Here is a 57,671-nt window from a genome sequence, read left to right on the forward strand (position 1 = left end):
ACCCGGCTATATGGGCGCTCATCGTCAACCACTTCTGCGCAAACTGGACGCTGTACTTGTTCCTGGCCTGGCTACCAAGCTACTTCCGGGACGTACAAGGTTTGTCCATCGCCGGATCTGGCTTGTTTGCGATCGGTCCCTGGGTTTGCCAGTTCGTGGGCGGAAACTTATCGGCCTATGTGGCAGATCGCTGGATCGCCGGCGGCGTGAGCGTAACCTTTGTACGTAAATTCATGCAGTGCTGCGGGCTAATCGGTGGTGCGGGCATGTTGCTTCTGGCATCTCAGGCGACGACGCCCGGGATGGCTTTGTTCTCGCTTTGCGCGGCCTTTGGTATTTCATCCATGGCCTGGGCCGGCTTTGCCTGCAATCATCTGGACGTCGCTCCACGTCACGCTGATGTACTTTTCAGCATCACCAATATTGGCGGCACGCTACCCGGTATTATTGGTGTGGCGCTCACAGGTATGCTCGTAGACCTAACCGGTGGATACACCGCTACCTTTATCGTTGCAGCCAGCATTAATGTTTTTGGTGCGATTGTCTGGCTACTCTTCGCAACGGGCGAACCCATCGTGGGCGATATCGAAAGAGCGTGACCCATAAAAAACCACTCTCAGTACATACCTACTACCAACAGAAGAACGCATGAGGCTCCACGATGACTGTATCGCTGTATGAACTAACCGTAGAAAGTTACCTGCAGACGCTGGGTGGCGCGAAAGGCGTCCTTGAACGTGGCGCCGAGTTTGCTGCCAGTAATGATACAAACCCGGACGATTTCGTGAACTTGCGCATGCGCGATGACATGGCGCCTTTGAGCTTCCAGGTGATCTCGATTTGGCATCACTCTCTGGGTGCAGTCAACGGCATGCGGGAAGGTTTGTTTCAACCCCCTCCTCTAAAGCCCGGTCTGGACTATGCGGGCTTGCAGGGGTTGGTGGACGAAGCTCTCGCCGGAGTGGGCGAGGTCTCACGCGAAGAGATGGAACAACTCGCCGATAAACCCATGGTTTTTCGTATAGGTGAACGAGAAGTCCCGTTCACCATGAGCAACTTTGCTATGTCGTTTTCTCTCCCCAATTTCTATTTTCACGCGACGACGATGTATGACCTCCTGCGCATGCAGGGGGTCCCCCTCGGAAAAATGGCGTATTTAGGTCCTCTGCGCGTGGGCTAGGCCGGGCTAAACATTAGAGGACGGCTCAGCGTTCCACTGTGCCAGAATAGTTCTCAAAACACTTACAAAGGCGATGGGTTCATCCAGCATGAGGTGATGGCGCGCCCCGGGAATACCAACGATGGGCATGTCCACGGCGCCGCACTCACGAATGTAGTCGGCAGAATCGTCATCAAAAAGTACGCTGTCCTCACCATAGACGATAGCTTTGCGACCCTGGGTTTCAGCGATAATTTGACCCTGACGCATCATACGGTCGCTTTGACCAAAATCACTTTGAAAAACGCTGGTATCAAACTTCCACGTCCAACCACCTTCGACCTGCTTGAGAGAGTGGTATGCCATATAGTCAAACAAACTGGGAACACTAACCGGTTGAGGTGGCGACAGTACGAAACGCGCTTTGGCCGACTCATAATCCGGGTAGACGCGATTAGGGCGACTAGTGTCTGAGCGCAGCGGCTTCCCTGATCCAAAGTGTTCCTTGAGCCGCTCAGGGCGCAACACCATCAAATCGCAAATTATCACCCCGCCAAACAGTGCGTGATTGTCTTGCATCGCAGTCAACGCTACATGCCCTCCATAGGAGTGAGCGATGACGATTGGCTTAATACTGTGATCAAACAAACCGGTGCTCCGGGCTACGTCCACCACTTCGTCCGCACGCACATCATCGGGGTAATTGTCACGCACACCGGAATCGCCCATACCTGAAAGATCGAACGCCACCACGTGATAGTGCTGTGCAAGAAAGGGCGCGATAAAGCCAAAGCAGCGGGAGTGGGCCAGGAACCCATGCATTAATAGTAAGGGAGGGTTTTCGGGATTGCCCCAGCGAAAGTAGCGAATATCACAGCCACCGGACGGAACCCAACCCTCCTCGCGAGGCACCGACAAGGCGCTCTCCAACCACGTCGGGACATCCGCGGCATCGGGGGGCAGTTCGGTCGCAAGATCGGTGGGTGTAGTGACAACGGTATTCATACCACTCCATGGTTGTTTGAGGAACGACGTTTAGCGAAGCGGAAGTTTACTATTTGTTGAGGGGGCGATGGTCACCAATAAGCGAAGGCTTAGATCAGGGCGTCGACCTCAATCTTGGGCTTGATGCTACGAGAGAGTTTGCACGGCTCAAAAAAAATCGTGCACGTTAATCGCGTTAATCAATCCGGGTTAGGGCCATAGAGTCCTACGCCCAGATCTCCGGCAATCTGTCGAATCGCCCGCTGCGCGCGCACGCTATTGCCCGCCGCGTTGAGTCGAGGCGAAAACGCGGCTATCGCAAATTTTCCGGGCACGACCGGGACAACGCTCAACTGGTTCTCCTTGAGCGTCGCATTCTCCGCTTTTAGCGCATCAATCTCTGCCTGCTGCGCCTGCAAGATTTGCCACATTTCCTCGAGAGGAGGGGTTTCTGCATCGGACTGCCCGTAGGCTGCAGTGGCGGATAAGTACGCGAACGAGAGAACAATCGCATATCGATTCATAGCAGAACTCCAGCGTGTAGACCCAAGGACTCTAAGGCCAAATTGTGTAAAACACCACCTGATCAAGTGACCTACGCGAGGGGTTCAAAACACGCCGCGGCAGTGCCGGTCATCCGCTTACAAACGAAGCTGCAGCATGAGCCACGCTTTGGTCGTATCCGGATAGCGTGTGGGCTCGTCGGTCTCAAATACAGCCGCTTTGGCGGTAACGGTGAGCCACTCGTTAATTACCCACTGCGCCTGCAAATCAATCTCGGTGCCGAAGCTCACACTGGATGATTCCGCAGAAAAATCGTGATAACGCGCGGTCAAAGCCACGGGCCCCATGTCCCCACTTACCGATATCCAGGCGTCCTGAATGCCGTCTTCAGGGGTGGCGAGAAACTTGTCCGCCCAACCCTGAACACCATGGCCATTGGCCAAGGGCGTCCCAAAGCCCACACCATTATCGGCGCCCAGAACCTCATAGGCCGCCTTGAGATTCACCGCTCCCACAGGCGCTGCCAGCTCCACCACATAGTAGGGCGCTCGATAGTAGAGCTCACTCTCACCCGACGCCGTTTGCGTCGCAAGGCGAGCCAGTACCTTTAGATCAGAGAAAGCTCCGGTGTAAGACAAACCAAAGGTATCACTGGAGTTGTTCACGGTTTTTGCTGAACTAAATTCGCGCTGCGGATCCACTTCTAACAGATAGGCAAAAGCCGCCAGCTTATGGCCTTCAGCGACTTGGTAACCCATGCGCAAAAAAGCGCTGTCGCCGTGCCAGTCAGCCGGATTACTGCCATCAAAGGGCCCAAAGACACGACTCACCTGATTAACGTAACTCGCGTCTATTGCGAGGGCGGGCAGCGCTTGCCACTGGAGCCTTGCCGCATCATAGGTCTGTTCGTTTTGCCGCCAGGGCTTAGCGCCAATAAAGCGACCTCGGTCCAATACGATACGCTGCCGTCCAAGCGTGGCATCCAGATCTGTCACGGAGTAGCGTAAAAACGCCTGATTGAACTCGGTACCCTCGGGGTCGGCAATGGTCGGGTACTCAATCTTACCGTTCTCCGTCGAGTTGTAATTCTCGCTGCCAATAGAAGACACGTCGTCGATCTCCAGCAACCCCGATAGGCCGCCAAGTTGTCCGGAAGTGAGGGTCAATCGAGTGCGTAACAAAGACGCCTCAGCAGACTCATCAAAGCCATCCTCGTCGACATTTTCATAGCGGTAGCGAAGATCGAGATCAACCGAGCCCGTCGTGAAGACACTCGAAAGTTGCTCACTGACGCTCTCTTGAGCGTGCGCGGCTGTCGCAAAAAGCGGACATAGCACCGATAGAAAAGCCGAGCCTAGATTTTTATAAGTGCGTGTCATGCTCTGCGGACTTAAAGGGAATTCGATCAGGGGTGCACACTATATTGAACCTTTGGCCAAAAGTAATCCGAGAGCTTGCTTAGGCGCAGGTATCTTTGAAGAACCGGTGGTTTGCTGGGTCAGTTCTCCCGGCGCTCCGTGAATCAGTCCACAATGCACCCTCATAATCCATTCGCGGCAATAAACGGATCAAACCCGCTAAAATTGGAATCCAAGCATTTAGGTACTTACCCAGTGACGCAGGTAGCAGCTGCGACTCGCAGAAGGAACACACAATGAAGACCTACAAAAAGACCTCAGAAGCTATTGCCGCGCTGGACGCGGAGCAATTCAGAGTCACACAAGAAAGCGGCACTGAACGGCCGGGAACGGGAGAGTATCTGAACAACCACGAGCCAGGGATTTATGTGGACATTGTTTCCGGTGAGCCCCTATTCGCTTCTACCGACAAGTACGAATCGGGCTGCGGCTGGCCGAGCTTTACCAAGCCCATCGAGCCGGCCTACGTCAATGAACTCAAGGACTCCAGCCACGGCATGATTCGTACCGAGGTGCGCAGCAACCACGGCGATAGCCATCTAGGGCACGTTTTCCCGGATGGCCCTGCCGATCGCGGCGGTCTACGCTACTGCATTAACTCGGCGTCGCTACGATTTGTGCACCGCGACGCCATGGAAGCCCAAGGCTATGGCGACTACCTCAATCAGGTAGACAGCGACTGAAGCGCCTTGGGACCGAGGCAAACGGCTAGCGCATTAACTCTTCTTCAATCTGCGCAAAGCGTTCTTTGCCAAAGAACATCTCATCGCCCACATAAAAAGTAGGAATACCAAAGCAGCCCCGCTCGACGGCGTTGGCTGTATTCTCCATGAGCTTGGCTTTTACCTCAGGGTCGGCAGTGCTCTCCAGCAGAGACTGACCATCCAGGCCAGCAGCAGTCATCGCCTCTGCAAAAACCTCGGGATCATCCATTTTGAGTCCTTGCTCCCACATGCATGACATTCCAACTTCCAGATACTGTTCCATAACCCCTGCGTTTTGAGCAGCAATAACGCCACGCATTAACAGCAGTGTGTTAACAGGAAAGTGGGGATTAAAGCTGAAGTCAGACAGTTCGTACTTCTTGATGAAGCGCTGGATCTCCAGCTGATCGTATTCGAGCTTTCCCTTCACACTCTGAAAAGCCATCATCGGTGGCTGATTGCCCGTGGACTTAAAAATCCCACCCAGCAGACAGGGAATGACCGTCAACTTGGCTTGGGTACGCTCCAGTAAAGATGGCAGAGCCTTGTAACAAAGGTAGGCATTGGGGCTGCCAAAGTCGAAAACAAACTGTAATTCTTTGCTCATGTTAAATCCTCTTGTCTCGAATAAAAGCAAGCTAACGCACGGGCATACACGGCCTGCTGAATTAGATAGTCAGTGATGGCAAAACCATCAAACCAGCTTGGGTGCGTGATTCCACCAGGCCAGATCCGAATGCGCTCGCAGGTCTGCCTCAAAGGTCCAGGCAGATCGGTGCTGATGGGCAAGATGAAAGTAGGTCTCAGCCATGTGCTCAGGCAGTAACAAGCCATCATGATCCTGGCCTTTGGCCTCGCGCAGCTTTGCAAAATTTTCGGGGCCGAGCATCTTGCCCAGCGTGTCGGGAGCGTCCACGGCGCCGTCGATGAGTACATGAGCAATGTGAATGCCCCGGGATGCGTATTCGGCATTGAGGGTTTGGCAAAGCATACGCCGACCGCCCATAGCCGCTGCATGAGAGTGCTGACCCCCATTGCCACGGACCGCGGCGGTAGCAGATGTTACCAGCAGGGTACCGCTACCCCGCGCTTCCATCAGCGGCACCACACTCTTTGCCACTCTAAACAGAGCCAGCGTAGCCAGGCGCCAGCCAGTCTCAAACATCTTATAACTGGTATCAGATAAAGGGCGGTTGCCAATCTGCGCGCCCAGATTAAACAGCACGACTTCAATGGGACCAACGTTCGCCTCGGTATCTGCAATCAGGTTCTCAATAGCATCATCCTCGATGGCGTTGAGCAGTTTTCCGCTGGCGGAACCGCCCGCTTCTTCTATCTCTGCCACCAGGCGATTCAGGCCTGTTTCATCACTGCGTCGGCAGAGGACGGCGTGATAGCCGTCCCTGGCGAACCGCTTACCCACAGTGCCTCCAATACCCGCACCCGCGCCTATAACCAAACAGACTTTTTTCATTGTTATCGCCATCCCTCAAAAATTATCCATTTCGAGCAGCCCCGATCGTCAGCATGACTTCAGTCGCCACCCATATTCATCTGGGCGATGCGCTGTCGAGCCGCAGAACTTGCACCGGGCCCGGCCCTTACGACAATATCCTTTAACCCGAGCACATTGCCGTCCCTGTCTGTGGGCCGCAGCTTGAGCAGCTTTTTTCCTGAGCGTTTTTCAAAAAAGCTCACCGCCTCGCGATCTTTGCCGTAAACCTGCTCATTACCCCACTGAGTCATCGCCACAATCACAGGCATCAGAGACTCTCCTCGCTCAGTCAGCTGATACTCATAACGTGTGCCGTGCTCTCCAATGTCGACGGTTTCCAACACTCCCTGCTGGACCAACAGGTTGAGGCGATCACTGAGGATGTTTTTGGCAGCGCCGGTGTTTGTTCGAAACTCGCCAAAACGCGTGGCACCGTAGAAGGCCTCGCGGACAACCAGCAATGTCCATGCATCACCAAAGACATTCAGGAATTCGGCGATGGGGCAGGTCTGTTGGTGTTTCTTGGTCATCTCTTCTGGCTGGTCGCTATCTTCATCACAGGAGCAACAGTAGGTTTTTTGGTTTTCTTTTGCAACTAAATTATGTGTAAGCCCGTAAACGATTGCCGAAAGGTCTATGCAAACTCCCACTCGCCTCTTCGCGCTCAAACTCTCCCATGGTGGATAACCAGCGACGTCAATCGGTAGCCCACAAGACCTATAATGCTCCCTGCAAACAATGAGAAACATTCATGCAAGACGCTAAGCATCTGGTATTTGGCGCGGGACTGATCGGCGGCTACATGGCGGGCGCTATAACGCTGGCAGGCCTAAACTGCGCAATGGTCGCAAGGCCTGCGGTCCGTGAGGCGCTGTCCGACGAACTGCTGCTTAGTGACTATCTTGGCAATGAAGGCTCCATCCCATCACCCACCTTTGCCGACCCCGAAGCATCGTGCGAGTACGACTATCTGTGGCTCACGGTAAAATGCACTGCTGTCGAATCTGTGCTGGAGGAGTTGGCAGGATATGTAGGCCCCCAAATCACCATCGTTTGCTGTCAAAACGGACTCGGCAGTGATGCGCAGTTGCGTGACCGTTTTACCGACGTCCGCGTCATACAGGCCGTCTTCGGCTCGAACGTGGCTCAACCCGCCAGCAACCGCTTACACCGTTCAACCGAGGGCACACTGGTAATTGAGGATGATGGTCGTGGGGATGTTCCGGACCTGGCTAAACGTTTAAACAGCGGCCTGATGCCAACGCGCAGTAGCCGCGAATTCCGTGCAGAGCAGTGGGCAAAATTACAGTTAAATCTGGCTAATGCGGTGAACGCGTTGTCAGACGTTCCCGTAAAGACCATGCTCGAGCAGCGCGGTCTGCGCAAACTCATCGCCGCATTGATGAAGGAGATGCTGGTTGTCACCGACAGCAAAGATATTGCCCTGCCACAATTAGCACCACTACCGCCTCATTGGATACCGCGTTTGTTAGATGTTCCCGACTGGCTGTTTGCCCTGCTGGGCAAGAAAATGCTCGCCATTGACCCGACAGCGCGCGCCTCTATGTGGTGGGACTTGCACAATGGCAAAAAGACCGAGGTGGACTATCTCAATGCAGCCGTAGTGCGTGAAGCCGTTGCCGAGGGACTTGCTGCCCCCGTCAACCAACGTCTGGTGGAACTGGTTCGGCAAGTGGAAACCGGTGCTCAATCCCGCGATTGGACACCGGCAGAACTGGCCGGAAGACTGTTTAGCGAGCCCTGAGAACTCAACCACAATCTCCAGCCCGGAGTGAAATGCCTAGGGCTTTCGAAACTTCAACGTAAACCGATCCGTGTTGCCGGACACAGACTTACGGCCTACCTCATACTCAAGCTCATCATCCGCTCGGTAGTGCAGGGTCGAATAATCGACGAACTCGAATCCTGCGGCCTCAATCTCCTTGATAGCCTGCACCGGATCAACGCGGCGACGATTCTCCGGAGTCTCAGACTCCATGTGACGCTTGGTGTGATCGACTACGCCATAGATACCACCGGACTTGAGTGCCGCGAAGGCCGCTGCATGCATACCTGCGCGACCCCCAGCGTCAAAGTTGTGTACATTCCGAAAGGTTAAAACCATGTCGATGTTATCGACGTCCAGGTCGACAGAATCCATCGTGTAATAACGTGAACCAGACTCCCGGCGCATATTTGCCTCGTCCTCGATGACAGTCACCCCTTCAAAGCCCGGCTCGGTGAGCAAACCCTCGCTCAGGCGACCAGCGCCCAAAGCAACATAGAGCTTGCCGTCCTCGGCGAGTACGGGCGCGAGTACTCGCGTATACCAGCCGCCACCGGGAATTAGTTCGAGAACGCGCATGTCATCTTGGAGGCCAAAGAACTTGAGCGTCGCCAAAGGCTTGCGGTTACGGTCCCGAGCACGATCAGCCTCGGGTCGACTCTCTGCGGCCAGTGCTGCGGTGACCTTGTCGTCGATATCCGCGGCCATTGCTGGACTTATCGCGACGAGGGCCGCGACGGCTAAAAATAAGCTTCTCATTGATCAGTTCCTTGAAAGTCAGAACGACTTCGATGAATTTTTATGAATTAACGCTCTTACGGATAGTAAGCCCGAGCCCATGCCCGGGCAACTGCTTAAAGCTATTCGCACTTTTCAGTCGCATAGACTGTTACTGCATCGCGTGGTCATGAATATTTCTGCCTCTAGTCGCCACTGCCCATCATCGCAGCGCCACTTGGCCGTGAATTGCCCTCCTACCTCGTCGCCACCGGGAGCCGATCCTGTCCAGAGCCCGGACTCCATAGCTATGGGATACAGAGGCGACATCTCAACCGCGGTTGTTTCGCGCACATAGCGCAGTCGATTGGGGTCGCTCACATCTGAACGCCAAATCTCCAGCTGACGATCTCTGCCTAAATAGACATCACTGTCAGAGCCTGTCACCAACACAAGGTTGTCATCGAAAATTCTTGCCATGGCATCAAGGTCATCATCTCGAATCGCGTGGTTAAATGCGGTCCGCGCCTTGCTCACGCCCGCTGAACTGCAGTCCTGTGCAAGCGCATTTGCACTGCTGAGTCCCGCGAGGACTATTGCTAAGGCTTTACCAAAGTGTCTCATCTCAACTCCTTAAAACGCGCATGGGCGCGCCGAATTGGTAGCTACTGATCTAAATCGCGATACTTATCCTCGCTACTCTGGAGCAGACTGTTAGCGCGGTTTTCCAAGGACTCCACGGCATTGGCGGGCTTATCGGTGTCGATCTGCATAGGAGCCTCACTATCGGAGGTCGGCTCAGACGAAACCCCATCGCCCGTGGAGGACATATTCGTCATCACTAAAAAACCAATAATCAGTGCTGCCAGTAACACGCCTACGATACCCATGCCCAAACTCCTTTTGACATTGCGATTGCCCTGCCCTGCTTCCGCCACGTAGCATCCGTCTCAGGGATTTATGACACACCGACACCTACCGTGTATTCAGTGCGATACTGAGAGTAACAAAAGACGAGAACCTTGTTGCCAGGTGCTGCAAAGCAGCAGACATCGTAAGCATTCAACCTCACCCACTGCCCTGCTCTTTGAATGATTGACGTCACAAAGCTACTGCTCTTCATTCCCACGATGATACTCATCTCCGCGACGCCAGGGATGTGTATGACCTTGGCGATGACCCTGGGAATGACCGTGGGCCTAAAACGCACTGCGTGGATGATGGCTGGCGAAGTGACCGGCGTAGCGCTGGTATCCACGCTCAGCGGTCTTGGGGTTGCCAGCCTAATGCTCCGTTACCCCACCGCGTTCACCGTGTTTAAACTCGCTGGAGGTTTGTACATGGGCTGGCTGGGCTTGCAGTTATGGCGATCTCGAGGCGCGATGGCCATTTCCACCGATGAGATGGACGGCTCTGCCGTGCCCGCCGGTCGCATGCTGGCTCTTCAGGGATTTGTGACGGCCATTGCCAATCCCAAAGGATGGGCGTTCTTTATGGCCTTGCTGCCGCCCTTCATGCTGACGGTGAACGGCCCGATCAATGCGCATAATGGCGTCATCCTCTTGATTATCCTGCTCTCGGAACTTCTCTGCATGACGCTCTATGCCACCGGTGGCAAAGCCTTGCGCAAGCTCCTAAAAGAACGCAGTAATGTCGCCGTTCTTAATCGTATCGCCGGTACGCTGATGATTGGTGTGGGCGTGTGGCTGGCAGCATCCTAGTGCTGTTCACAGTGAGTATGGCTAAGGCCCACGTTTGCCGTTTGGTCAGCGCGTGTTTTGATACTCTGCATCTACCTATCTCTCAAACCGAGATTTCGGAGAAACTATGAGCCCCATTGTCTACGCATCCACTGCCGCCGTCCTGGCAACGATATCGCTTGCGACCTTTGGCAAGCCCGATGCATCGGTTAATAGCGCTGTGGAGACTCCGGGAATTACCGCGCCACTGACCGCTGCGCAAATTGCCCGGGCCTATCCCAAAGACGCACTCACGGGAGCGGCGGTAGACGAGCCTGTGCTTCTGAAAAGCAAAGGCGGAATGTCTATCCGCGTAGTCAAACTTGCAGAAGGTCTGTCCCATCCTGACGGCCTGGTGTTTTTGCCCGGTGGGCGCGAGATGTTGATCACCGAGCGACCGGGACGCTTGCGTCTGATGAGTGATGGTGTTCTTGACCCTAGGCCAGTGGCCGGTCTTCCCGCGATTAACAACGTCGGACTCGGTGGCTTACACGACATCGTGCTCCACCCGGACTTTGAGGCGAATCGACAGCTATACATCTCTTACACAAAAGATCGAGAACCCCAGACCGGAACCACGCTCGCAATCCTTCGCGCCCGCTTTGATGAGGGCCGACTCAAGGATGTTGAAGACATTCTCGTGGTTGATGCCTGGGAGAGCCCCCTGGGCACCTACGGTGGACGCATGGTCTTTGGCCCGGACGGTATGCTCTATATCAGCGTGGGCGATCGCGACGGCACCACCTCCAGCGATACGTCCAGCGCACGCCCGGAGGCGCAAAACCTGGAAAACCACATCGGTACCATCTTGCGAGTACGAGAAGACGGCACCGCGCCCCCGGACAACCCCTTCGTAACCAACCCCGACGCCGACGATGAGATCTACAGCTACGGGCACCGAAACGTCTATGGTATCGATTGGGATCCCGGTACCGGAGAAATGTGGGCAGTGGAGTTTGGCCCCGCCGGCGGTGATGAAATCAACCGCATCATCCCTGGCCACAACTACGGCTGGCCCCTGGTGTCTTTTGGCAGACATTACTCTGGCAGCCTGGTCTCGAAGCAACCGTGGTATCGAGAGGGCATGGACAACCCCCTGTTCTTTTGGAATCCGGCCTTCAATCCAGAAAATATGTTCTTTTACACCGGCGACAAGTTTCCGCGCCTAAACGGCAGTCTTATGATCGCAGGCGCGGGATCAAAAACCGTCGCGCAAATGAGCATCCGGGGCGACTTCATCAAGCAAGGCGACACGATGCTCACTGAGCTCGACGTGCGTTTTAGGGATATCCGTCAGGGGCCGGACGGCTATATCTACCTACTTACCGAAGGGAGGCTGCGAGGTCCCCGGGACACTGACGGTATGTTGCTCCGCCTTGAGCCTCCCTCGGCGGCGGCAGCAATGGCCTCTGCGGATGGAGCTGCCCTACCGGACGCCGACGGCAAGCAATTGATCCAAAGGTCCTGCGGTAGCTGCCACGGCGTGGATATGGTGATGGCAAAGTCGCGATCCCCCGGTGAATGGAAGGACGTGCTTAACAGCATGATCGGCAAAGGCATGAACCTTAACGATGCCCAGTACAACGAGGTGTTGAGCTACCTTTCTGAGCACCTAAGCAGTCCCTGAAAATTTACCCGGGGGGCTCGGTCGCTACTCCCGAGGTGCCCCTCGCCACAGACTTCTTTATGATGACGCACACATAGTAAGTCCCGAACTACGTTCAATTCAGCATTGAGGCCATAAGCCATGACATCACTTGGAGCTCCACAACCGACTACGCGCTGGTTCAATGGGAGCGCGCTGCGATTGACGCTCATGGTTTTTCTCATCGCCGCTACGGGCCACGCCCGGTCCGATGAGCTCCCGTCTGTGGCCGACAAGGTCGCTGGCACGCAGCACATGCAGGGGTATTTCGATCTCTACTGGGATGCCTCTGCAGGATCCATGTATCTGGAAATCGACAAGCTGGATACGGAGTTTCTGTACCAGGTTTCTATGGGTTCAGGATTGGGTTCCAACCCTATTGGCATTGACCGGGGACAGGTGCGGGGCACCCACATCCTCGAAGCAAGGCGCGTGGGTCCGCGGGTTTTGTTGGTAGAGCCCAATTACCGGTATCGCGCTACTAGCGATAACCAGCTGGAACGCACCGCGGTAAAAGACGCCTTTGCACCATCGGTACACTGGGGCTTCGACATCGTGGCGGAAAGCGAAGGCAGCGTACTGGTCGATGCCACAGAGTTTTTCCTGCGCGATGCCCGCAATGTTGTGGGACAAATCAAACGACGCAAGCAGGGCGACTTTAAGTTAGAGAAAACCCGCAGCGCCATTTATCTGGAGAACACCGCTGCGTTTCCCGAGAACATCGAGATCGAAGCGATGCTGACGTTCACCAGCGATGCCCCTGGAGATCTGGTCAACAAAGTCGCGGCGACGGGATCGTCCATTACCCTTCGACAGCATCACTCTATCGTGAAGCTACCCGATGACGGCTTTAAAACGCGCCTGTCAGATCCACGCATTGGTACTAACGGCCCCACAATTCAGGACTACGGTACCGCCATCGGCGAGGACCTTGTTGTTCGTCTTGTTGCCCGTCATCGCCTCGAAAAGAAAAACCCCAGTGCCGCAAGATCCGAAGCCATCGAGCCGATTATTTACTATCTGGACCCCGGTGTACCCGAACCTATCAAGAGTGCGCTCATAGAGGGCGGCCGCTGGTGGAATCAAGCCTTTGAAGCGGCTGGCTTTATTGATGCGTTTCAGGTTCGTGAGTTACCCGCTGGCGTCGATGCGCAGGACATCCGTTACAACATGATCCACTGGACGCACCGACGCACCCGGGGTTATTCCTATGGCTACTCGGTGGTTGATCCGCGGACGGGCGAAATCATCAAGGGCAATGTGAACCTGGGCAGCTTGCGCCTGCGTCAGGACTATCTCCACGGACAGGGGATGATACCGGGATTTGACTATCTCACGGCTGCAGCCGGAGACAACTCTGCCTCTGTAAATCTCGCGCTGGATCGCGTGCGGCAACTCTCTGCCCACGAGATAGGCCACACCCTCGGCTTTCCGCACAATTATCTATCCAGTAGCTATGGTCGCGAGAGCGTCATGGACTACCCAGCGCCCCTGGTGGAGATCACTGAGGACGGGAAACTGGACTTTTCAAATGCCTATCCCCAACGCATTGGCGAGTACGACAAGCTGGCCGTGCGCTACTCCTATACGCAGTTTAATGACAGCGCTGATGAGGCCGCTGAGCTTCAAAAAATTGTTCAGGAGAGCCTGGATAGCGGGCTTCTCTTTATGGCGCATAACAACAATAATTTTCGCGGTGCCGGGCACCCCTACGCCAGTGTCTGGGATAACGGCGATAACCTTGTTGATCACCTAAAGCACGAAATCAAGGTGCGCAAAATTGGCTTGGACAATTTTGGAGAGGAGCTGATACGCACGGGCGAGCCTGTCTCCACGCTCGAGTACGTGCTACTCCCACTCTACATGCACCATCGCTTCCAGATGAATGCTGCAGCCCAGAGCATTGGCGGCGCAGACTATCGCAACACGCTGCGGGGCGACGGTCAGCAAGCCCTTACCATCATTGAAGCCGAGGAACAGCGCGATGCGCTCTCTACCGTGCTATCGACTTTAGATGTGGACTTCCTGACGCTCCCCAAAGAGATCCTTGCGCTAATTCCACCACCGGCCCAACGCTACGCGCAGGGCGAGGCGTTTCCCGGTCGTGCAGGACTTTACTTTGATGCCCTGGGTGCCGTCGAGGCATCGGCAAGTCTGACGGTGCAGACCGTGTTACATCCGGCAAGGATGGAGCGCCTTGTCACCTACGGCAGCATGGGGGACTACCCTACGCTTGAAGAAGTCGTCGACGCCGTGCTGGAGGCAACGTGGTCAGCCAAAACACCCAGCGACGACTATCGCAAGAAAGTTCTGCAGGTTGTTCAGCAGGTGACTACTCGGGAGATGATGAGCAGCGCGAGCAATACAGCCAGCAGTGGAGTCGTGCGCAGCGTGTTAGCGGATCGTCTAAACCGACTGCGCATGGACCTGCAAAAGAAAGCCAAGCGCGATGCGCACAGCTACAGCATGGCTGCGGATATCCGCCGCTGGCAGGAAACCGGTGAAGTACCAGGCGCGACCGCTCTGAAGATGCCCCCAGGGGACCCTATCTAAGAGGGCGATCGCTCGGTTGGACAAACAGAGAGAAGCAGTACTCCTTGCAAAACGTCCTTGCGGACAATGGAATGTCCGCTATTGTTGTAGCTGTTTGGATTCATAAAGACGCTTAGGCCTATGCTCCTGCAACAAGCAACTACCCTCCTGAAACAAGCAGCTACCAAGTGGCTGAGTGTAATCTCGGCCGGGTTCCTGTTTAGCAATGTTGCCGTCGCACAGATGAGCGCGGCTGAAAAAGCACCCGACGCCGAGGCTTTCCTCGCGATGGACCGCGAAGTCATAGCGGCGTTTTTAAAGGGGGATGCAGACGGCTATGCGGCGCCCATGAGCGACGACTTTTTTCTCTATCAGGGTGGCTACCGCGCGGGCAAGGACTACGCGGTTGGCATGGTCAGCACTATTAGCTGCGACGTGAGCGACCCTCTAAAACTGAGCTCGCCGCACGTCACCCAGGTCAATAAAAAAGCGTATGTACTGAGTTATCGCATGGATATACAGGCGACCTGCTCAAGCGGAGACATCTCGATCACCCTGCCGACACCGGTTCGTGCCGCGACGCTCTGGGTTTACAAGCAAGGTAGCTGGCAGATTGCCTATCACGGCGAAAACGCCATAGTAGAGCCCACCTCGGCCAGCGACTCTATCTCTAGTGGGGCCGCTGACAGTTTGACGAAGGAGCAGCCAGCGCCGAAGGGATCATTGCTCGACTCCTTGTGGACTGCTGAGAACGCAGTCTGGGAGACCTGGCGTGCACACGACGCTAACGCGCTGACAGAGCTAACGGCTGGCGACATTTCCTTTGTAAACGTATTTGGCGACTACTTCGCTACCAAGGCAGACACCATTGCTAACTGGACCGGCCCTTTTTGTGATGTAGATAGCTTCACTCTCAGCAACAGCGAAGCCACACAGGTTCTGTCCGATGTTGCCGTGCTGACGCTCACGGGCAGCATAAAGGCGACCTGCGGCGAACAGCACTTTGCTGATATGCGTGTTTATGCGACAACGGTTTACGTAAAAACAGCCGAAGGCTGGAAATGGGCTTTTGGCTTTAACTCGCCCTAGAGATCGCCGAAAGCAACGTTGTTAAACAAGTCTTACTCCCCGAAGTAAATCATGTTGGGCGCGTCAGACCGCGCGACAACGATGTCCATCAGTCCATCGCCGTCCAGGTCATCGACCGAGAAGCCGTAGGCAGTTCCTTCATCGTCGCCAAAGGGCACCGCGGTAAACTTGCGTGCACCGTCGTTGAACCACAGCACCGAACGCGCCTCAATGTAGCCCACGATAAGATCTGTCCGGCCATCTCTATCCACATCTGCGGCATGAATGGCGTAGGGCCGATCCTGAGACTCCGTCAACAAGCTTAAGTCACCAAAACCAAGTTCAGGCTCGGCAAAGAAGATGCCGATGCGCGGTGCTGCAACTACGCCATTACCGCCATCGGGGGCAGAGCCTCCAACCCCCGTACGGGATCCAGGCGCAATGATCGCGATATCTACCAGGCCATCGCCATTAAAATCCTTGACCGCAGCGGAGCGATAGCCAACGCGCACCCCTCCAAAGACTGTGCGGCTACCAAAGTTCCCCGCGCCGTCGTTCAAGCGGACCTCGCTCTGACCTCCATCCCGGTGAGGAATCACCAGATCCTTATCGCCATCTCCATCAACATCCGCCGGCGTAATGGTAGTAGCGGAGCCGTGATACACCGCCTCGCAGGTCTCCTGAACACGTCCATTGGCTTTTCCAAAACACACGAAGCTAGAGGTGGGCGCACGCCCTCCTCTATTAGCGGCGATCAGATCCAGATGGCCATCGCCATTCAAGTCCGCGACGGACACGTGCCGTGTATTCCACTCTGGCGAACCAAACTGTTGCACCTCAGTAAACTTACCCAGCCCATCGTTGTGCAGGACACGCTTGGGGTCCGGCGAATCATTACTGACGAGCATATCGAGATCACCGTCCCCATCCAGATCTACTAACTCGCCGGTATAGGAGCGGTCAGGTCCCGGGCCAATAGAAGAGGCAGCGGCGAAGCCCCCAGCCCCATCGCCGTAACGAACTAGATTCTGCAGAGGCCAGTGCCGGCCTTTCACCAGAATGACATCCAAGTGGCCGTCGCCATTGGTATCACCAATGCTCACATTGGCCGACGTGAAAGCCTCATCCTCAAGGGCAAAGCGCTTACCAAAAGAGCGACTTCCATCCAGCTGATGATCAGTCTCACCGGAAGATTGGCAAGCCGTCATCACGGCAGCGAGTAACAACACAGCAGGCGTTAAAGAATTTGTCATGGCCGCCAGTATAAGAGGCAGACGTGATACTTTCTTCACCTTAAAAATCAAGGGCCATACCATGAGCGAATCAATGATCCTCCACCATTACGAAAGCTCCCCCTACGCTGAGAAGATTCGACTGATGTTTGGTTACACCGACAGCAGCTGGTGCTCACTGCTGTCTCCCCCATGGCCACCACGCCCTAACGTAGATCCGCTGTCCGGCGGTTATCGCAGAATTCCTGTTGCCCAGTTGGGCGCGGATATTTTTTGTGACACGGCACTGATTGCGCAAGAGATTGCGGCCGCCAGTGATCAACCAGCTCTGAGCCCCTACAACACCAGCGGACGAGCGCTCGAGCTGATGCGACAGGCCGAGGGTGATGGATTCTTTGCTTCCGTAAGGTCTCTACCCACGGCTAAGCTCCTGGGAACAATGCTCAGCAGCTTTGGCCCCTTGGGCGCCTATCGGTTCATCAAGGATCGCAGCGGTCTTATGGCCGGAGGTACAAGCAAACCGAAGAGTCCTGTGGACTCGCGACAGGTGATGGAGGATCTTTTTTCAAGTCTTGAGAATCTGTTGTCGGATCAGTCCTGGATCGGTGGCGATTCTCCCAACGCCGCCGACTTTGCGGTATACCATCCCTTGTGGCTACATCTGAGTTGTAAGGGAAAACTGCCAGCGTCGGCAGAAAACCTCTGCCGCTGGTATGCCAGCGTCGGTGAGTTTGGCCATGGACGGCGGCGCGATATCACTCAGGAGGAAGCCTTCGAGAGTGCCAGAACTGCAGAGCCACGGTCCTTACCTGCAAGTAAAGATAGTGAATTTGTAATTGGCCAACGTCATAGCATTCATCCGGCAGACTATGGGGTGGTGCCGGTTACAGGGACGCTGGCTGCGATTACCCCAGAGCGAGTCATCCTGGCTCGGGAGACTGAAGCATTCGGCACGCTGCACGTGCATTTTCCGAAGTCCGGGTACGCCCTAAAGCCCGAGACCGGTGGCGACTAATCGCAGCTACGGTCCAGCTGTCTCTGGAGACACCAGTTTGTCCAGCACAGCTCGGACCTCGCTTGCCCATACCTGCGAGACCTTGGACCCGGCCGGCAAATCAGTGCTACGACGCCGGTAGACAACGTTTCCCTCGCCATCGACCACTAAGAGCCCTGGAATAAAATCAATGCTCCAGGCATCTCCAATCGCGTCAGCATCAGCGACGGCGACCAGGGGAAAGCCCAAGGACTTGGCGTAGGCCGCCGCGTCGCCGTAGCCCCGCTCCTTATGGTTCAGGCCAATAATCTGTACCCCCGCTTCGGCGTATTCAGCCTGAATCTCAGCTGCGCGAGGCATAAAGGCTTTGCAATAAGGGCACCAGGTCGCCCAGAACAAGATCACCGCCGGCTTTCCGCCGAGCACCTCCGGGAATGCAACGGAGTCCCCGGTAATAAGGTCCGTGCCAGTCCAGGGCGGTGCAACATCACCCTGTGTGACGGCTAAACTCTGACTCGATAGCAACGCAACCAGCGCAGCGATTAAAAACTGCTTCATTGATTTTTACCTGTTGGCATTGTTAGAGCATCCTAAATCATCCGGACGCTTCGCGTCTTGCACTCCTTGTTTGACAGCGCGCGATGAGTAAAGATTCCCCGACAAGGCGTCAAAGCCAGACACCAGAAAACAAATAGAGGCTTCACTATGATTGGCTATATTGTTCTAGGTACCAATGACCTCGCGCAGTCGTCGGCATTCTACGACGCGCTCCTTGGGGAGATTGGAGTGGGTCGTATGATGGATTTTGGTGAAAGAGGCTATGCATGGGGTGCCGACATGGAAAGCCCCATGCTGTGCATCATGACGCCGCACAACGGCGAAACAGCGACCATTGGCAACGGCACCATGGCGGCTATTACAGTGGACTCACAAGCCCAAGTCGATCTGATCCATGCCAAGGCCCTTGAGCTCGGAGGCACCGATGAAGGCGCACCTGGACTGCGCCCCGAGGGTGGAGAAGGTTTTTACGCGGCGTATTTTCGCGACCTTGAGGGGCATAAGTTCGACGTCTTCTGCTACCAATGACATCAATAGTGTTGCCGGTCGTAATTTTACTGAGCCCAGCCGCCCGAAAAGGGATTCGCCTGCGTAAGGTCATCGCAGTCTTAATAGGCTTAACGATCTCTATTGCCTGCGCTGGGTCCGACATCACCGTGGACGGTCCACGCCTCAACCAGACTATGTCCAGCATGCGAAGTTTTGGGGGTACCCCCGAGGGCGCATCGACTAGAGTTGCCTACAGCGACGCCAACAAAGAAGCGCTGAACTATCTCGACGGGCTCATGCGTGAGGCGGGCCTCGCAACGCAGATTGATGCAGCGGGCAACCTCATCGGACACCGAGCAGGTACATCCACTGATCTTGCTCCCATTATGCTGGGATCGCACATAGATACCGTACCTAACGGCGGCCACTACGACGGTATTGTGGGTGTCATGGCTGCTATAGAAGTCGCCACGACACTGCACGAGCAAAATCTATCGCTGAGACACCCTCTGGAGTTCGTCGTTTGGTCTAATGAGGAAGGCGGCAAAACAGGCAGCCGTGCCATGGTCGGTGCGGTATCGCCCAATGAATTTGACTTGCCCAGCCTGGGCGAACGAAGCCTTTCGGTCGGCACCCGATTCATTGGCGGAAACCTGAACGACATCGACAGCGTGCAGCGCAGCGCCAGCGAGATCGCAGCCTACCTGGAGCTACACATTGAACAGGGCGCGATTTTGGATCGCAAGAATATAGAGATTGGTGTGGTCGAGGGCATTGTGGGCATACGGCGATGGAACGTTACGGTGCAGGGCACAACTAATCACGCGGGCACTACCCCCATGGATCAACGCGCGGATGCGCTCTATGCCGCAGCGCAGTTTATGGTACTCGTCCGCGATGTAATAACTGACGTTCCGGGCACTCAGGTGGGTACTGTTGGGCGCATCAAAGCATTTCCGGGAGCGCCCAACGTGGTACCCGGTGAAGCTGCAATGAGCCTGGAAATCCGCGACCTAAGCATGGAGAAGGTAGGCGCGCTTTTTGATCGAATCGAGGCGGAGAGCTCGGCTTTGGCCAAGGCTACCGGGACAAACATTCGTTTCGAGCAGTTCTATGAGTCTCTCGCTGCACCGACTGACGAATTGCTGCGACAGCTTATTGAATCGAGCAGTGACTCCCTTGGCTTGAGTCATCAGAGGATGCCCAGTGGCGCGGGCCACGATGCACAGAGTCTGGGACCGATCTCTCCCATCGGCATGATCTTTGTACCGAGCCGGGACGGGATAAGCCACGCCCCGGCCGAATACACCAGCCCGGAGCAAATCACTAACGGCGCCAATGTCCTGCTAAGAACGTTAGTGAGTCTGGATAACAAGCTGGACTAACGGCGCCGCCCATTCGGTAATCCGCGTTTGCACACGTTAAGATGTCGCGACCCCAGCGCAGAACCCACCCAAAACATGACCGCTTTTATTACACCTACGGGCACTCCCGAGCTGTGTGAGCACCAACGCCTCACTTTTCAAATGCCAGTGCAGAGTCTATTTAAGGGACTGCTTCTTTCACTTGCTTTGCTCAGTCACTGGGTTAGCGCAGAGGTTGAAGCAGTAGCTGCACTGGGAGCAGACATCGCGCCGCCTTCAAGTTTGCCCGTGACGGTCCCCCTTGAGCTTGACTACCCGCTGCTTGAACGGCTTTTGGTCACACAAATGTTTACAGGGGCTGAACAAAGTCTCGAAGTACTCAACGATCCCAGCGGATGTAGCGAAGTGCTGCTCAGCGAACCGCAGTTGCGTAGCGCGGACTCTATGCTCGAATTGGTCACTGAGATAAACACGCGGATTGGTCTGGGCAGTGCGGGCAATTGCACAACACTGCTCGCCTGGGAAGGCAAGATTGGCATCAACGGTATACCCGAGATACGAAACGATGGCACCGCTCTCGGATTTTCTCCAGAGCGCGTATGGCTTATGAACCCCACGGGGCAAACCGTCAACAATGCACAGCTCCAGGCCCTGGCTGAAACGAGCGTACGCAACTCGTTCGCGGGTTTTACCGTGGATCTTCTGCCACAGATGCAATCGATCGAAGAGTTCCTGCCCGCGGTGCTTCCGCAACACTCTAAAGAACAGATTGAGGCACTCCTGAACACACTGCGAGTGAGCACACTGCAAACGACCGATGAGACTCTCAATGCCAATATCGTATTTACGGTGGAGTCATTGGCATCTCCCCTGGAACCTGAGCGGGCACTGAGTGACGATGAACTGGCGCGCTGGGAAGAGCGCTGGCAGCTCATGGACTCCCTTCTGGTACTCACGGTGAAGCACTATGCGGCAGAAACCCAGTTGCAGTCCCTGCGTGATGCGCTCCTTGAGGTGCTCATTGAAAGTCGTTATCGGCTGCGAGACGCATTGATCGAAACGCCAAACACAGGCGCGGATGAGGATGTGGTCCGGGACTGGTTCCTCCAGAGCTGGCAGGCACTTGCCCCGGTTATCCGTAATATCGGCGAAGAGCAGCCAGGCCAGGAACATCTGTTACTTATCAGTATTATCGCTGCAACCGACGCGCTGGAAGCCCTGGATCAGTTAGGGCCGAGCGTGGGTCTGGACATATCCGCGGATGGTCTGCGACGACTGGCGAGGATGATCAACGGTAGTACCGGCGACAACTTGCTAATCTACTCCGAGGATTTGGATCCAGAACTCAGGCAACTGTTTGAAGACAGCTTTAACACTACCGCACCCCCGACAAGCTGGCGCTTGAATCTTTCGCTGTTTCCCGAAGCCGTTGCGGCAGACGATAACCGTCTGAATAGCTGGGCACCGCAACGGCAGGATCTACCCGAATACCTTCCTTTGGTCGCCAGACTCATGAAAACCTCCACCGACGATGCCATAGCGAGCCGCAAGCTGGATTCCGCTTACGGAGAACTGTTTCGAAGGCTGGTGCTGACAACGGCCTGGCAGGAAAGCTGCTGGCGACACTATACGGTCAGCAAAGACAGAAAGCTGGTGCCCATGCGCTCGGGTACCGGTGACGTTGGTCTGATGCAGATTAATGAGCGGGTTTGGCGAGGCTTTTACGATCAACAACGGCTGCGCTGGGATATTGATTACAACAGTAAGGCGGGCGCCGAAATTCTCATCGACTACCTGATCAAGTATGCGATCCGCAAAGGAGAGCACCAGCAACCCGGGGGACTGACTAATCTCGCGCGCTCCAGCTACTCTGCGTACAACGGCGGCCCCAGTAAGGTCGCCCGCTACCGAAGTAGTAAAGCCTCTGCCTATGGCAAAAAAGTCGACGCTGCCTTCTGGGCTAAGTATCAGCAGGTCGCCTCGGGTAATGAGCTCGCCGTGTCGACCTGCCTGGGCGGCGACTTGAGCGGCCCCGCTATTAAAGGAACATCAGCTACTGCGGCCAACCGGTCTGCTGCTCCGTCGCAAAGTAGCGATCCTCCTGCAAGCTGGTTCACCTTGCAGCTTGGCGTTTTCAGCACCGCCGAGGCTGCTCAATCCTTTGTGGATCAGCAAAACCTTGATGGCAGGGCAAGCGTTCGCCAGCGCCGCAAAGGTGACAGGGGACAGTTTTTGGTGATCTCCGGCGGCTACGAGACACGATCTCAAGCAGAGACAGCGAAAAGAAGTTTAGTAAAATTTCAGCCGTGGATTCGTCAGTTCGCAGACTTATAGAGCGGCGCCGTGTAATTCAAAAGGCTACTTGAGCCACCCTGACCTGCGCTTCGCTGGATACGTCCGTCCACGTCACATAAACCGTATTGCCGACGTTTTCGATAACCGGAAATCCGCTTCGCCTCGACGCGCTGGTGCTTGCCACTTCGGTGGTATCCAGCAGCTCTCCAGATTCACTGTATCGGGACAGCATCACTTTGACATCAGCTCCTTGGGTATCCATCCAGCTAACTACCACTTGTCCGTTGCTAAGAAAGACAGTGTCTACGCGACCATTAGTGTTGGTCCCCGCGACAAGAATCGGTGCCGAGAAGCTAAGGCCGCTATCGGTGGAAAAGGCCAATTGAACCTTTGGATAGTCGTCTTTTGCGGTAAACCAGGCCACCGCCAGTCTTTCGCCCTGAGCGGCCACCGCCGGGCCATTGACCGGACAGCCGTGAACCTGCCAGTCATCATGATGTACCACCTGAGGGGCGCTCCAACGACCATCGACAAAACGCACAATCGAAATATCCCGAACTTCATCCTCGGTACGATTACGGTAAACCACCACAGGCCCAGTCTCCGCCATCGCAGAACTCGTCTGGCAGCAATCGCATACGGTCTCATCGAGTTCCCACTCGCCAAGATTCCGACCTTTCATATCGAACACCGCCGCACGCAGAGTCATTGCTCCGGGCACGGGCTGACGCCGGGTGTTACGTCCGTCTAGCCAGGTAAGGAGAGTGCTTTGATTTCCCGTCGGGGTCATAGACACAAACCCGTGCTCTGCCTGAACGCCATCGGTGTTGATTAGTTGTGCAGCGAGCCAGTTTTCCGTGGACTCGTCGAAGAAGCTGGCTGCGATATCATAGTCGTAGGTATCTGCGCCGCTTCTCAACAACCAGTGTGCAACCATGCCGCCCTGAGATACCGAGAGCATGGGAAAATCTGCCCAGTTAAGGAACCAGTCTGCCCCTTCACTGATGGTCTGCGCCGGACTCCATAGGTCTTTGCTAAGACGTGAATAAGACAAACGCGTGTGGGAGTCCACATCGCTAACCCACGAAAGATATATCTCTCCAGACTCGTCTCTCGTCACTCTGGACAACTGGCTACTCACCGGCGCGGGAGAGTCCAGCTCGACCACTCGATGATTCGCTGGTGCTACGCCCTCTCCCAGGGTCATCGGGCTGAATAAAGTAACAAACAATCCTGTCAGGAAATTCTTGGGCGTCATTACCCTTAATACTCCTTGAAGAAAAAGATCATTGAATCGCTACCCGTATTCCCAATTGTGAGAGCTCTTTAAGTAATTGGTCTCGCGATTGCAAACCAATGAGCTTTAGCACCAACTCATTTTTCGGGGAGACGATGTAGGTCGTCGGCATCACATCTGGCAACGGGAGATTCAATGCTTGGACTTCTGCCCGAGTTAGCGAGGGAAAAGTAATTCCCAGTTTTAGCGCTATCTTGATCGTCTCGGGATGGGGATGGTCATCAAAGTTCACGCCGACAAGCTTAGCCTGTAAAGGATCCAGCTCCGTGCTCAGGACATTCAGCATGGGAATTTCTTTGCGACAGGGCGAACACCACTCGGACCAATAGTTGACCACGTGCCAAACACGGCCACCAACATCAACATCCACATCAACAGGATCCGCTAGTGTGATCGTTGGCATCAAGGTGATCACCAGAAGAAAAAGCCGCGCTGATTGAAGTTTTCTAAATTTCATGTATCGCCTGTATCGCCTGACTGAATCCACCAACGGTAACAAGCAGTCCGCCAGATCGTATATTGAGCACCTCGACTGACCCAACAGCAGGTGAAATGCCTATAGCATAAAGACCAGTTAGCTTGAGACAATTAGGCCCACAGGTCAATTGACAAGCTAGCCGCAAAAAAACCCTGGCTAGCAACTACCTACGGGATGCTGCCTCGGTTGGTCAGTTTCGCAGTAAGCTAATTAAAATGAGGTCCAAGCGTGAGCAAAAACACTTTGTCGTTCACCGTCTTACTTTTGCTCGCGACTATCAGCGGCGGCTGTGCCAATACCAGCTACTTCGAACCCACACCGCTAGCAGACTCCGCAAACGCAATGGTTTACGTTTACCGACCGGGCGGCAGTAACCCCGGCAAAAAGCCCCTGGTCACCAGCTTTCCCGAGATTTTAGTGGACGGCGACAGCGTTGGAATGCTGAAGAACAAAAAGTATCTCGCCGTTGAACTGGCGCCCGGAACGCGGGAGTTTGTAGCGACGGGACTCACGAGGGAAGCACGCTGGGAACCCAAGGATCGCATGTACGCTCTGGAGCTCGAAGCGGGAGAGAGTTACTTCCTGCGGCTAGGGGTGGAGTTCAATACCCGGGCCATGACCATAGGTAGCTTTACCGGCCAATACATCATCAACCTCCACCACATTGACGAATCAGATGCGATTTATGAGATTCGAGAGCTCAGCAAAGCTCCGTAGATCTATCGCCTAACTCACACCGCGTTCCTGATTGTCCCAAAAGGGCTTTCGCAGCTCGGTCTTTAGTATTTTACCCGCGCCAGACAGCGGAAAAGGCTCTTTTCGGAAGCTTACACTGCGAGGCCGCTTGTAGTTAGCGATGCTCGGCTTGGTGTGCTCGATCAACTCTTCCACTGTGACGCTGTGGCCTTCTTGCAGTATCACAATCGCGTGCACAGCCTCCCCCCAACGCTCGTCGGGAATACCGATGACTGAGACCGCGGCTACCGCCGGGTGTGTTGACACGGCGTTCTCGACTTCAGCGGAGAACACATTTTCGCCACCGGTAACGATCATGTCCTTGAGGCGATCCACAATAAAGATGAATCCATCATCATCCCGATAGGCGCCATCCCCGGTATTTACCCACCCGTCCTTTAACGTTTCTTCGGTTTGCTCAGGTCGATTCCAGTAGCCCATCATTGATCCGGGAGATCGCGCGACAATCTCGCCAACTTCACCGTTGGGTAAGTCATTACCGTCTTCATCACAAATTCGAACCTCAACACCAGGTCCCGCGCGACCCGCAGAGCGCATCTTGCCCGCATTGGGTCCTTCCAGCGTGTGGTTCTCTGCCGGCAGTAGGGTAATGATGGGCGCCATTTCCGTTTGCCCGTAGCCCTGCATCCAGTTAACAGTCGGTAACCGTTCCAGCAGGGCGTGCATAAGCCCTTCGGGCATAGGCGAAGCACCGTAGCCCACCGCGCGCAGCGCGCTGAGTCGCGAGGGTTCAAAGTCCGGATGATTAACGAGCATGCCCAACATGGTCGGGACCATCAGTGTGTGGGTGACCTTTTCGCTCTCCAGTAAGTCCATCACCTTGGACGGATCAAAGCTGGGTAAGAAGGTGTGGCACAGTCCAAAGGTGCAGGCGGCACCAGAAAAAGCACCGTCTGCGAGGTGGAACATAGGGCCGGCATGCAAATATACATCGCCCATTTGATACTCGGAGCCACTGCTCACGCTAAGATTGTTAAACCACAATGCTTGCTGAGACAGCATGACCCCTTTGGGAAATCCCGTCGTACCCCCGGTGTAGTAAAGACCCGCAAGATCCTCTCCACCGCGCTCAGCATCCTCACAGGGCTCATGGGCCGCAATGAGGCTTTCATAATCCAGCGTGCCCTCAGGCTTGTCACCCTCGCCGGTAAACACGATGTGCGTTAGCGAAAGCTCGGCGGTCATTTCTTCCAACATGGGTGCAAAAGCGTCATCAATGAACAAAACACTTGCTCCCGCGTCACTCACTGCGTAGGCGTTCTCCGCTGCAGACCAACGTGTATTCATGGGAACGACCGCTGCACCGGCCCACCAGACTGCAAAGTAGTACTCCAGATAGCGGTCACTATTAAGAGCCAGCATTGCCACGCGATCACCCGCAGAAACATCCATAGCGCGGATCGCTGCGGCTAATCGAGCAACACGATCCTGCATCTCTGCCCAGTTGTGATTGCGACCAAGATGCCGCGTCGCAGGCGCTTTAGGGGTGGCACGGGCGTTGGACTTGAGGAACTCCGTCACTGAATACATGCTTTTTATCCTTATAATTACTCGTGAGTTGCAAAGCCTGTAGTGTAGGCCAGAGCGCGAGCGATGCCAGCTATACTAAGCGTGTTCGGTTAGAGAAATTACAGCAGTGTTTCAAGTTTACCCATGGAGTTTGCGTCAGATGCCGTTTGCCCCAGCTCTTCTGCTGCTCGCCGGTGCAGCGCCGACTTTGGCAGATCTACCCGAGGCCTATGCCGGTTACACGGGTAGCTATCCGGGATTTTCGCTAGTACTGGATGATCGTTTCGACTCCTTTAACAGCGCCGTGTGGTACTCAGGCGACGGTGCCGTTGGCAAAGAGGCGATGTGTCGTTTTCAGGATCAAGGCACTCGCATCAACGACGGAAACCTGGAACTCATTATTGATAAGCAATATGTACCGGGCGGTTGGTCAGAGGATCATCAAAAACTCAAGGATCCCTATGACTACGTCTGTGGCGAAGTGCGCACGCGACCCGGAAAGCGAATCCTATATGGTCGCGTAGAGACACGAATGCGCGCTCCAGACAGGCAAAGCGCTTCGGGGTACATTTCATCGCTTTTCACTTACGTTAACGAGGGCAACGAGCAATTCGATAGAGAGTGGGAAGAAATTGACATTGAGCTTGAAGGCGGCCGCCCCGATGCGTTTCAGGCAAACCTGATTTACGGACTTGACGCCGAGGCCTGGAGTGAGACCCGCCGCTTCGGAGCCTGGGAACACAAAATTGATGTGGGCCCTGTAGATACCTGGCGCGTATTTGCGATCGAATGGCTGCCGGAAAGCATTAAGTGGTTTGTCGACGGCAAACTTATCAAGACTTTAAACGCCGACGACATAGACTGTGATCTCTCCTGTGTTCCACCTCAACAATCACCTACACCGATACCCGACACGCCGGCAGATGTCATGATCAACTTCTGGATTCCAAACGATGATATTGAGGATGTATTCGGGGGAAACAAGGGTCGTAATGAATATCCCATGCGCAGCCGCTACGATTGGTTACGCATCTATCAATACGACGCACAGCCGCTAGAGAACTGGGCGGAGCAGGCAGCGCAAATTATGCGCGCTGACGATTGAGTGCTGTGCTTCGCGCCATAATATTTGACCTGGACGGGACGCTAGTGGATTCCCGTCTCGACTTTACTGCGATGCGCGCCGAGCTGGGCGCGCCAGAGAATCTGGGGCTTTTAGAGTACGTCGAGACGCTGTCGTCAGAATCAGCACGCCGCGAAGCCATGGCAGTGATACATCGACATGAACTGGCGGGCGCCGAAGCGGCCCAATGGATGCCCACTGCAGAAGAAGCGCTGCATGCTTTACATCAACAGGGCACACCCATTGCCATAGTGACTCGCAATAGTCGCCATGCGGCACAGCTCACCATGCGGCGACTGAATATGCCGGACATTCCCCTGAAGGCGCGAGAAGATGCCGCCCCAAAGCCTGACCCAGAAGCTCTCCTTATGGTCGCCGCAGATTGGAGCATAGATCCAAAGCACTGCGCCTATATCGGTGACTTTCGCTACGACATACAGGCTGCACAGCGAGCGGGGATGCTTCCCGTTCTATATAGCCAGGGCGGTGAACCTCATGAGAACTACGACAAACAGCTACAGGTATTAAGCGACTTTCGTGTTCTTCTTGCCCTGCTCCATGAGCAATCTGATTCAAGCTCAACCCCGTAACTCTCCACTCGTTTATTACTCCATCAACCGGTAACTCCGGGTACAAGGCGACGCTATGCACAAGGCCTATATCATCCACGAAAATCGCGAGTGGAGTGCGCCTCTTTAGGAAGCCCTTCAGACCCTCGGCGTACCCCATGAAGAATGGTTTCTTGACGAGGGCAATTTAGACTTGTCCCAGGCCCCGCCGCCAGGGATTTTCTACAATCGCATGAGCGCCTCTTCGCATACGCGAGATCACCGCTATGCACCAGAGTACGCAGCAGCAGTTATCGCCTTACTGGAGTGTCACGGTCGCCGCGTGCTTAACCCGGATCGCGCACTGCAGTTGGAGGTGAGCAAAGTCGCTCAATACGCAGCACTGGAGGCGCAGGGAATCCGCACCCCCCGAACCATCGCCGTCGTAGGGACTTCGGGTCTTAGTGAGGCGGCCGCAGAAATGGGCGCTCCATTTATTACTAAACACAATCGCGCGGGGAAGGGCTTGGGTGTGCGGCTGTTCCAGTCCGTCGAGGAGCTTGAGCAGTACGTCGCTAGCGACTCCTTTGAGGTACCCATCGATGGCATCACCCTGATACAACAGTATATAGCCGCACCCGAGCCATTTATCACCCGCTGTGAGTTTGTGGGCCAGGAGTTTGTCTACGCCGTGCGCGTCGACACCTCTGATGGCTTTCTCTTATGCCCTGCGGACGAATGTCAGGATGAAGACGCTACCGTTTGCCCCGCGACTTCTGCGGCTAAGTTTGAAATCATCGAAGACTTTGATGACCCGATCATCGAAGATTACCGGCGCATGCTTGTCGCAAACGATATCCACGTAGCCGGTATCGAGAACATCATCTCGGCCGACGGTAAGCGCTACACCTATGACATCAACACCAACACCAACACCAACTACAACCCGCGGGCGGAGCATAGGGCTGGCAAGTCTGGCATGGGTGAAATCCGCGTAGCAGTCGATTTTTTTGCATTCACCGCCAACAATATGACCTATGCTGCCGCAGGCTACACGCTAGGCTACTGGCAGTTTTTTCCGGTCGCTGATGGCGAAGACTTCGGAGTCATCCCGGTTTGGGGTTTTGCAAACGTCGTTGAGTCACGATCCGATGCCGTCGCGGTGGGCGAGCGACTCTACGGGTACTTCCCCCCTGCCGACTCCCTAATCATGCTGCCCGAACGTGTGGACGACAAAAGCCTGTTTGATGGTGCCGAGCATCGCCAATCGCTGCCTCCCCTTTACAACCGTTATCAGCGCGTACGCAGCGGTGGTCCTGTGCAAGCAGAACAGTTACAGGCTTTGTTAGGCCCCCTGTACAACACTTCATTCTGCCTCTGGGATCAAATCAAAGAGAACGACTACTATGGTGCTAAGCAGGTGCTACTTCTGAGTGCATCCAGTAAGACAAGCATTGGGCTCGCGAAGGCGTTGGCCGATGATCCAGACGCCCCACCGGTGATTGGACTGACTTCCTCAGGCAACGTCGACTTTGTGAACAGTCTGGGCTACTACGATGGTGCTATCGACTACAAGAATCTGGCTAGCGTAGTTAACACACCGACAGTAATTGTAGACATGGCCGGTAACGCAGGCACAGCGCAAGCGCTCCGCGACCACCTGGGCGACAGTCTCGCCTATTTCATCAGCGTTGGCCTCACCCACTGGGACCAGGCCGACACACAGTTAGACAGTGGCAGAGAACGTCACGAGTGGTTCTTTGCCCCAAGCTATATTCTGGAACGCAGCAAGGCTTTGGAGCGGGGCGAATTTGTCAGAAATGCTCAGAGCTTTGTCATGGGCGCTGCGGCCGCAGCAGGTGAGTGGTTAACCCTACAGGAAGCCAACGGCGTGGAGGATTTCAGCAAGCACTATCCCGATATTTGCGCTGGCGCCATGAACCCCGCCGAGGGGCTAATTTGCAAACTGTAACTTTGCTTCTGTGATAGCCAGGTTGTGGCTGGTCTAGGACTAGCTGCGCTTACTAACGCACAACATCGTCGAAAGCCCGCTGAAAGGCGGGTCTTGCCGAAAGCCGCGACGCATAGGCTTTGAAAGCATCGTTCTGACACATGCCGTAGGCACGTGCCCAGTTGATACTGTGACCCATCACAATATCTGCCGCGCTAAATTGGTCTCCGCAGATGTACTCTGCGGCAGTTAAACGAGCGTGTAACTGAGGCTCAACCTCCGTCGCGATTTTTTCCATCGCGCGATCTATCGTGCGCTTGTCCGAATCAGACTCCGGCAGCAAATCCCGATGCACACGGATTTGCCAAAGCATGGAATCCATCCAGTTGCCTCCCAGCTGCAGCATCTGCAGATAGTCAGCGCGCTGTGGGGACAGCTCTGCGGTGGGCGCCAATTGTTTATCCGGAAAAGCGTCCGCCAGCCACTCCACCATCGCCGTGCTCTCCAGCATGTGCTGGACGCTTCCATCAGACCAGGTGATCTGCAGCACAGGCACCGCATGGTTAGGATTCATGGCAAGAAACTCTTGAGCGTATTGCTCACCCTCCAAAAGCTTCATCGTCGCTAATTCAAAATCATCCCCGAAGGTTTCTATCAGTGCCCAGCGGACGCGAGCACTTCGACTGCCCGGGAAGTGGAACAGCTTTAAGGCTTGAATTTTCATGCAGAGGGACTCTCTGTAAAGACCAAAACAACGCTACCATAGTTCTCCAATTTCTAGCGATGCAAGCACTATGGATGAAACAACCCAGGGCGGCGGTCTTGCCGAGTCGAGTGGCGAGGCGGTTGGAGGCTTCCTCTCCGGCATACCTGCCGCATTGAGTGACTTTTTTGCAGGCGTGGGTAAGGGTGCCGGCGTCAACGGCATGTTCGATTGGGCGGCATTGATAATCGGGCTCGCACTACTCCTTGGCGCAGCGCGAGGAATCCGGCGCGGTCGTATTGTCGGCCCCGTGGTGAGTGGCTTTATCGCCGTTGCATTGATGGGTTGGGCCGTGTCCTAAGCCCTATGGCTATTCGAGCGCCGGATCTTCCGCAGCAGGACATAGCAACGCTAGCATTGCCAACCAAAGCAACAAGATAGCTCCCACCGTTCGCTCGTAGGCCCCGAGCCAGCTCGCGTCGAGAAATGGAATCACGGGAATCAAAGCTAGCCACAGGACAAAAAACACCGCATTGAGCCTCGCCATGCGCGGCGCCCTCCCCGGTAAGTCCCGCTGAATCAGCCCCATCACAACACCGACACTGCTTGCCAGTACGGCCAGGGGATCATTAGCGTTGGGGCCGAACAATTGCGCATACGGCGCGCTGACAAAATAGAAAGCCACAAAAAGAAGCAGCGCTCCGTTAAAAACCATGAGCACGCAAGCACACTTCCAGAGCGGTGACGATTCAATAGCGCGCCAGAGCAGTGCGGCGAGCGCCAGCTGCACTGCAGCGAGTAAGACGAGGGCAGAGGTATGCACGATACCGCCATCCCCTCGACTGAGCTGACTAATCGGGGAGCTCATCGCACTGGCGGATGACAGGGACATCACCAGTAAGTGCGCGCCGAACATTAGAAGCACACCGAATAAAATAAATCGGCGTAAACCCAGAGAATCGTTGCCCGCTGCGGTGGAAAACATGAGAAGCGCCAGAGAGTTGAGTCGAAGAGTGGCGTTTTGTAAAAACTTAGTTTACACGTCGATTCTCAGGAACTCACCTGCACTAATGTTGAGCTACAGCGCCCAGCTTCTATCGATGTAGCTGACTGACATGAACTGGAGATCAATGGCTTACGGTGCTGTATCCTAAGCCCATCACGCTCACCCATTCATTTGAGGATTTTGGAATTGCGTAGGGATATACAGTTTCTGCGTGGCATTGCAGTGTTATCGGTGGTTGTCTATCACGCCGAAATATTTGAGCTGCAAAACGGCTTTCTGGGCGTCGACATTTTTTTTGTGATCTCAGGCTTTCTGATTACCACGCTCATACTAAAGGGCATAGAGCAGCAGTCTTTTTCCTATATCGAATTCTACGGACGAAGAGCACACAGGCTTCTCCCAGCGCTTTACTCGACACTACTTTTTACGACATTGGCCGGGTATATCTTCCTCACTCACCGCCAATGGGACGACTACTTACAGCAACTTCTGGGCGCTGTGACATTTACATCAAACATGGTTTTACCGTATCAGGTGGGCTACTTCGATGACGCTGCAGAAACCCGGCCGCTGCTTCATATTTGGTCTCTGTCACTTGAAGAACAATACTATTTCCTAATCCCACCCCTTCTGGCCGTTTGTGCAAAGCGATGGCTTGCTCCCGTTTTGCTGACCCTTGCCGCAATGAGTTTGTTCGTTTGTTTTAGCTTTCTCAACATGGAAGGGAAATTTCTTGGGCTTGAGGGGACCGAGCTCGCTTTTTACATGTTTCCCTCGAGAGCTTGGGAGCTTTTGGCAGGATCACTTTTGAGTGTATGGATGCTCCGCAATCCAACGTTCAGTATTCCCCGGCAGATAAAGTGGATATCGCTCATAGCTCTCTTCGCGCTCTTGGCCATTTCTGTTGATGGCGACCATCCTCGGGGCGACGCCCTGGTGGCTGTGCTACTCACTTGTGTACTGATCGCTGGACAAGACAATTGGCTTCCACAGTTTCCTCTAGTGGAGTGGGTAAAAAAAGTCGGGGACTGGTCCTACTCCTTGTACCTGATACATTGGCCGCTACTGGCATTTGCGCACATCGCGTATCTGGGGAACGTGCCGTCGTCGGTCCGCTATGGTCTTGTGTTCTCCTCCTTGATTCTGAGTTTTGCACAGTACCGCTATGTCGAGACGCCCTTTCGGGTTTCACAACGCAGTCGAAATTACCGCAGCTTGCGAACCTTCGTTGCTATGACGACCTGTGTGCTCCTGGTCGCAGCGCCACCTGCTACCCAGAGCTTGGGTCTACGCGATGTGCCGGGACCGGATTTTCAGCAGATACGCCGTAAAAACTTCGGTCTACACAGAATTTGTGTGCTCAAACCCCCTTTCGCTATCCCCGGTCGATGCAAGACGGACCCAAACCCCAAGGTTGCCGTTTGGGGCGATAGTTATGCCATGCATCTCGTACCGGGCTTGAGGGAAAACCCAGCAACCAGCGACTCCATCATTCAGTTAACTCGCTCGGGCTGCACACCTGCTACGGATTTGGCGCATCTTACAAAAGGGACGGCTCAAGCCCGGCAATGCAGAAGATTTAATGCCAGAGCATTGAGGTACATCTTAGAGAGTCCCTCCTTAAAGTACGTGGTGCTCAGCTCTCCCTTTGGCTATTTCTTTGATTCCGGACACAGGCTATTGATTCAAGATGAGATGGTGCCATACAGCAAACATCTGGTAGTAGCTGACCTCATAGCAACCATTGACACCCTGCTCGAAGCCGGCAAAACACCATTAATCATTTCGCCACCCGTGTTTGCGGGCTACAACGTGGGTGAGTGTTTAGAGCGCGAAATGACCGGCGCCCTTATTCTGGGGCGTGACGGCTGCAAGCTCCCCTTAGAATTTCACCTCGCTCGCCAGGCGCCCGTCATCAACGGCTTAAACGAAGTAAGTAAAGAAACCGGTATCAAGATACTGTGGCTCTCAGACCTGATGTGCGAGGGTAAGTCCTGTCAAAGCAAACTTGGGAATGTTCCGCTGTTCAGAGATCGTGGCCACTTAACGGATGAGGGATCAAAGCTTCTTCTAAAAAATGCAGACCTTTGGTAACAGCGCGCTTCATAGCTGTCTGCGGGTGTAGCGGTTACCGTAACCTATAGAGATTGCCTTTATGATATTTGTTATCCCATGCGGGGGAATACCATGGCTCGCGGTCCAGTCGAACTGTCACCAAGTTGTCCTCTGAAACCTGTCCATGATTGAGTGGCTAGGCTCTCTTGCGGCTCTCGTTGCCTGGGGTTTTGCCCTGTACGTATATTGGGTTTCGCCTAGGACAAAGAGCTCTAGTCTCCTGGTCTTAATGCTGTTTGTCGATGGACTGGCCGTTATCAGCAGCGGCACCTCCTGGCCTTTTGTCGATCGACTCATCAATCTCGGCAAACCGTTCTGGTGGCGAGTTCACGTCGCTTCGGATTGGGCGCTCATCGGCGTGTACCTGACCTTTATAGGCACCACCGTTGAGTCGTCGCTGGCCAAACCCATGCGTGGCCCCCGCACCCAACTCTTTGTGCTCATCGCGGGCGTCATCATGGCTGCACTCATGATGCCCCTTCAGGTGGAGACCTTTCGGTCAGAATTCGCGGCCTACTTGTACAGTCTGATCGCCCTGGTTCTGACCTGGGGATTTGCAGCTGCGCTCCACGCCTGGATGAGCGCATCCAACCTAGCCTCCAGGGCTCGAGCCGCCGCCTTCAGTCTGGCATTTGGACTGCGTGATACCGTCTGGATGATTACGTTCCTCATTACTGGCGCCTTCAATCTTGGCTATCTGGACGAGTCAAACACGATGTTTTTCTACGGCACAGCAGTGGCCTATGTGTCGGCGGTTATCGTTTACGTACCCCTTGTTGCCTACGGCATGCTGCGCACACAGCTATTTGACATCGATCTGCGTATTAAGCGCACATTAAAGCGCAGCACCGTGGTAGCGGCCTTTGTCGCGATCTTCTTTCTCATCTCAGGATTGGCCGAGCTGTTTTTCTCTGCCGCTCTGGGAAACCTCATGGGTATACTTTGCACTGCGGGGCTGGTGTTTTTTCTGGACCCCATCCAGCGCGCTGCCGAGCGCTTGTCGAACGCGGCCATGCCCGAGACAAACGACACGCCAGAATACGAAAACTTCAGAAAACTACAGGTCTATGAATCGGCAGTGCAAGCGGCAGTGGACGACGGGGCCGTACCGGCTCACAAACGCGCCATCCTCGATGCTCTGGTGACATCCTTAGGGATCAGTCCCGAGGTCGCTTTGAGATTAGAGCAGGATGCTTTAGGCAGTTAGACTAACAATGAGTCACTCCAGACGCTCCACAGATAAAGCACAAGTAATAGGAGGGCGCGCAGCGTGAATACCGCTTTGCATCTGACTTCATCCGTGACGAAAAGTCTCGCAACCATGGGATGGTTGCTGGTCGTCGTAGCCTGCGCCAGCACCGAGACAGTCGTCGAGACTTCGACCACTATTGAGCACAGCGTTTCCGACGGCCCTCAACCATGGACCCAGGCAGCGCCAAACTATGACGCAGATGCCGTTCGCTTTGCGGTGTTCTCAGATCTCACCGGTGGCGAGCGCGAGGATGTTTTCAAAGTTGCGGTAGAACAGATGAATCTGCTGCGTCCCGAACTCATCGTCAACGTTGGAGACTTAATCGAAGGAAGCTCAAACAGAGCCCAGATAGAGGCTCAGTGGCAGTCTTTTGATGAGCGCGCAGATAAGTCGGTGGCTCCAGTACTCTATACCGGCGGCAACCATGACTTGTTGGGTCAGGTACCCCGCGAGGCTTGGGAGGATCGCAACGGACCACGCTACTATCACGTGCGCTATCGCGACGTATTGTTCCTGATTCTGGATACCGAAGACCACTCTGTTGCCCGGCTCGCGGAGATTGCCCAACTGCGCCTGGCTGCTATAGAAGTCGCAAAAACAGAAGGCTGGGACGCCTTTGCCAAAACCGAATACGCCAACCTTCCGGAAGATGAAACCGGGATCATATCGCCTACACAGGCCGACTATATGCGCGACGCTATCGCCGCAAACCGGGACGTCAAATGGACGTTCGTCCTCGTGCATAAAGCGCCCTGGGCAAGCGACGATATGGCGACCTGGCAATCCATTGAAACCGCACTAAGTGATCGTCCTTACACCGTGTTTCATGGCCACCGACACAGCTACCAGCACAAGACGCGTAACGGTCGGGACTATATCCGGCTGGCTACAACCGGCGGCGTCTTTCTTCCCGAAGCAGGTCTATCGATGGACCAGATCGTATGGGTGACCGTAGACGCCGAAGGCGCGCACATAGCCAATCTGAAGATGTCGGGCATACTGGATAAAACCGGCAAGCGGCCTCTTAACGGAGACGCGCTGTGCCTGGATTCAAAGGATTGCCCTGAAGAGTAATCAGGAGCCGGCAGCATCCCAAATTGGTTTGAGGGCGGAGTAACCGCCTGCGTTCATCGCATTGCTAAAGCCGGCTGCTGAGAGGCTCTTTGTCGCGATGCCCGATCGGTTGCCACTGCGGCAATACAGCACAATCTCCGTCGACTTGGGTGTCTCCAGGGCAGCAAGCCCTTCAACGATCTCGCCGTGAGGAATGTTAACAGCCCCGGGCAAGTGTCCCGTCGCAAATTCCTCGGCGGTTCGCACATCAACTAATAAAGCGCCGCCCTGTACCGCTGCCAGCGCCGCTTGCTTGGTCTCGTCAGCGCCACCACAGGCGGCGAGCATCACACTACCCAGCAAAACCGCTATTTTCTTAAACACCTATATAACCTCTCATCAATACCACGGCGACAACGCCCTGCTTGTCACAATTATGCCCTTTCCCTTCGCTTATTAGTAAGTTCGAATAGGGATCAAAGCGAAAATCAAAAAGCTCAGGTGGTTCTCCGTGGAAGGATCAACAAGTATCATCTAGACAGTACCGTTGAGCGAGCAAAGGCCTAACATCGCCCACTCACCACGGCAGATAACGCGGAGTTCAAACTCGGAGGTTTATATGTTCGCAGGCAGGATTAGTGTGGTTCTTACCCTTTGTGCCGCCCCATTGTTGGCGCTCGACGCTGTGGCGGGTTCCGCTACCGTCGCCTCTAAAGATGGTGGTTCATCAACGTTTGAATACAACGAACAGTTTCTGCGAGTGGGTATTCCGGGGCAAGGCGGATACGCTTTGGTGCGAGACGGTTCGATCTATACCGTTATGCAACAAGATGGGAACACCCTGGTTATTGATGCGGGGTCCGCGATGAAGGGCATGGGCGGCGGCGCGGCTCCTGCAGTACCTAGCCAGTTCAATTCTAAAATTGAATCCTTGGAAAACACTGGGCGGTCGGAGACGGTAGCGGGTATTAAAGGCGAGGTATACCAACTCAACTCTAAGGATGAAAACGGCAATCTACAAAGCGAAGAAGTGGTGCTGTCGGATGATCCTCGGGCACTGGAGTTGCGTGATGCCTTGTTTCTCATGGTGGGTGTGGCCGCCCAACTCACGGCCGAGGGTACCGTCGATAACACGCAGTCCATTAAGAAAGCCCTCGCCGATATCAACTCGGGCATCTTACGCTACGGTCAGGAGATGACTGTCACCAGCATTGACGGCGACGCAGTGGACGCTTCGCGCTTTGAGTTACCGGCAGCGCCCCTCAATCTGCAGGGGATCGGCTCGATGCTTAACAATATGTCCAAGAGAGGTCAGTAGGCAGCAGTGCGAAGACCACCTTGTTGCTTTGGGAGTTATTGCTACGAGCGCCATCGCTTTAGCCGGCATCTCTGCAAACGTAGCGGCCCAACAAGAAGATGGTGAAAATCGTAGTCAGGGAAAACGCCGCGGGCCCCCACCTGAAGCACTGGAGGCCTGCGCCAACCTGAGCGAAGGCGAAGTCTGCGGATTTACTGGCCGCCATGGCGATATGACCGGCGTCTGCTTTGCGCCGCCCAAGGAAGACGCGGCCCTAGCCTGCGCTCCTGAAGGAGGACCGCCCAAGCATCGTGAACGTGGTGAAGAGATGGAGCAAATAGAAGACTGATCTCCTCATGGGCCTAAATCGAGCCAGGTGATCAAAGATCCAAACAGGTGGCCGCCAGGGGCCGCCAGTGATCCGGAACAGGATTGTTCTCGCAAATCAGCGTGAGGACCTTTTCGCGATTTTCCACAGCGCGGGACGCAACGTTCTGACGAACGATTTCAAAAGCGGGTTCGTCGCGTATACCGTCAAAAATAGGCTCAAGGAACACTATCGGATAATCGAGTCCCGCGCTTTCCGCTGCCTGCAGTGCCTGAAGAGCCGCTTGCTTATCGTTTTCAAGAGCCGCTATGAGCGCTACATTAAAGTGCCACCAGCGAAAGGCAGTAAAACCAGCTTCGCCAACACTGGCTGAAAGTGCCTTCAGGACCTGTAGCTGTTCCGCCGCCGCCTGCTGCCAAAGTTCGACAGCTTCAGCGAAGCGCCCCTGCAAATAGATACTGGTCGCGAGACTCGAGATGTTTTCCAAGGACTCGGGGTCTGCTGCCACCGCTTGACGAAATGCTTGCTCGGCCTCCTCAAAACGAAGAGCGCCCAGCAACACCCAGGGACGAACAGTCCGATCGATACGCAGTGCCTCATCCAGCAAGCCGCTATTCACAAAAACTTCGGAAATCTCGAAATTCACCAACAGATCACGGGAGTCCAGCGAGTATGCAAGCAACAATTGCTCAAGCTGCAGATGTATTTTCCCTTCACCGCGGTAAGCCCTTGACTGTGCCACGTGGCTTGCCCACGGCGATTGCGGAGCGATAGACCGGGCTATCCCCAGAGCCCGTTCAGGCTCCCCGGCATTGGCAATGAACGTAACAGCGTTAAGGCGTCCAACAACAGTCAATGGATCAAGACGCAATAGCTCTTCTCTCGCCTCTACCGCCTGTACCGCCATGCCAAGCCCGTTAAGCGCATTAACGCGCCAGTTGAGCGGATCTGCATAATTCGGCCGTATGGCAAGCGCCAACTCGCTGTTCCTTAAATACTCCTGATCGTCAAAATTGATCCTCGCAAGAATAGCTCGCGCCGCCCACAGCTCCGCAAAATTATCGTCAATAGCTTCCGCCGCTGCTAACTGCTCACCCGCTCTCTCGTTAACCTCATCGATGCTTAGGTCACCATAGGTTCCCGAGGTCGCCGCCAACAGGGCAATGCCAATCGCCAACTGCGCACGCGCCGGCGCATAGTTAGGGTCTAATCGAACCGAGCGCTCAAGCTCCACCACGCCAGCGGTAATGGACTGGTTGCCGCGCTGATTATAAGCCCGCGGCCTTTCAAAAACGCTTCGTAAGCCGCCGTATTGGCTGTCGCCTTGCTGGCGTCCGGCGTAGTTACGTCGTCCAGCGCAAGCTCTGCCCTCAAAGCGTCTGCTATTGCCGCTGAGATCTCGTCCTGAATGGCAAAAATATCCTCCAGCTCTCGATCGTAGGTTTCGGACCACAGATGAAAGCCACCTTCGGCCTCGATAAGCTGGGCAGTTATGCGCAGCTTTGTGCCGGCCTTGCGCACGGAGCCTTCAAGCACATGGCCTACCTTAAGCAACTGTGCAATCTCACCAATGTCGCGATTATCGCCCTTGAACTGAAAAGAGGAGGCTCGTGCCGCTACTCGCAACGCAGGAATCTGGGCAAGCACATTGAGTAGTTCTTCCGAGATGCCATCCGAGAAATACTCTTGCTCGGGGTCCGAGGAGAGGTTCACAAAGGGGAGTACCGCGATTGAGGTATCTTCGGAGGGCGCGCTTTGCTCTTTTGCCTGCGCTGCAGCCTCGGTTTGCTGGCGCAATGCATCCATGCTCGAGAGCTTATTGTTCGGTGTTGATACATCACTCGCAGCCAATTCTTGCGTTGCCTGGGACGGTTCGCGCAAGCGGCCATCCCAAAACAAATATGCCACGGCAACTACCAAGGTAGCGATAATCAAAGTATCGAGCTTACGGCGTGTCTGATGCACCACAGACACACCCTCTTCGATCTCGGACTCGCGCTTAAGACCCTCGGGTGTCAGTTCAAAAACCCAGGCAAAGATCAGTGCGGGGAACAGGCCCAGGAGCAGCAATACCAACAAGGCCTGCATCACCCAATCAGGAGCACCAATGTTCTCCATCACCATATCGGCAACCTGCAGCAACAACCACGCAACTACGGCATAGGCAATTCCGACACGGACAACGTTCCTGCGATGTAACTCGCTGCATAAGCTCATGGGCTGTCTCTGATTTTACGCTGGCTACGTTAGCAAAAGGCCCGTCAGGCAACCAGAAAAACTGTTTGCGGCAAAACCAGTAACTGAGTGTCATCGTCTACGACGATGGGTACACTCTCGCACCACATTCGCCCGTCGTTAGGACAAGCATGCGCATTATCGAAATCAGCCGCGAGCCCGTAGAGCTCTACAAGATTCTTAAATTCGAGGGCCTTGTCACGACGGGCGGCGAAGCCAAGTTACTCATCGGTGATGGTCAGGTGCTGGTCAATGGAGAGATCGAAACGCGCAGGCGGCGCAAGATGCTGAATGGCGATATCATCGAGTTCCGATCCGAAACCCTTCAGCTTCAGTTGGTGTAGCAGTTAAAGATTATGCGCGTACTCATTGAAAACTACCGTAACCTCACCGCCGGCCACTGTGGCAGCGGCTCCATGCGCAATCTGATCTTTCATTACACGGGACTGGAGTTAGATGAAGGCGTCATATTCGGCTTAGGCTCGGGACTCGACGCGGTGTATTTTGACTACCCCCACGCCGATCCCCCGTACATGTGCTTCGGACGGGGATCATCTTTTGAAACGGATGTCACCGATGCGCTGGGTATCGATTATCGAGAGACGCCCAACCCCAATGATACTCAAGCCTGGGAAGACGTGCGCCAGGAGGTGATCGCCGGCAGACCCACAATGCTCTCCGGCGACATCTACTACCTTGATTACCGTAAGTTTAAAGTGCACTTTCCGGGACATCGCTTTGTGCTGCTGGGCTTTGATGATGAAAAAGACGAAGTCTATGTCGCCGATCGAACCGAAGAAGAAACACAAACCTGCTCCACCGAAGGCGTGCGACTAAGTCGGAATCCACCGGGAGGAATGTCTACCTACAATACCTGGGGTAAGTTTCACTCAACACAGGTGCGCCACAGCCTACCCGATGCCTGCGAAATAGCGCTGCGTAAAACCGTAGAGCGCATGCTCAACTTTGACCACAGCCAGCGAGATCTCATGGCGAACTTGCGCGGCAACGGTGACGGCGAACTCTCCGTAGGCCTCGAGGGCCTTCGCACCCTTGCCAATCAACTCCCCCGTTGGGCAGAGCTAGAAGACCCTGTGTCTCACGCGCAATATCTGGACAACGCCATCATCAAATTTGGCACCGGCGGTGGATTTTTTCGGGATCACTACGCCGCCTTTATGCGCTGGGCTGCCATACAGCGGCCCGATCTGGTGGGACCGACAACCGTAGCATTGGCTGAAGGCGCAGCACGGGAGTGGAATGCACTCTCACCAATCATGCAGGGTATTGTTGCAGCGCCCAAAGACGACCCACTCTGGCAACAGGCGCAAGAGAAGCTAGAAGAAATTTACGAGCAGGAGTATTCCCTGTTCGGGCACCTGGCAGATACGGTGTTAAAGACGGGTTAAAGCCCAACTTCTAATAAAGTCTTTATCATCGAAGCCAAACCCTAACAGGCTTACCAAGCTAAATGCGAGTCACAAGGAACCCTTGCTGCCTCTAATCAAGAGCGAAAGTCTTGATAAGCACCGTCACCCCAGCCCACGAGCAAGTCGTTCTTAAAAACCACCGGTGTCATCTCATCTCGCGTGGTCTGCCCATCGGGGTGCTTACGCTGGGTTCGGTAAAACAGGACACGTACCTCTTCTCCATCGCGGGTAAACGCTTCGGAGTCGGTCGGGGTACCCAATTTCTCCACTACAGCGCTGCGTGTAACACCGAGATCCAGTTGGCTAATCATCTCGCGATTAACCCGCTGATCTTCGCGCCAGTCATCGGACGTGACTCGCTCGCCGTTAATGTAAACACAGCCGCTGGCAGCCATAGATAGAAGGACAACCAATGATACTTGGGCTAAAGATTTCACGAATATTTCCTCGATAGGGGATGTGCCTAAGAACGCTACCCGCACAACGCAGAGCAGCATTGTTTGAGTGCTTATGATTCGATGATTCTTTGAGCAGATCAATTACCTGGCGCCGCCATCCATCGCAGGTAATGCTCGTTTTGTCGTTTGCGTGCAGATCCACACCAGGTTTGCGTGCGATCTGCACGATTTGGGTGCGTGCTCAATACCGGCCCCTCATAAGCCCTCGACCTGCGAAGCCACCACCGTGGCCTGTATAGTGTCACCAATAATTGGAGCCTACCCCCATCGACAAGCTACGCTTGCACTATGACTCTCTGAGCCTTAGGCCTCTGGTCTTCTGGCCAACGTTTATCGTTCTGATGATGGCTGTGGCGTTCAGCATGATTGATCTGGAGCGTTTTCTGCAGATCACCCGATCTCTGAATGACATGATTCTCGAACGCTTCGGATGGCTCTTCAGCTACGGAAGCTTCTTTTTGGTTTTGCTTACGATTGCGGCTTACCTATCCCCCCTGGGGCGCGTAGTCATCGGAGGCGCTGGCGCTACGCCGCTACTGTCCAAGCCTCGATGGTTCTTCATCACCCTGTGCACAACCCTCGCCGTTGGAATACTGTTCTGGACCACGTCTGAACCCATCTATCACCTCAACGCACCACCCGTGAGCAAAGACATTCTGCCGGGCACAGAGGGTGCTGCCGCCTTTTCTTTAGCCGCTATGTTCCTCCACTGGAGTTTCACTCCCTACGCGATCTATACGATTCCATCGCTGACCTTTGCATTGGCCTTTTACAATCGACGCCTACCCTTTTCTATCAGTAGCTCTTTACGCCCCGTCTTCGGTCACTGGGTTGATGGGAAAACTGCCGACTTTATTGACACCCTGGCGCTCAGTGCCCTGGTTACCGGTATGGCCTCAAGCCTGAGTACCGGTGCCCTCAGCCTCATTGGAGGTGCCGGCGAGGTGATTGATGTGGATATCACGCCTCTGTCTCTGGGAATTGCCATTTCCCTGATTGTGGCAACCTTTGTCTGGTCTGCCGCCAGTGGTCTACATAGGGGCATCGCCAAACTGTCATCGCTCAACGCCGTGTTGCTGCTCTTTCTGGGCGTATTTGTCGCCGCCCTTGGACCGACGCTTTACATCCTGACATCCAGTGCCACGGGGTTGGCGACCTATGCCAGTACTTTTCTGGAAATGAGCTTGTTTACCGGCAGCATCTCGGGTGATGACTGGCCGTTGCAATGGAGCGTCTTTTATTGGGCTGTGTGGTTCGCCTGGGCGCCGGTGAGTGCACTCTTTTTAGGACGCCTTGGCCGGGGCTACTCGGTGCGCGAATACATCCGTATCAACTTTCTATATCCATCGCTATTTGCGGTCATCTGGATCAGCATCTTTTCGGGCACGGCCATACATATGGACATGAGCGTACCGGGCTCGCTCAATACAGCCTTGCAGGAACTGGGGCCAGGGAAAATGCTCTACGCGGTTTTTTCAAACTTTCCCTACAGTATTCTAACCGTGCCACTCTTGGTGTTTATCGCGTTCATCTCATTTGTGACGGCAGCGGACTCCAACACTGATGCCATCGGCAAGCTGTGTGCTCAGGGCGTGACCGCTGAGTCCGAAGAAAAGACCGGGCTTGGTGCCAAGATTGTGTGGGGCGCCATGATCGGCATTGTGTCCTGGACCATGGTGAGCTTTGCGGGGGTGGATGGCATACGCATGCTCTCCAATCTGGGAGGCATCGCGGCAGTGACTATCGTACTGGCGAGCAGCATCACACTGCTCAAGTGGCTTAAGAATCCGCGGCTGCTCGACTAAGTCTCGTCAGAGCAACCGCGACTAACCAAGCTAAGGCGCTCGTACTAAGCGACGCTCGCCACGCTTCGCACCCAATACCGCCTCGTGCTTAACGTACTCTTTAATCAAGTCCGCTTCGTCGGCGGTGAGGTATTCCTTCCATGCGGGCATACCGTTAGCAGCCAGGCCGCCCTCCATAACGATTGCCTGCCACGCGGGATCTACATCCTTGATGCGGTAGCGTAGATCCGGAATCAGGCCGGCACTAATCGCATTGCCGCCGTGGCAAACAGCACAGTACAAGTTAAAGAGATCGCGACCACTTTCTACAAACTCGCTGCTGGCCAACTCAACACCATCGGCTTCCAGCACCTGCTCCATTACCGGTACTTCGGGCAACTCTTCGGATGCTCCCAGCTTGAACACAAGGAGGCGGCTTATGTTGATCATGTTTTGGGGACCGCTTACCGAGCCAAAGGGAAGACCGGTTTCGCCGCCCCAGCCCTGGGCCACCGCCACATACTGCTCATCGTCTATGGTGTAAGTAATCGGAGACGCCATCACGCCGCCCTGTACGGGATAGCTCCAGAGTTCATCACCCGAGTCGGCAGCAAAAGCACTAAATGTCCCAGTTAAATCACCCTGAAACAGCAGATTTCCGTGCGTAGACAGCAGACCGGAACCCGAGTAGTAGCCCCGGGGCTTTCTCCATACCGCTTCGCCTTTGATCGGATCCCAGGCGATGAGCTCCGCTGCCAGGGCCTGTTTGCCAATAGCAGCCCGGGCCTCTGCGGGCACTTCATCAGGCATCCCCACCATTAGACCGGCATTAAAGTTAATGTGCCAAACGGCATCGCGCTCGAGGGTATGAAAGTCGTCAGCGTAAATGGCTGAGTGAGACTTGGCTGGAATATAAACCAGACCCGTGTCCGGGCTATAAGTCATGGGGTGCCAGTTATGGGCGCCCGAAGGTCCTGGCGACACCATGGTATCGGTATTGCCATCACGCATACCCGGCGCCTCTACAGGACGGCCGGTTTCCATATCGACATGTGTTGCCCAGGTCACCGGCATGTACTTTTCTGCTGACAGCAACTCGCCCGTCACTCGATCCAGTACATAAAAGAAGCCGTTCTTTGGGGCCTGCATCAAAACCTTGCGCTCTTGTCCCTCGATGGCCAGCTCAGCCAGAATCATGTGCTGAGTTGCTGTGTAGTCCCAGTTATCGCCCGGCGTGGTTTGGTAGTGCCAGGCGTAGTCGCCGGTATCGGCTTCTACCGCAACAATCGACGAGATAAACAAATTGTCGCCACCTTCGGGGCTACGGATCTTCTGATTCCAGCTCGCGCCATTCCCAACACCGATGTACAAAAAGTTCAGCTCAGGATCAAAGGCGAAGGAGTCCCAGGCGGTGCCGCCCCCTTTTCCGTTCTCCCACCACTTTCCAGTCCAGGTTTCTGCGATACGCTCCTGTGTCTCGTCCTCAAAGCCATCGGCGGGGTTTCCAGGAACGGTGAAGAAACGCCAGGCCTGCTCGCCAGTCACCGCATCGTAGGCGGTCACGTAACCGCGCACAGACATCTCAGCACCACCATTGCCGATGACGACCTTGCCGTTCACGATGCGCGGCGCGCCTGTGACGGTATAGGCGTCAGTGGTATTGATTCGCGTATCAACCTTCCAGACCACTTCACCCGTGTCTCTATCCAGCGCATACAAGCGACCGTCCAAGCTCGCGACGTACACGTTATTACCCCAGAGGGCCACACCTCGGTTTACGACGTCGCAGCAGGCCCGCACTCCGTAGTCCTTTGGGACCTGAGGATCAAAGTGCCAAAGCTCTTCCCCGGTCTTTGCATCGTAAGCAAGAACATGACCCCAGGAGGCGGTGGCATACAACTTGCCATCGGCCATCAAGGGTGTGGTTTCAATACCTCGATCCGTAGGAAGCTCTGCATACCAGGCAAGACCCAACTCTCCGACATTATCTTCGTCAATGGCGGCAAGAGGACTGAAGCGTTGCTCTCCATAGGTGCGACCGTGAGTGAGCCACTCGCCCGGAGCATCGTCGGCGGCAATAATTCGCTCCGCCGTGACTGCGCTTGAGCTTGGCGCTACGGGTGCCGCAGGAGCTTCTGCGATCGGCTCCTCCTTTTGGTCGCTACTGCAAGCGACGGTCAGCAGCAGCAGACCCGGGAGGAACACTTTTGCGATGTGCATGGGTTTGAGGTTCATTCCAAAGAATCCGTGTTTATTATTTGAGGCTCGAAAGCTTAGCAAAGTTCGGCCCCAAAAAAATGACTCTGGCGCCACCGACATGCTTGTCCATCCCGCCGGGCAATGGGACACTCAAAGGCCGCCGACCTGAGTACTCACCATGCACCCAAACACTACTCAAGCCCCCTCGTCTGTCATCCTGCTCATTGCACTGCTTGCATCCTGTCTAGCTTTGGCGGAAGACGTCACCGTAGGCGGCAAGGGACGCAACTGCATCGAAGATCCGCAGTGCATCAACCGGTTGCATCCTGAGATTCCTATGACCGCTTCGGCGAGACCGGGGCAGACGATCGTGCTGCATACCCGCAATGCGGGCGATTTCGACCTCGATCCCAACAGTACCTACGAAGACCCCCGACGAGCGACGGGTAACACTGGCCATGCCCTCACAGGGCCAGTTCACATCGAAGGTGCCAAAGCGGGGGACACCCTTGCGGTTACGTTGCTGAACGTAGCGCCCGGCCCCTGGGGTAAGACCTGGGTGGGCGCCGGTGGCTTTCTTGCAGACCACTACCCCACGGGGTTTGCTGCCACCTGGAAACTGGGCGCTGAGTACGCACACTCCGAACAAATTCCGGGCGTGCGCATTCCTATCAGCGCGTTTCCCGGCGTCATCACCACACTCCCAGACGACGCCATGGTCACCACGGCAATGGCACGCGAGACAGCCATATCCGAACTTGGTGCGCGGGTGTTTCTACCCAACCCGACTAACGCGACACCGGCTGAGTTTTGCGGCCCATCGGGTAAAGTCAAAGATGAATGTTTGCGCACAATTCCGCCTCGGGAGCATGGCGGCAATATGGACATTCGCTACATGCGGGCCGGTGTAACGATCCACCTACCCTGTCGTATTGATGGCTGTGGTCTGGCAGTCGGTGATGTGCATTACGCGCAGGGCGATGGCGAGGTTAGCGGCACCGCGATTGAGATGGACGCCACCGTCACCCTCACCACCGAGATTCTCAAAGAAGCACCGGCGCTGGGTGTTAGTTTTACGGGACCGGTGTCTACCCTGGCAATCCCGAGCGAGACTTACTTCGCTACCACGGGACTGCCGTTTAAGCAGGCGGGAGACGTGCCCGCGGATATGGCTTATCTGGATTCCCCCCGACTGGCAGCGCTGGAGAGCCTCCCCGACGATATCGCCCTCGCTGCACGCAACGCGCTCCTGGCGATGATTGACCACCTCGTCAAAGAATATGGCTTAAGCGTAGATCAGGCCTACGTCATTTGCTCTGTCGCGGTAGATCTTCGCATCGGACAACTTGTGGATGCTCCCAATGCCGGTGCGGTAGCACTCTTGCCGCTGGACATCTTTGTCGACGAAGAAACCGCGCAATGAGACAGCTGCTCCTGGCGGGCGCTACGGGTCTCGTTGGCCAGGCCATTCTCAGCAACCACGACCCCAGTCAACTGAAGATCACTACCGTGGGGCGTCGTGCGACCCAGCAGGTCGCCGATGAAATCATCACGGACTTTGTTCAGCCTGTGACCCTGCCGCCGGCGGACATGGCAATCAGCGCTCTGGGCACCACCATCGCGAGCGCAGGGTCCAAGGCAGCTTTTCGAGCGGTGGATTACGATGCCGTTCTACGTTTTGCGCAGTCTGCCCTGGCTGCCGGCGCCAATCACTTTGTGGTCGTAACTTCCGTGGGAGCTGACCCCAAAGCGCGCGTCTTTTATGCGCGTGTTAAAGGCGAAGTCGAAGACGCTCTCCAGGCAATGAACTTTCGTCGTCTCGATATACTGCAGCCGGGACTACTCCTGGGCGACCGCAGGGAAAGCCGGCCTGTGGAAACACTCATGCGCAGTATGGATCCTGTAACGAGGCTTTTTCTCAAAGGGCCTCTGGATCGCTATGCGGGGATCGGGGTCACCACTGTGGGGAGCGCGCTGCTAGCCTTATGTAAGGAGCAAGAACCCGGCGTGTATCGTCACGGAAACCGATCGATCCATCACTTGGCAGGCCTTTAAGACGACGGCGGGTCACCTGACGCGCAAGCTATGCGGCGCGGGCATTTGCAGTGAGCTGCCATTAAGCGACACAATCTCTTTTTTATCTTTGGTTCACTCTGAAATGTACCCTTTAAATTCTCGCGCCCTGCGCCTCTCTCTGTCAGCTATCTTTGGAGCAATTTTGATGGCTTGTTCAACTACCGACGAGTCCACTACTTCTCATAGGAACTCAGCCGCCCCGCTCAGCACCGATGCACAACTCACACTGGAAGCAATCTATGGCGAAGATGCCTACAAGGCTGAAAAGCCCGGACAGATAAAGTGGCTAAGCGATAACAGTGGTTACACCATGCTGGAGACACCAGCGGGTTATAACGACAGCTCAGATAACGATGATGAACCGTCAGCGCTGAGAGAAATTGTCTTTTATGATCCTGCAAGCGGCGAGCGCAGAGTGCTGGTAGGCATTGCCTCGCTTACCCCCGGTGACGCTGAAGATCCGCTTATTGTCGATGACTACGCTTGGTCCGACGATCAAAGCAAGTTACTCATCTACACCAACAGCAAAAAAGTCTGGCGCGTAAAAAGCCGTGGCGACTACTGGGTCCTGGACCTGGAATCACAGCAACTTATGCAATTAGGGGGAGATGCGCAGCCATCAAGCCTACAGTTCGCTAAATTCTCTCCAGATGGAACACAGGTAGCCTACGTCAAAGAGGCCGACATCTTTGTTGAGAGTCTCGACACCCAAAAAATTACCCGACTTACAGAGCGCGCCGGCGAACACATTCTTAACGGCATTATGAGCTGGGCTTACGAAGAGGAATTTTCTATTCGCGATGGATTTCGCTGGAGCCCCGATGGCCAGCGTATCGCGTACTGGCAGTTCGACACCTCCGGTGTGCGTAACTTCTCTCTCATTAACAATACCGACGAGCTTTACCCAAAGGTTACCGAGGTTCCCTACCCGAAAGTCGGCGAAACCATTTCCGCAGCCAAAGTCGGCACGGTCAGCGTAGAGGGTGGGAAAACAATCTGGGCTGAGTTGCCCGGCGACCCGCGGCAAATGTACGTGCCGCGCATGGACTGGTCGCTGCGCTCGGACCAAATCATTATTCAGCATGTAACTAGACGCCAGGATCGCAATACCGTGTTTTACGCCGATGTGAGCGACGGCGAAGTCACGCAGGTATTTGTAGAACAAGCACCTAACTATCTCTTCGATGTGGAAGACGTGCACTGGTTAAAGCAGAGCGGTGATTTTCTTTGGCTCAGCGAGAAGGACGGCTGGTGGCATATCTATCGCGCCAGCGGCGACGGTAAGACCCTTATCGACCTAACACCCGGAGAGTTTGACATCACTGATGTCGCCCACGTGGACGAAAGCGCGGGCTGGGTGTACTTCATCGCTTCGCCGGAAGCCATGGAAACCCGCTACCTGTTCCGCTCCCGTCTCGACGGTAGCGGCGACATGCAGAAGCTAACCCCTGCAGAGTTTGCCGGCACAAACAGCTATGAAGTCTCCGAAGACGGACGATGGGCAGTACATACTCACCAGAGCTTTTCTCAGCCACCCCAGTATCGACTGGTTTCTCTGCCGGAACATCGCGAAGTACGCGTCCTTGAGGATAACGCTGAGCTTTTGGCAAAACTCGCCAAGCTTGATTTACCTGAGCACGAGTTTTTTCGTGTGGAAGCCCGCGACGGTCTGCCGCTGGACGGTTATCTCATCAGACCATCGCAATTTGATGCCAGCAAACAGTACCCCATTGTCTTTTATGTCTACAGCGAAGTCGCCGGACAGACCGTCCGCAATGCCTGGAGCGGCAAGCGGCATCTCTGGCATCTATATATGGCTCAACAGGGTTACCTTGTGGCCTCCGTCGACAGTCGGGGCGCTCGCGCGCCCCGAGGCAGGGATTGGCGACAGTCCGTGTATGGCGGCATTGGCCTTCTCGCCTCTCGGGACCAGTCTGACGCGCTGACTGCTATGACCCAGCGATGGTCATACATCGACAAGGAAAAGGTAGGCATCTGGGGTCATTCTGGTGGCGGCTCCATGACGCTTAACATGCTCTTCCGTTATCCCAAGCAATACAAAGCCGGCGTCTCCCAGGCACCGGTCACGGATCAGCGACTCTATGACGCCATCTACCAGGAGCGCTATTCGGGACTGCTGGATGAATATGCGGATGCCTATGTCGAGAGTTCGCCGATTACCCATGCCAAAAACCTGGAGGGCGAGTTATTGCTGGTGCACGGGACCGGCGATGATAACGTGCATTATCAGAGCAGCGAGCGACTCATCAATGAGCTGGTTAGGCTAAATAAACCCTTTCGTTTTATGGCCTATCCCAACCGTACTCACGCAGTGGTAGACAGCGAGGGTGAAGGCACGGAATTGCATTTGAACACCATGCGGGCACGCTTTTTTGACGAACACCTCAAAGCGCAATGAACGTGAAATTCATGCACAATTTTGTGTTGGCGCTTATAGGAATGGTTTCTTTAAACAGCTGGAGTGAAACTGCCATGACACAGACTGACGACATTAGCGCCTTCGCTGCCGCTTACACTGCTGCCTGGAACAGTGACAATCCCGCCGAAGTCGCCGCGTTCTACGCCCCTGATGGCGTGCTTACCATTAATGAGGGCGAACCAGCCGTAGGCCGCGCGGCGGTTGAGCAGGTCGCGAGAGATTTCATGGTCGCGTTTCCTGACCTTGTGCTGACCAATGATCGCAACGAGTCGGTAAACGGTCGAGTGGATTACCACTGGACCTTCACCGGTACCAATACGGGTCCTGACGGCACCGGCAATGCCGTTGACTTCAGCGGTTTTGAATCCTGAATATTCAACGCCGACGGTTTGATTCAGGACTCCATCGGCAGTTTTGATGCCCAGGAATATAAGCGTCAACTCGCTGGAGAATAGCTTTAGACCCTAGGGTCTCGCGTAAACCTCACGCCCTGCAAAGTAGGTGTGGTCCACAACCAGAGACTTAAAGCTCTCGTTCATGGGCTCGGGCACGGTTCCACTAAAGACAACAAAATCAGCCCACTTGCCAATGGTGATTGAGCCAATCTCATCTTTCCACGGCGTAATATCCGCACCCGCCTGAGTATAGGCATACAGCGCATCATCAAACTTTACCGACTCTTCGGGATGCCAGGACTTACCATCGTTAAAGCCAAAAGGGCTCTCCCGAAAGACTGCATCGCTGATCTGCGTTAGCGGACTTAGAGGTGATGTTGGATAGTCCGCTCCAAAAACCAGGTGTGCGCCGCCATCGAGCATCGATTGCCAGACATAGGCTCGATTCTCCCGGGCCTCACCCACGCGAGTGGGAACATATCCAATGGCGTTAGTACAGTGGTTCGGCTGCATTGACGCAACAACGCCAAGCTCCTTAAACCTTGGCACATCATCCGGATGTAAGATTTCTATGTGTTCAATACGATTAGGTACGGGCACGGCGTTATCCCTCGATGCCTCAATAGCATCCAGCGCGGCGCTAACAGCCGCATCGCCAATGGAGTGTATCGCCACGGGCATGCCCTTCTCCGTCGTGCGGCGAACCAGCTCAGCCAGATCACCTGGCTCGGTAATGTACTCTCCACGCCAGTTTGGACGATCGTGATAATCTTCCATCAACACGGCGGTGTGCGCTGAAAGGACGCCGTCATTAATCAGTTTTACAAAGCCTGCTTGCAAGAGCGGCCCTACCTCGACCTCCTTCTTGCTATCTGTCACTCGCTGATTGGTGTCTTCGGTAACATCCAGCACAGTGTCTAAGGTTTGATCCCAGGTTGCAGGATCCATGTCCAAACCAAAGTGCCCGTACCAAACCCGGATAGAAGGGTCCCCATTTTCAACAATGTGTAAATAGTCATCAAGGCCTCTCATTTGATGCAGGCCCGTGATACCAAAACTATTCGCATACTGTTGCATTTGCGCGAGTCCTTCGCGGCGCTTCGCATCACTGCGAGCAGGAATATGATCTCGCACCACGCGCATCGCTCCCTCCAGCAGTATCCCCGTGGGCTCGCCAGATTCTGGGTCCAGAACAATTTCACCACCCGCTGGTACAGGTGTCTCAGCGGTCACTCCGTTCATCTCCAGTGCTAATGAATTTACCCAGCCGTAATGGCCATCAATATGTGACAGGAATATGGGGCGATCAGATACCACCGAATCCAGCATTTCACGAGTGGGGTATTCGCCGTCAGACAAGGTGTGATCCCAGTAACCCCCGGTGAGCCATTCCCCTTCGTCGAGACGCTCGTCCGCTTCTTTGATAAGTCTTAGCCACTCCGCCTTATCCACCACGTAGGCCAAATCAACGCCCGCGACTACCGGCGCATTACCATCCATATGAGAGTGGCTATCGATCAATCCTGGTGTAACCGTTCTGCCCGCCGCATCGATGATCTGGGTGTCGGCATCTGCAAGGGCTCTTATGTCTGCGTTGCTACCCACCGCGGTAAAGCGGCGGTTCTCGATAGCAAAAGCCTGGACTCGAGGCGCATCGGGATCCACCGTACGAACGTCACCGTTGACAACGATGATATCCGGTGCTGCCAACGCGCCCGCCACACTTGCGACACCAATGTACATAGCTACCGCTGACGACGCGACAAGCTTTACAAAAGTCATGATTCGATTGTCCACAAGCCCTTACCCTTCGCTTTTACAGAGGCATTGATAATGCCACAGGGCAATACTGAGAAAACATCGTGAGCACAGCCAGCAAATTGTGTAACCTCCTACCATCCACCAATAAAGATAATAAGGTACCGACGTGACCGACGCCGAAACAACTCCAAGCGCGCCGCAAGACCACCCGGACAATCCTTATCGCACGAAGAGCGCCAGTTGGTATGCCTTGTGCCTGCTGACGATCGTTTACAGCTTCAACTTCATTGATCGTCAACTACTGGCCATTCTCCAGGAATCCATCAAGGCTGATCTGAATCTTTCAGATAGCCAGCTAGGACTGCTTACCGGCTTTGCCTTCGCTATTTTTTATGTCACTGCGGGTATACCCATCGCGCGCTGGGCCGACCGGGGCAATCGCCGTAACATCGTATCGCTGTCGTTATTTATCTGGAGCTTCATGACTGCTCTCAGCGGTTTCGTCCAGAACTACACGCATCTGCTTCTCGCACGTATCGGTGTGGGGATTGGCGAAGCCGGCGGCAGTCCCCCTTCGCATTCAATTATTTCGGACATCTTCCCTGCCGATCGTCGTGCCACCGCGATTGGCTTTTATTCCATGGGCGTAAGTATCGGCATCCTATTCGGGTTTTTGGCCGGTGGCTGGCTCAACGAATTCTTTGGCTGGCGCACCGCTTTTATGGTGGTGGGCATTCCCGGGGTCATCCTGGCCATCGTTCTACGCTTTACCCTCCGGGAGCCCATCCGTGGCCTCCACGATGGCGCACCCAGTTCCACTGACGCCGTTCCCTTTGGCGAGGTACTGAGGGTTCTGTGGAGCCGACCAACCTTTCGCCATATCGCCCTGGGCGCGGGTCTTAACGCCTTCTGCGGCTATGCGACCGCGAACTGGACGGCCTCTTTCATGATCAGAACCCACGCTATGTCCACCGGGGAACTGGGCACCTGGCTATCTATGATTATTGGAGTAGGCGGTGCTATTGGCGTGTTCTTTGGCGGCTACTTTGCGGACCGCCTGGCGAAGACCGATAAGCGCTGGTACGTCTGGTTACCGAGCATCTGCGGATTCGCAATCGTGCCGTTCATGGTGAGCATTTACATCGTAGACAACCCCTACGTGGCTCTGTCGCTCTCCATCATTCCTGGCTTGCTGTTTCAGGTTTACCTTGGCAACACCATTGCCACAACCCACGCGATCGTTGGTCCAAGAATGCGCGCGACCGCGTCGGCTGTTTTGTTTCTCATTATCAATATCATCGGGCTCGGTGGAGGCCCTTGGGTTGTCGGTGTATTGAGCGACATACTCTCGGACAGCCTAGGCACAGAGTCCCTGCGCTATGCCATGCTCTATGCATTGCCACCGGTAATGGCATGGTCGGCAGTCCATTATTGGCTGGCGGCGAAGAGCGTGCGCCAGGACATCGAGAACGCGCCCAGCTAGGCTCGGCGGCCAAGCTCACAAAGCAAATCGCCTCTAAGAGGTGTTCGAGTAGTAGCCGTCCGTCTATAATCGGCCACCTTTGGGCGTGCTGCTATTTTGATCCCTGTTAACTGGCCATTCGACCCTCGGCGCTCGCCGATTTTCTATGGCTGGGTCATTTGGTTTTTTTCTACCGCCGGCTTCCTGTTCAGTATTCCCGGCCAGACCATGGGCATGGCGGTATTCACCGACACCTTCATTGAGGTGTTAGACCTGACGCGAACCCAGGTATCCATGGCCTATCTCATAGGCACAGTCGCATCCTCATTATTTCTTACCCGCGCTGGGCGTTGGTATGACCTCTATGGCGGTCGCATCATGATCGCAGGTTCCGCCGCTGCTCTGGGCGCCATGGTACTGGTGATCAGCGGCGTCGACCTATTGAGCCAGTTACTGGGGGGCTCTACGGTAGTGACCTTTGCCCTGCTGCTCCTGGCTTTCTTTGGCGTGCGGTTTTTTGGTCAGGGCGTATTAACCAGCTGCTCACGAAACGTCTTGCTTCTATGGTTCGTCAAACGGCGCGGCCTCGTCAGTGGTATTCGCAGCGTTTTCGTGTCCTTTGGATTTGCCATCGCACCGCTGGCGATCGCCTTCCTGATCGCAAGCTTTGGCTGGCGGGGAGCACTGTGGTTTATGGGACTTACCGTGGGTCTGGGCTTTGCCCTCATGGCGCTTGTTTTTATCCGCGACAATCCTGCCTCTTGTGGCCTCCAAGCAGATGGCCGCAACGTCGAAGATCAGGACTCAGCGCCGGTGGAAGCACCGTCAAAGACTCTGGATCAAGCGAGGCGCAGTCCCATTTTTTGGATTTACTCTCTCAGCCTGGGCATGCACGCGCTGTTTGGCACCGCCCTCGTCTTTCATGTGGTGGCGGTGTTTGCCGAGAGCGGCTTATCCGCCGATGTCGCCTTTGGATATTTTTTGCCTGCCGCCGTGTTTTCTACCGCGAGCAATCTCATCGCCAGCAGCTTTGTCGATCGCCACAGGCTGAAGCCCTTTCTCATCTCTATGTTGGCGGTCTTAAGCTGTGGAGCAGTCGGGCTGATCAACCTGGAGCAAGCCTGGGGGTATTGGCTCCTGGCAGCAGGATTCGGTATTGGCGGCGGACTGTGGGGGGTGGTATCGAATCTCGCGTTCATCCGCTTCTTTGGCCCCCTACACCTGGGCGCTGTCAGCGGGTTTAACGCGTCTATCTCTGTGTTCGCCAGCGCCATTGGTCCTGCCGCCTTCAGCTTGGCCGTGGATCATCTCGGTAGCTATAACGCCGCCGCCAAAATTTGCCTGGGTCTATTGGTCGCCTTACTTATCGCGGCGCTCTTTACACGTCAGCAAGAGGCGCGCACTGAATCCTCTGTATTGAACTGAGCCAGATTTAGCAGCGCGCTGAAACTACGGTTCGCCCTGCACCCGACACCTTGAATCCTCAAAGCAGTGTCGCCAAACTGGAAGATTGCGTTTAATCGAGCGTTTGTGCATGGACAACCATAACGACAGCACTCTCAATGACATTCGGGCGCTGCATACCGCCAGCGAAAGTGACGTACTTCATAGCTTAATAAGTAGCACAGGTATCGATGTTGACCTCCGTCAACGGGCGCAGTCCCGGGCAGTCGATCTCATTGAGCGCATCCGCAGCGCCGGCCAGCCAGGTCTCATGGAGATGTTTCTCGCCGAGTACGGACTCTCTACGAATGAGGGCATTGCTCTTATGTGTTTGGCCGAAGCGCTGCTACGCGTGCCCGACCCAGGCACCATCGACGCACTCATCGAAGACAAGATCACTCCTTACGACTGGAGTGAGCACAGCGGCAAGTCCGGTTCATCCCTGGTTAACGCGTCGACCATCGCTCTGATGATGACCGGCCGGGTGCTGGACGATGACAACTCCGCCAGTGTTTCTGGCTTACTCAACCGCACCGTCAAACGACTCGGAGAGCCAGTTGTACGATTGGCGGTAAAACGCGCCATGCGCGAGATGGGGAACCAGTTTGTTCTAGGGCAAAGCATTCAGGAAGCTTTGAAGCGCGCCGAAACTGAAACCCAGCGGGGCTTTCGCTACTCCTTTGACATGCTTGGTGAAGCAGCGCTCACGCAAGCTGACGCGGACAGCTACTTTGAAGCCTACGCTGATGCGATACGTGCAATAGCCGAGTCAGCCCTGGATGGGGCTATGCACGAGCGACCCGGAATTTCGGTGAAGCTCTCCGCTCTGCATCCGCGATTTGAGTACGCAAAGCACAGTCGACTACTCAAAGAGCTTGCGCCCCGACTCAATGCACTTGCGCGTTTGGCAAGAGACAGCAATCTCGGATTGAACGTAGATGCCGAAGAGTCACAGCGACTTGAACCTTTCCTTCACGTGGTCAAAGCCGCGTTATCAGATGACTATCTCGCGGACTGGGATGGTTTTGGCGTTGTGGTGCAGGCCTACCAAAAGCGCGCAGCGGCGGCCATCGACTGGCTTTATGAACTTGCCGTTACGCTGGATCGTAAGATCATGGTCCGTCTGGTCAAGGGCGCCTACTGGGACTCAGAGATTAAGCAGGCACAGGTCGAGGGCGTCTCGGACTATCCAGTGTTCACGCGCCGAAGTGCTACGGATGTTTCCTACATTTGCTGCGCGTATAAGCTCCTGAACATGACAGATAGAATCTATCCGCAATTTGCTACGCACAATGCGCAAACCGCAGCGACCATTGTCGAGTTAGCCGGAAATCGCAATGACTATGAGTTTCAGCGTCTTCATGGCATGGGAGAAACTCTTTTTAACCAGTTGCTCACCGATGGCGCCAACTGTCGAATCTATGCTCCTGTGGGTCCGCACAAAGATCTCCTCGCCTACTTGGTGCGGAGGCTGCTGGAAAACGGCGCAAACTCATCTTTTGTGCATAAGGTTGTGGATCCAGCTTACAGTCCTTTATCACTTGCAGCTGATCCCTTTACCCAGCTGGAACGCATCACCACGCCACGCCCGGCTTCCCTGTCTGACCCCGCTGACCTGTTCGCGCCAAACAGAAGAGCGGCGCGAGGTTGGGACTTGAACAACGAAAACGTCGTTCGGGAAATTGATGTTGAGCGAGGACGCTTTGCCACACATCGCTGGCAGGCTGGGCCAATACTTGCCGCGGGAAGCGAATCGCCAGAAGTCACAGCCGAAAAACTGCAGATTACTAACCCAGCCAACCCTCAGGACCTTGTCGGTGAGTGCATAGAGGCCTCCCCCCTCGATTGCCATCACGCCGCTGCCGCGGCGAGAGATTGGAACGGTACAG

The 57,671-nt window shown here is 55.0% G+C and carries 54 protein-coding genes (1 of these 54 running past the window's edge); 32 read left to right on the forward strand and 22 right to left on the reverse strand.

What is annotated here, in order from left to right; genetic code table 11:
• Together ACTG39_RS03245 and ACTG39_RS03250 are read left to right on the forward strand one after the other, a co-directional pair.
• Nucleotides 1–599 (forward strand): MFS transporter (locus ACTG39_RS03245; RefSeq protein WP_439106094.1); only part of this gene is annotated, 599 nt, incomplete at its 5' end.
• A 62-nt stretch (nt 600–661) separates the two neighbouring features.
• Nucleotides 662–1,180 (forward strand): DUF1993 domain-containing protein, encoded by a 519-nt coding sequence (locus ACTG39_RS03250; protein ID WP_439106095.1) that lies wholly within the window; start codon nt 662–664, stop codon nt 1,178–1,180.
• A 6-nt stretch (nt 1,181–1,186) separates the two neighbouring features.
• Here the strand turns inward: ACTG39_RS03250 and ACTG39_RS03255 are convergent, their stop codons facing one another.
• The 3 genes from ACTG39_RS03255 to ACTG39_RS03265 form a co-directional block, all read right to left on the reverse strand.
• Nucleotides 1,187–2,164, reverse strand: a complete 978-nt coding sequence (locus ACTG39_RS03255; RefSeq protein ID WP_439106096.1) for an alpha/beta fold hydrolase — start codon at nt 2,162–2,164, stop codon at nt 1,187–1,189.
• Nucleotides 2,165–2,343: 179 nt separating this feature from the next.
• The gene (locus ACTG39_RS03260; protein ID WP_439106097.1) at nt 2,344–2,667 is read right to left on the reverse strand and encodes a glutaminase; all 324 of its coding nucleotides are present in this window, start codon (nt 2,665–2,667) and stop codon (nt 2,344–2,346) included.
• Nucleotides 2,668–2,784: 117 nt separating this feature from the next.
• Nucleotides 2,785–4,026 (reverse strand): alginate export family protein, encoded by a 1,242-nt coding sequence (locus ACTG39_RS03265; protein WP_439106098.1) that lies wholly within the window; start codon nt 4,024–4,026, stop codon nt 2,785–2,787.
• Nucleotides 4,027–4,301: 275 nt separating this feature from the next.
• Between ACTG39_RS03265 and msrB the strand changes: the two genes are divergently transcribed.
• Nucleotides 4,302–4,748, forward strand: coding sequence for a peptide-methionine (R)-S-oxide reductase MsrB (gene msrB, locus ACTG39_RS03270; protein ID WP_439106099.1), 447 nt, complete (start codon nt 4,302–4,304; stop codon nt 4,746–4,748).
• A gap of 25 nt (nt 4,749–4,773) precedes the next feature.
• Here msrB and ACTG39_RS03275 read toward each other — a convergent pair whose 3' ends face one another.
• From ACTG39_RS03275 to ACTG39_RS03285, 3 genes are all read right to left on the reverse strand, one after another.
• The gene (locus tag ACTG39_RS03275) at nt 4,774–5,376 is read right to left on the reverse strand and encodes a 2-hydroxychromene-2-carboxylate isomerase (protein WP_439106100.1); all 603 of its coding nucleotides are present in this window, start codon (nt 5,374–5,376) and stop codon (nt 4,774–4,776) included.
• Between the two features lie 87 nt (nt 5,377–5,463).
• A complete protein-coding gene (locus tag ACTG39_RS03280; RefSeq protein ID WP_439106101.1) occupies nt 5,464–6,243 on the reverse strand; it encodes an SDR family NAD(P)-dependent oxidoreductase in 780 nt (259 codons plus the stop codon).
• A gap of 59 nt (nt 6,244–6,302) precedes the next feature.
• Entirely contained in the window at nt 6,303–6,794 is a 492-nt protein-coding gene (locus ACTG39_RS03285) for a winged helix-turn-helix transcriptional regulator (RefSeq protein WP_439106102.1), read from the reverse strand.
• A 221-nt stretch (nt 6,795–7,015) separates the two neighbouring features.
• On the opposite strand from ACTG39_RS03285, the gene ACTG39_RS03290 reads away from it, so the two are divergent.
• Nucleotides 7,016–8,029 carry a 2-dehydropantoate 2-reductase gene (locus ACTG39_RS03290; protein ID WP_439106103.1) on the forward strand — a complete coding sequence of 338 codons (1,014 nt, stop codon included), beginning with the start codon at nt 7,016–7,018 and terminating at the stop codon, nt 8,027–8,029.
• 36 nt (nt 8,030–8,065) lie between these two features.
• Here the strand turns inward: ACTG39_RS03290 and ACTG39_RS03295 are convergent, their stop codons facing one another.
• From ACTG39_RS03295 to ACTG39_RS03305, 3 genes are all read right to left on the reverse strand, one after another.
• The gene (locus tag ACTG39_RS03295; RefSeq protein ID WP_439106104.1) at nt 8,066–8,809 is read right to left on the reverse strand and encodes a class I SAM-dependent methyltransferase; all 744 of its coding nucleotides are present in this window, start codon (nt 8,807–8,809) and stop codon (nt 8,066–8,068) included.
• A gap of 114 nt (nt 8,810–8,923) precedes the next feature.
• Nucleotides 8,924–9,391 (reverse strand): nuclear transport factor 2 family protein, encoded by a 468-nt coding sequence (locus ACTG39_RS03300; protein WP_439106105.1) that lies wholly within the window; start codon nt 9,389–9,391, stop codon nt 8,924–8,926.
• Between the two features lie 41 nt (nt 9,392–9,432).
• Nucleotides 9,433–9,657, reverse strand: a complete 225-nt coding sequence (locus ACTG39_RS03305) for a hypothetical protein (RefSeq protein ID WP_439106106.1) — start codon at nt 9,655–9,657, stop codon at nt 9,433–9,435.
• A gap of 201 nt (nt 9,658–9,858) precedes the next feature.
• Between ACTG39_RS03305 and ACTG39_RS03310 the strand changes: the two genes are divergently transcribed.
• The 4 genes from ACTG39_RS03310 to ACTG39_RS03325 all read left to right on the forward strand — a co-directional run bounded on the left by ACTG39_RS03310 (nt 9,859) and on the right by ACTG39_RS03325 (nt 15,772).
• Complete coding sequence (locus ACTG39_RS03310) at nt 9,859–10,488, forward strand: LysE family translocator (RefSeq protein ID WP_439106107.1); 630 nt, start codon at nt 9,859–9,861, stop codon at nt 10,486–10,488.
• Nucleotides 10,489–10,594: 106 nt separating this feature from the next.
• On the forward strand, nt 10,595–12,133 hold the full coding sequence (locus tag ACTG39_RS03315) for a PQQ-dependent sugar dehydrogenase (RefSeq protein WP_439106108.1): 1,539 nt from the start codon (nt 10,595–10,597) through the stop codon (nt 12,131–12,133).
• Nucleotides 12,134–12,253: 120 nt separating this feature from the next.
• A complete protein-coding gene (locus ACTG39_RS03320) occupies nt 12,254–14,704 on the forward strand; it encodes a zinc-dependent metalloprotease (protein WP_439106109.1) in 2,451 nt (816 codons plus the stop codon).
• Between the two features lie 120 nt (nt 14,705–14,824).
• Entirely contained in the window at nt 14,825–15,772 is a 948-nt protein-coding gene (locus tag ACTG39_RS03325; protein ID WP_439106110.1) for a nuclear transport factor 2 family protein, read from the forward strand.
• A 32-nt stretch (nt 15,773–15,804) separates the two neighbouring features.
• Here the strand turns inward: ACTG39_RS03325 and ACTG39_RS03330 are convergent, their stop codons facing one another.
• Nucleotides 15,805–17,004 (reverse strand): FG-GAP repeat domain-containing protein, encoded by a 1,200-nt coding sequence (locus ACTG39_RS03330; protein ID WP_439106111.1) that lies wholly within the window; start codon nt 17,002–17,004, stop codon nt 15,805–15,807.
• A 61-nt stretch (nt 17,005–17,065) separates the two neighbouring features.
• On the opposite strand from ACTG39_RS03330, the gene ACTG39_RS03335 reads away from it, so the two are divergent.
• Complete coding sequence (locus tag ACTG39_RS03335; RefSeq protein WP_439106112.1) at nt 17,066–17,998, forward strand: glutathione S-transferase family protein; 933 nt, start codon at nt 17,066–17,068, stop codon at nt 17,996–17,998.
• Nucleotides 17,999–18,004: 6 nt separating this feature from the next.
• On the opposite strand, the gene ACTG39_RS03340 is transcribed toward ACTG39_RS03335, so the two are convergent.
• The gene (locus ACTG39_RS03340) at nt 18,005–18,535 is read right to left on the reverse strand and encodes a TlpA family protein disulfide reductase (RefSeq protein WP_439106113.1); all 531 of its coding nucleotides are present in this window, start codon (nt 18,533–18,535) and stop codon (nt 18,005–18,007) included.
• A gap of 147 nt (nt 18,536–18,682) precedes the next feature.
• On the opposite strand from ACTG39_RS03340, the gene ACTG39_RS03345 reads away from it, so the two are divergent.
• From ACTG39_RS03345 to ACTG39_RS03355, 3 genes are all read left to right on the forward strand, one after another.
• Nucleotides 18,683–19,063 (forward strand): VOC family protein, encoded by a 381-nt coding sequence (locus ACTG39_RS03345; RefSeq protein WP_439106114.1) that lies wholly within the window; start codon nt 18,683–18,685, stop codon nt 19,061–19,063.
• 8 nt (nt 19,064–19,071) lie between these two features.
• Nucleotides 19,072–20,409 (forward strand): Zn-dependent hydrolase, encoded by a 1,338-nt coding sequence (locus tag ACTG39_RS03350; protein ID WP_439106115.1) that lies wholly within the window; start codon nt 19,072–19,074, stop codon nt 20,407–20,409.
• A 75-nt stretch (nt 20,410–20,484) separates the two neighbouring features.
• Complete coding sequence (locus tag ACTG39_RS03355; RefSeq protein WP_439106116.1) at nt 20,485–22,722, forward strand: SPOR domain-containing protein; 2,238 nt, start codon at nt 20,485–20,487, stop codon at nt 22,720–22,722.
• Nucleotides 22,723–22,738: 16 nt separating this feature from the next.
• Here ACTG39_RS03355 and ACTG39_RS03360 read toward each other — a convergent pair whose 3' ends face one another.
• Together ACTG39_RS03360 and ACTG39_RS03365 are read right to left on the reverse strand one after the other, a co-directional pair.
• On the reverse strand, nt 22,739–23,941 hold the full coding sequence (locus ACTG39_RS03360) for a hypothetical protein (RefSeq protein WP_439106117.1): 1,203 nt from the start codon (nt 23,939–23,941) through the stop codon (nt 22,739–22,741).
• A gap of 28 nt (nt 23,942–23,969) precedes the next feature.
• Nucleotides 23,970–24,437 (reverse strand): TlpA family protein disulfide reductase, encoded by a 468-nt coding sequence (locus tag ACTG39_RS03365; RefSeq protein WP_439106118.1) that lies wholly within the window; start codon nt 24,435–24,437, stop codon nt 23,970–23,972.
• A gap of 249 nt (nt 24,438–24,686) precedes the next feature.
• Here ACTG39_RS03365 and ACTG39_RS03370 point away from each other — a divergent pair, with 249 nt between their 5' ends.
• Nucleotides 24,687–25,175, forward strand: coding sequence for a DUF2846 domain-containing protein (locus tag ACTG39_RS03370; protein WP_439106119.1), 489 nt, complete (start codon nt 24,687–24,689; stop codon nt 25,173–25,175).
• A gap of 9 nt (nt 25,176–25,184) precedes the next feature.
• On the opposite strand, the gene ACTG39_RS03375 is transcribed toward ACTG39_RS03370, so the two are convergent.
• Nucleotides 25,185–26,744 carry a long-chain-fatty-acid--CoA ligase gene (locus tag ACTG39_RS03375; protein WP_439106120.1) on the reverse strand — a complete coding sequence of 520 codons (1,560 nt, stop codon included), beginning with the start codon at nt 26,742–26,744 and terminating at the stop codon, nt 25,185–25,187.
• Between the two features lie 139 nt (nt 26,745–26,883).
• On the opposite strand from ACTG39_RS03375, the gene ACTG39_RS03380 reads away from it, so the two are divergent.
• The 3 genes from ACTG39_RS03380 to ACTG39_RS03390 all read left to right on the forward strand — a co-directional run bounded on the left by ACTG39_RS03380 (nt 26,884) and on the right by ACTG39_RS03390 (nt 30,366).
• The gene (locus ACTG39_RS03380) at nt 26,884–27,828 is read left to right on the forward strand and encodes a glycoside hydrolase family 16 protein (RefSeq protein WP_439106121.1); all 945 of its coding nucleotides are present in this window, start codon (nt 26,884–26,886) and stop codon (nt 27,826–27,828) included.
• A 5-nt stretch (nt 27,829–27,833) separates the two neighbouring features.
• Nucleotides 27,834–28,436, forward strand: a complete 603-nt coding sequence (locus ACTG39_RS03385; RefSeq protein ID WP_439106122.1) for an HAD family hydrolase — start codon at nt 27,834–27,836, stop codon at nt 28,434–28,436.
• A 211-nt stretch (nt 28,437–28,647) separates the two neighbouring features.
• Nucleotides 28,648–30,366 carry a DUF2855 family protein gene (locus ACTG39_RS03390; protein ID WP_439106123.1) on the forward strand — a complete coding sequence of 573 codons (1,719 nt, stop codon included), beginning with the start codon at nt 28,648–28,650 and terminating at the stop codon, nt 30,364–30,366.
• 52 nt (nt 30,367–30,418) lie between these two features.
• On the opposite strand, the gene ACTG39_RS03395 is transcribed toward ACTG39_RS03390, so the two are convergent.
• Nucleotides 30,419–31,069 carry a glutathione S-transferase family protein gene (locus ACTG39_RS03395; RefSeq protein WP_439106124.1) on the reverse strand — a complete coding sequence of 217 codons (651 nt, stop codon included), beginning with the start codon at nt 31,067–31,069 and terminating at the stop codon, nt 30,419–30,421.
• A 70-nt stretch (nt 31,070–31,139) separates the two neighbouring features.
• Here ACTG39_RS03395 and ACTG39_RS03400 point away from each other — a divergent pair, with 70 nt between their 5' ends.
• Nucleotides 31,140–31,409: a hypothetical protein gene (locus tag ACTG39_RS03400; protein ID WP_439106125.1), complete on the forward strand. Its 270-nt coding sequence runs from the start codon at nt 31,140–31,142 to the stop codon at nt 31,407–31,409.
• A 9-nt stretch (nt 31,410–31,418) separates the two neighbouring features.
• On the opposite strand, the gene ACTG39_RS03405 is transcribed toward ACTG39_RS03400, so the two are convergent.
• A complete protein-coding gene (locus tag ACTG39_RS03405; protein WP_439106126.1) occupies nt 31,419–32,033 on the reverse strand; it encodes a DUF998 domain-containing protein in 615 nt (204 codons plus the stop codon).
• Nucleotides 32,034–32,240: 207 nt separating this feature from the next.
• Between ACTG39_RS03405 and ACTG39_RS03410 the strand changes: the two genes are divergently transcribed.
• The 3 genes from ACTG39_RS03410 (at nt 32,241) to ACTG39_RS03420 (ending at nt 36,495) form a co-directional block, all read left to right on the forward strand.
• The gene (locus tag ACTG39_RS03410) at nt 32,241–34,148 is read left to right on the forward strand and encodes an acyltransferase family protein (protein ID WP_439106127.1); all 1,908 of its coding nucleotides are present in this window, start codon (nt 32,241–32,243) and stop codon (nt 34,146–34,148) included.
• 145 nt (nt 34,149–34,293) lie between these two features.
• Complete coding sequence (locus ACTG39_RS03415) at nt 34,294–35,376, forward strand: hypothetical protein (protein ID WP_439106128.1); 1,083 nt, start codon at nt 34,294–34,296, stop codon at nt 35,374–35,376.
• Nucleotides 35,377–35,439: 63 nt separating this feature from the next.
• Nucleotides 35,440–36,495, forward strand: coding sequence for a metallophosphoesterase family protein (locus tag ACTG39_RS03420; protein WP_439106129.1), 1,056 nt, complete (start codon nt 35,440–35,442; stop codon nt 36,493–36,495).
• Here ACTG39_RS03420 and ACTG39_RS03425 read toward each other — a convergent pair whose 3' ends face one another.
• A complete protein-coding gene (locus ACTG39_RS03425) occupies nt 36,496–36,858 on the reverse strand; it encodes a rhodanese-like domain-containing protein (protein WP_439106130.1) in 363 nt (120 codons plus the stop codon).
• A gap of 235 nt (nt 36,859–37,093) precedes the next feature.
• Here ACTG39_RS03425 and ACTG39_RS03430 point away from each other — a divergent pair, with 235 nt between their 5' ends.
• Together ACTG39_RS03430 and ACTG39_RS03435 are read left to right on the forward strand one after the other, a co-directional pair.
• Nucleotides 37,094–37,792, forward strand: coding sequence for a hypothetical protein (locus ACTG39_RS03430; protein WP_439106131.1), 699 nt, complete (start codon nt 37,094–37,096; stop codon nt 37,790–37,792).
• A gap of 28 nt (nt 37,793–37,820) precedes the next feature.
• Nucleotides 37,821–38,120, forward strand: coding sequence for a hypothetical protein (locus ACTG39_RS03435; protein ID WP_439106132.1), 300 nt, complete (start codon nt 37,821–37,823; stop codon nt 38,118–38,120).
• 31 nt (nt 38,121–38,151) lie between these two features.
• On the opposite strand, the gene ACTG39_RS03440 is transcribed toward ACTG39_RS03435, so the two are convergent.
• Both ACTG39_RS03440 and ACTG39_RS03445 read right to left on the reverse strand, forming a co-directional pair.
• Nucleotides 38,152–39,333, reverse strand: a complete 1,182-nt coding sequence (locus ACTG39_RS03440; RefSeq protein WP_439106133.1) for a tetratricopeptide repeat protein — start codon at nt 39,331–39,333, stop codon at nt 38,152–38,154.
• Complete coding sequence (locus tag ACTG39_RS03445) at nt 39,306–40,316, reverse strand: hypothetical protein (RefSeq protein WP_439106134.1); 1,011 nt, start codon at nt 40,314–40,316, stop codon at nt 39,306–39,308. The genes ACTG39_RS03440 and ACTG39_RS03445 overlap by 28 nt, the downstream gene beginning before the upstream one ends.
• A gap of 149 nt (nt 40,317–40,465) precedes the next feature.
• Here ACTG39_RS03445 and ACTG39_RS03450 point away from each other — a divergent pair, with 149 nt between their 5' ends.
• Nucleotides 40,466–40,678 carry an RNA-binding S4 domain-containing protein gene (locus tag ACTG39_RS03450; RefSeq protein ID WP_439106135.1) on the forward strand — a complete coding sequence of 71 codons (213 nt, stop codon included), beginning with the start codon at nt 40,466–40,468 and terminating at the stop codon, nt 40,676–40,678.
• A gap of 12 nt (nt 40,679–40,690) precedes the next feature.
• Entirely contained in the window at nt 40,691–41,743 is a 1,053-nt protein-coding gene (locus ACTG39_RS03455; RefSeq protein ID WP_439106136.1) for a BtrH N-terminal domain-containing protein, read from the forward strand.
• 95 nt (nt 41,744–41,838) lie between these two features.
• Here the strand turns inward: ACTG39_RS03455 and ACTG39_RS03460 are convergent, their stop codons facing one another.
• On the reverse strand, nt 41,839–42,201 hold the full coding sequence (locus ACTG39_RS03460; RefSeq protein ID WP_439106137.1) for a DUF3192 domain-containing protein: 363 nt from the start codon (nt 42,199–42,201) through the stop codon (nt 41,839–41,841).
• Between the two features lie 272 nt (nt 42,202–42,473).
• On the opposite strand from ACTG39_RS03460, the gene ACTG39_RS03465 reads away from it, so the two are divergent.
• Nucleotides 42,474–44,027: a BCCT family transporter gene (locus ACTG39_RS03465; protein WP_439106138.1), complete on the forward strand. Its 1,554-nt coding sequence runs from the start codon at nt 42,474–42,476 to the stop codon at nt 44,025–44,027.
• Between the two features lie 30 nt (nt 44,028–44,057).
• Here ACTG39_RS03465 and ACTG39_RS03470 read toward each other — a convergent pair whose 3' ends face one another.
• A complete protein-coding gene (locus ACTG39_RS03470) occupies nt 44,058–46,241 on the reverse strand; it encodes a PQQ-dependent dehydrogenase, methanol/ethanol family (RefSeq protein ID WP_439106139.1) in 2,184 nt (727 codons plus the stop codon).
• A gap of 142 nt (nt 46,242–46,383) precedes the next feature.
• On the opposite strand from ACTG39_RS03470, the gene ACTG39_RS03475 reads away from it, so the two are divergent.
• From ACTG39_RS03475 to ACTG39_RS03490, 4 genes are all read left to right on the forward strand, one after another.
• A complete protein-coding gene (locus tag ACTG39_RS03475; RefSeq protein WP_439106140.1) occupies nt 46,384–47,628 on the forward strand; it encodes an acetamidase/formamidase family protein in 1,245 nt (414 codons plus the stop codon).
• Nucleotides 47,625–48,260, forward strand: coding sequence for an oxidoreductase (locus tag ACTG39_RS03480; protein WP_439106141.1), 636 nt, complete (start codon nt 47,625–47,627; stop codon nt 48,258–48,260). The genes ACTG39_RS03475 and ACTG39_RS03480 overlap by 4 nt, the downstream gene beginning before the upstream one ends.
• A 166-nt stretch (nt 48,261–48,426) precedes the next feature.
• Nucleotides 48,427–50,700 carry a DPP IV N-terminal domain-containing protein gene (locus tag ACTG39_RS03485; protein ID WP_439106142.1) on the forward strand — a complete coding sequence of 758 codons (2,274 nt, stop codon included), beginning with the start codon at nt 48,427–48,429 and terminating at the stop codon, nt 50,698–50,700.
• Between the two features lie 74 nt (nt 50,701–50,774).
• Entirely contained in the window at nt 50,775–51,092 is a 318-nt protein-coding gene (locus ACTG39_RS03490) for an ester cyclase (protein WP_439106143.1), read from the forward strand.
• A gap of 93 nt (nt 51,093–51,185) precedes the next feature.
• Here ACTG39_RS03490 and ACTG39_RS03495 read toward each other — a convergent pair whose 3' ends face one another.
• Complete coding sequence (locus ACTG39_RS03495) at nt 51,186–52,898, reverse strand: amidohydrolase (RefSeq protein WP_439106144.1); 1,713 nt, start codon at nt 52,896–52,898, stop codon at nt 51,186–51,188.
• Nucleotides 52,899–53,043: 145 nt separating this feature from the next.
• Between ACTG39_RS03495 and ACTG39_RS03500 the strand changes: the two genes are divergently transcribed.
• The 3 genes from ACTG39_RS03500 to putA all read left to right on the forward strand — a co-directional run.
• Nucleotides 53,044–54,360, forward strand: a complete 1,317-nt coding sequence (locus ACTG39_RS03500) for a spinster family MFS transporter (protein WP_439106145.1) — start codon at nt 53,044–53,046, stop codon at nt 54,358–54,360.
• 96 nt (nt 54,361–54,456) lie between these two features.
• The gene (locus ACTG39_RS03505; protein WP_439106146.1) at nt 54,457–55,764 is read left to right on the forward strand and encodes an MFS transporter; all 1,308 of its coding nucleotides are present in this window, start codon (nt 54,457–54,459) and stop codon (nt 55,762–55,764) included.
• A 109-nt stretch (nt 55,765–55,873) separates the two neighbouring features.
• Nucleotides 55,874–57,671 carry the 5' portion of a bifunctional proline dehydrogenase/L-glutamate gamma-semialdehyde dehydrogenase PutA gene (gene putA / locus ACTG39_RS03510; RefSeq protein WP_439106147.1) on the forward strand. It continues 1,718 nt past the right edge of the window, so only the first 1,798 of its 3,516 coding nucleotides appear in the window; it begins with the start codon at nt 55,874–55,876; its stop codon lies off the right edge, out of view.

This window comes from Congregibacter sp. (genome assembly GCF_965662665.1).
In the GTDB taxonomy this organism is placed as follows: Bacteria; Pseudomonadota; Gammaproteobacteria; order Pseudomonadales; family Halieaceae; genus Congregibacter.

Bases quoted from the DNA above. Each gene is read 5' to 3' on its own strand.
- ACTG39_RS03365 (WP_439106118.1), bottom strand. From the start codon at position 24,437: ATGAAATTTAGAAAACTTCAATCAGCGCGGCTTTTTCTTCTGGTGATC.
- ACTG39_RS03320 (WP_439106109.1), top strand. From the start codon at position 12,254: ATGACATCACTTGGAGCTCCACAACCGACTACGCGCTGGTTCAATGGG.
- ACTG39_RS03375 (WP_439106120.1), bottom strand. From the start codon at position 26,744: ATGTATTCAGTGACGGAGTTCCTCAAGTCCAACGCCCGTGCCACCCCT.
- ACTG39_RS03355 (WP_439106116.1), top strand. From the start codon at position 20,485: ATGACCGCTTTTATTACACCTACGGGCACTCCCGAGCTGTGTGAGCAC.
- ACTG39_RS03265 (WP_439106098.1), bottom strand. From the start codon at position 4,026: ATGACACGCACTTATAAAAATCTAGGCTCGGCTTTTCTATCGGTGCTA.
- ACTG39_RS03400 (WP_439106125.1), top strand. From the start codon at position 31,140: ATGGATGAAACAACCCAGGGCGGCGGTCTTGCCGAGTCGAGTGGCGAG.
- ACTG39_RS03495 (WP_439106144.1), bottom strand. From the start codon at position 52,898: ATGACTTTTGTAAAGCTTGTCGCGTCGTCAGCGGTAGCTATGTACATT.
- ACTG39_RS03380 (WP_439106121.1), top strand. From the start codon at position 26,884: ATGCCGTTTGCCCCAGCTCTTCTGCTGCTCGCCGGTGCAGCGCCGACT.
- ACTG39_RS03445 (WP_439106134.1), bottom strand. From the start codon at position 40,316: ATGAGCTTATGCAGCGAGTTACATCGCAGGAACGTTGTCCGTGTCGGA.
- ACTG39_RS03490 (WP_439106143.1), top strand. From the start codon at position 50,775: ATGACACAGACTGACGACATTAGCGCCTTCGCTGCCGCTTACACTGCT.
- ACTG39_RS03405 (WP_439106126.1), bottom strand. From the start codon at position 32,033: ATGTTTTCCACCGCAGCGGGCAACGATTCTCTGGGTTTACGCCGATTT.
- ACTG39_RS03260 (WP_439106097.1), bottom strand. From the start codon at position 2,667: ATGAATCGATATGCGATTGTTCTCTCGTTCGCGTACTTATCCGCCACT.
- ACTG39_RS03485 (WP_439106142.1), top strand. From the start codon at position 48,427: ATGGCTTGTTCAACTACCGACGAGTCCACTACTTCTCATAGGAACTCA.
- ACTG39_RS03360 (WP_439106117.1), bottom strand. From the start codon at position 23,941: ATGACGCCCAAGAATTTCCTGACAGGATTGTTTGTTACTTTATTCAGC.
- ACTG39_RS03390 (WP_439106123.1), top strand. From the start codon at position 28,648: ATGAGCGCCTCTTCGCATACGCGAGATCACCGCTATGCACCAGAGTAC.
- ACTG39_RS03255 (WP_439106096.1), bottom strand. From the start codon at position 2,164: ATGAATACCGTTGTCACTACACCCACCGATCTTGCGACCGAACTGCCC.
- ACTG39_RS03475 (WP_439106140.1), top strand. From the start codon at position 46,384: ATGCACCCAAACACTACTCAAGCCCCCTCGTCTGTCATCCTGCTCATT.
- ACTG39_RS03295 (WP_439106104.1), bottom strand. From the start codon at position 8,809: ATGAGAAGCTTATTTTTAGCCGTCGCGGCCCTCGTCGCGATAAGTCCA.
- ACTG39_RS03330 (WP_439106111.1), bottom strand. From the start codon at position 17,004: ATGACAAATTCTTTAACGCCTGCTGTGTTGTTACTCGCTGCCGTGATG.
- ACTG39_RS03450 (WP_439106135.1), top strand. From the start codon at position 40,466: ATGCGCATTATCGAAATCAGCCGCGAGCCCGTAGAGCTCTACAAGATT.
- ACTG39_RS03345 (WP_439106114.1), top strand. From the start codon at position 18,683: ATGATTGGCTATATTGTTCTAGGTACCAATGACCTCGCGCAGTCGTCG.
- ACTG39_RS03315 (WP_439106108.1), top strand. From the start codon at position 10,595: ATGAGCCCCATTGTCTACGCATCCACTGCCGCCGTCCTGGCAACGATA.
- ACTG39_RS03455 (WP_439106136.1), top strand. From the start codon at position 40,691: ATGCGCGTACTCATTGAAAACTACCGTAACCTCACCGCCGGCCACTGT.
- ACTG39_RS03305 (WP_439106106.1), bottom strand. From the start codon at position 9,657: ATGGGTATCGTAGGCGTGTTACTGGCAGCACTGATTATTGGTTTTTTA.
- ACTG39_RS03325 (WP_439106110.1), top strand. From the start codon at position 14,825: ATGCTCCTGCAACAAGCAACTACCCTCCTGAAACAAGCAGCTACCAAG.
- ACTG39_RS03285 (WP_439106102.1), bottom strand. From the start codon at position 6,794: ATGACCAAGAAACACCAACAGACCTGCCCCATCGCCGAATTCCTGAAT.
- ACTG39_RS03395 (WP_439106124.1), bottom strand. From the start codon at position 31,069: ATGAAAATTCAAGCCTTAAAGCTGTTCCACTTCCCGGGCAGTCGAAGT.
- msrB (WP_439106099.1), top strand. From the start codon at position 4,302: ATGAAGACCTACAAAAAGACCTCAGAAGCTATTGCCGCGCTGGACGCG.
- ACTG39_RS03335 (WP_439106112.1), top strand. From the start codon at position 17,066: ATGAGCGAATCAATGATCCTCCACCATTACGAAAGCTCCCCCTACGCT.
- ACTG39_RS03250 (WP_439106095.1), top strand. From the start codon at position 662: ATGACTGTATCGCTGTATGAACTAACCGTAGAAAGTTACCTGCAGACG.
- ACTG39_RS03290 (WP_439106103.1), top strand. From the start codon at position 7,016: ATGCAAGACGCTAAGCATCTGGTATTTGGCGCGGGACTGATCGGCGGC.
- ACTG39_RS03470 (WP_439106139.1), bottom strand. From the start codon at position 46,241: ATGAACCTCAAACCCATGCACATCGCAAAAGTGTTCCTCCCGGGTCTG.
- ACTG39_RS03300 (WP_439106105.1), bottom strand. From the start codon at position 9,391: ATGAGACACTTTGGTAAAGCCTTAGCAATAGTCCTCGCGGGACTCAGC.
- ACTG39_RS03480 (WP_439106141.1), top strand. From the start codon at position 47,625: ATGAGACAGCTGCTCCTGGCGGGCGCTACGGGTCTCGTTGGCCAGGCC.
- ACTG39_RS03310 (WP_439106107.1), top strand. From the start codon at position 9,859: ATGATTGACGTCACAAAGCTACTGCTCTTCATTCCCACGATGATACTC.
- ACTG39_RS03275 (WP_439106100.1), bottom strand. From the start codon at position 5,376: ATGAGCAAAGAATTACAGTTTGTTTTCGACTTTGGCAGCCCCAATGCC.
- ACTG39_RS03280 (WP_439106101.1), bottom strand. From the start codon at position 6,243: ATGAAAAAAGTCTGTTTGGTTATAGGCGCGGGTGCGGGTATTGGAGGC.
- ACTG39_RS03415 (WP_439106128.1), top strand. From the start codon at position 34,294: ATGATTGAGTGGCTAGGCTCTCTTGCGGCTCTCGTTGCCTGGGGTTTT.
- ACTG39_RS03340 (WP_439106113.1), bottom strand. From the start codon at position 18,535: ATGAAGCAGTTTTTAATCGCTGCGCTGGTTGCGTTGCTATCGAGTCAG.
- ACTG39_RS03430 (WP_439106131.1), top strand. From the start codon at position 37,094: ATGTTCGCAGGCAGGATTAGTGTGGTTCTTACCCTTTGTGCCGCCCCA.